The sequence below is a fragment of the Edwardsiella sp. A.80236 genome, from assembly GCF_044540725.1.
GTDB classification, from domain to species: Bacteria; Pseudomonadota; Gammaproteobacteria; order Enterobacterales; family Enterobacteriaceae; genus Edwardsiella; species Edwardsiella tarda.
Genome location: NZ_JBIUCY010000010.1, coordinates 1 through 57,671 on the forward strand (window position 1 = coordinate 1; position 57,671 = coordinate 57,671).

Annotated in this window: 46 protein-coding genes (1 of these 46 running past the window's edge); 25 read left to right on the plus strand and 21 right to left on the minus strand. The window is 57.8% G+C overall.

Annotated features, from left to right (window positions below; translation table 11 throughout):
- The coding region (locus ACEQFP_RS09845; protein ID WP_396464284.1) for a hypothetical protein at positions 1-194 on the plus strand (194 nt) is incomplete at its 5' end.
- 52 nt (positions 195-246) lie between these two features.
- Positions 247-3,930, plus strand: a complete 3,684-nt coding sequence (metH, locus tag ACEQFP_RS09850; protein WP_109579259.1) for a methionine synthase — start codon at positions 247-249, stop codon at positions 3,928-3,930.
- A 45-nt stretch (positions 3,931-3,975) separates the two neighbouring features.
- Here metH and lysC read toward each other — a convergent pair whose 3' ends face one another.
- Positions 3,976-5,337: a lysine-sensitive aspartokinase 3 gene (gene lysC, locus ACEQFP_RS09855; protein WP_370558311.1), complete on the minus strand. Its 1,362-nt coding sequence runs from the start codon at positions 5,335-5,337 to the stop codon at positions 3,976-3,978.
- 830 nt (positions 5,338-6,167) lie between these two features.
- Between lysC and pgi the strand changes: the two genes are divergently transcribed.
- Positions 6,168-7,817, plus strand: a complete 1,650-nt coding sequence (gene pgi, locus ACEQFP_RS09860; RefSeq protein WP_047060615.1) for a glucose-6-phosphate isomerase — start codon at positions 6,168-6,170, stop codon at positions 7,815-7,817.
- Positions 7,818-7,887: 70 nt separating this feature from the next.
- Here the strand turns inward: pgi and ACEQFP_RS09865 are convergent, their stop codons facing one another.
- Positions 7,888-9,135: a dicarboxylate/amino acid:cation symporter gene (locus ACEQFP_RS09865; RefSeq protein ID WP_047060613.1), complete on the minus strand. Its 1,248-nt coding sequence runs from the start codon at positions 9,133-9,135 to the stop codon at positions 7,888-7,890.
- A gap of 243 nt (positions 9,136-9,378) precedes the next feature.
- Here ACEQFP_RS09865 and psiE point away from each other — a divergent pair, with 243 nt between their 5' ends.
- Positions 9,379-9,786: a phosphate-starvation-inducible protein PsiE gene (gene psiE / locus ACEQFP_RS09870; protein WP_005280759.1), complete on the plus strand. Its 408-nt coding sequence runs from the start codon at positions 9,379-9,381 to the stop codon at positions 9,784-9,786.
- 71 nt (positions 9,787-9,857) lie between these two features.
- Here the strand turns inward: psiE and malG are convergent, their stop codons facing one another.
- The 3 genes from malG to malE all read right to left on the minus strand — a co-directional run bounded on the left by malG (position 9,858) and on the right by malE (position 13,667).
- A complete protein-coding gene (malG, locus tag ACEQFP_RS09875; protein ID WP_005280762.1) occupies positions 9,858-10,748 on the minus strand; it encodes a maltose ABC transporter permease MalG in 891 nt (296 codons plus the stop codon).
- 14 nt (positions 10,749-10,762) lie between these two features.
- Positions 10,763-12,334: a maltose ABC transporter permease MalF gene (malF, locus tag ACEQFP_RS09880; RefSeq protein WP_005280765.1), complete on the minus strand. Its 1,572-nt coding sequence runs from the start codon at positions 12,332-12,334 to the stop codon at positions 10,763-10,765.
- 139 nt (positions 12,335-12,473) lie between these two features.
- A complete protein-coding gene (gene malE, locus ACEQFP_RS09885) occupies positions 12,474-13,667 on the minus strand; it encodes a maltose/maltodextrin ABC transporter substrate-binding protein MalE (RefSeq protein ID WP_005297273.1) in 1,194 nt (397 codons plus the stop codon).
- Between the two features lie 492 nt (positions 13,668-14,159).
- On the opposite strand from malE, the gene malK reads away from it, so the two are divergent.
- The 6 genes from malK to ACEQFP_RS09915 all read left to right on the plus strand — a co-directional run bounded on the left by malK (position 14,160) and on the right by ACEQFP_RS09915 (position 21,597).
- Positions 14,160-15,269: a maltose/maltodextrin ABC transporter ATP-binding protein MalK gene (gene malK, locus ACEQFP_RS09890; RefSeq protein ID WP_005280771.1), complete on the plus strand. Its 1,110-nt coding sequence runs from the start codon at positions 14,160-14,162 to the stop codon at positions 15,267-15,269.
- Between the two features lie 131 nt (positions 15,270-15,400).
- Positions 15,401-16,675, plus strand: a complete 1,275-nt coding sequence (locus ACEQFP_RS09895) for a maltoporin (RefSeq protein ID WP_005280774.1) — start codon at positions 15,401-15,403, stop codon at positions 16,673-16,675.
- Positions 16,676-16,784: 109 nt separating this feature from the next.
- Complete coding sequence (malM, locus tag ACEQFP_RS09900; protein WP_035597795.1) at positions 16,785-17,711, plus strand: maltose operon protein MalM; 927 nt, start codon at positions 16,785-16,787, stop codon at positions 17,709-17,711.
- Positions 17,712-18,230: 519 nt separating this feature from the next.
- Positions 18,231-18,737: a chorismate lyase gene (ubiC, locus tag ACEQFP_RS09905; RefSeq protein ID WP_035597793.1), complete on the plus strand. Its 507-nt coding sequence runs from the start codon at positions 18,231-18,233 to the stop codon at positions 18,735-18,737.
- Positions 18,738-18,774: 37 nt separating this feature from the next.
- Complete coding sequence (gene ubiA, locus ACEQFP_RS09910; protein WP_005280785.1) at positions 18,775-19,626, plus strand: 4-hydroxybenzoate octaprenyltransferase; 852 nt, start codon at positions 18,775-18,777, stop codon at positions 19,624-19,626.
- A 294-nt stretch (positions 19,627-19,920) separates the two neighbouring features.
- Positions 19,921-21,597, plus strand: a complete 1,677-nt coding sequence (locus ACEQFP_RS09915) for an OFA family MFS transporter (RefSeq protein WP_370558310.1) — start codon at positions 19,921-19,923, stop codon at positions 21,595-21,597.
- Between the two features lie 51 nt (positions 21,598-21,648).
- Here ACEQFP_RS09915 and plsB read toward each other — a convergent pair whose 3' ends face one another.
- Positions 21,649-24,105: a glycerol-3-phosphate 1-O-acyltransferase PlsB gene (gene plsB / locus ACEQFP_RS09920; RefSeq protein WP_005280794.1), complete on the minus strand. Its 2,457-nt coding sequence runs from the start codon at positions 24,103-24,105 to the stop codon at positions 21,649-21,651.
- A 125-nt stretch (positions 24,106-24,230) separates the two neighbouring features.
- On the opposite strand from plsB, the gene ACEQFP_RS09925 reads away from it, so the two are divergent.
- Positions 24,231-24,599 carry a diacylglycerol kinase gene (locus ACEQFP_RS09925; protein WP_005280797.1) on the plus strand — a complete coding sequence of 123 codons (369 nt, stop codon included), beginning with the start codon at positions 24,231-24,233 and terminating at the stop codon, positions 24,597-24,599.
- An 86-nt stretch (positions 24,600-24,685) separates the two neighbouring features.
- On the opposite strand, the gene ACEQFP_RS09930 is transcribed toward ACEQFP_RS09925, so the two are convergent.
- From ACEQFP_RS09930 to citC, 7 genes are read right to left on the minus strand one after another with little or no spacing between them, the layout of a single operon-like run.
- Entirely contained in the window at positions 24,686-26,143 is a 1,458-nt protein-coding gene (locus ACEQFP_RS09930; RefSeq protein WP_068871946.1) for an anion permease, read from the minus strand.
- A 30-nt stretch (positions 26,144-26,173) separates the two neighbouring features.
- Positions 26,174-27,088: a triphosphoribosyl-dephospho-CoA synthase CitG gene (gene citG, locus ACEQFP_RS09935; RefSeq protein WP_068871948.1), complete on the minus strand. Its 915-nt coding sequence runs from the start codon at positions 27,086-27,088 to the stop codon at positions 26,174-26,176.
- Positions 27,063-27,614, minus strand: a complete 552-nt coding sequence (gene citX / locus ACEQFP_RS09940; protein WP_068871950.1) for a citrate lyase holo-[acyl-carrier protein] synthase — start codon at positions 27,612-27,614, stop codon at positions 27,063-27,065. Before citX ends, citG begins: the two co-directional genes overlap by 26 nt.
- A 3-nt stretch (positions 27,615-27,617) precedes the next feature.
- The gene (citF, locus tag ACEQFP_RS09945; RefSeq protein WP_005297258.1) at positions 27,618-29,138 is read right to left on the minus strand and encodes a citrate lyase subunit alpha; all 1,521 of its coding nucleotides are present in this window, start codon (positions 29,136-29,138) and stop codon (positions 27,618-27,620) included.
- 10 nt (positions 29,139-29,148) lie between these two features.
- Entirely contained in the window at positions 29,149-30,045 is an 897-nt protein-coding gene (citE, locus tag ACEQFP_RS09950) for a citrate (pro-3S)-lyase subunit beta (protein WP_005297255.1), read from the minus strand.
- Positions 30,042-30,341, minus strand: a complete 300-nt coding sequence (citD, locus tag ACEQFP_RS09955; RefSeq protein WP_005280818.1) for a citrate lyase acyl carrier protein — start codon at positions 30,339-30,341, stop codon at positions 30,042-30,044. The genes citE and citD overlap by 4 nt, the downstream gene beginning before the upstream one ends.
- On the minus strand, positions 30,338-31,414 hold the full coding sequence (citC, locus tag ACEQFP_RS09960) for a [citrate (pro-3S)-lyase] ligase (RefSeq protein WP_035597781.1): 1,077 nt from the start codon (positions 31,412-31,414) through the stop codon (positions 30,338-30,340). Before citC ends, citD begins: the two co-directional genes overlap by 4 nt.
- Before the next feature lie 386 nt (positions 31,415-31,800).
- Between citC and dpiB the strand changes: the two genes are divergently transcribed.
- The 4 genes from dpiB to dinF all read left to right on the plus strand — a co-directional run bounded on the left by dpiB (position 31,801) and on the right by dinF (position 36,335).
- On the plus strand, positions 31,801-33,444 hold the full coding sequence (gene dpiB, locus ACEQFP_RS09965) for a sensor histidine kinase DpiB (protein ID WP_097364206.1): 1,644 nt from the start codon (positions 31,801-31,803) through the stop codon (positions 33,442-33,444).
- Positions 33,437-34,123: a two-component response regulator DpiA gene (dpiA, locus tag ACEQFP_RS09970; RefSeq protein WP_005280827.1), complete on the plus strand. Its 687-nt coding sequence runs from the start codon at positions 33,437-33,439 to the stop codon at positions 34,121-34,123. The genes dpiB and dpiA overlap by 8 nt, the downstream gene beginning before the upstream one ends.
- A 130-nt stretch (positions 34,124-34,253) precedes the next feature.
- Positions 34,254-34,862: a transcriptional repressor LexA gene (gene lexA / locus ACEQFP_RS09975; protein ID WP_024524673.1), complete on the plus strand. Its 609-nt coding sequence runs from the start codon at positions 34,254-34,256 to the stop codon at positions 34,860-34,862.
- Positions 34,863-35,000: 138 nt separating this feature from the next.
- Positions 35,001-36,335 (plus strand): MATE family efflux transporter DinF, encoded by a 1,335-nt coding sequence (dinF, locus tag ACEQFP_RS09980; RefSeq protein ID WP_005280837.1) that lies wholly within the window; start codon positions 35,001-35,003, stop codon positions 36,333-36,335.
- Between the two features lie 21 nt (positions 36,336-36,356).
- Here the strand turns inward: dinF and zur are convergent, their stop codons facing one another.
- Positions 36,357-36,833 carry a zinc uptake transcriptional repressor Zur gene (gene zur / locus ACEQFP_RS09985; protein ID WP_005280839.1) on the minus strand — a complete coding sequence of 159 codons (477 nt, stop codon included), beginning with the start codon at positions 36,831-36,833 and terminating at the stop codon, positions 36,357-36,359.
- A 448-nt stretch (positions 36,834-37,281) separates the two neighbouring features.
- Between zur and ACEQFP_RS09990 the strand changes: the two genes are divergently transcribed.
- The 6 genes from ACEQFP_RS09990 to alr all read left to right on the plus strand — a co-directional run bounded on the left by ACEQFP_RS09990 (position 37,282) and on the right by alr (position 43,195).
- Positions 37,282-37,992 (plus strand): hypothetical protein, encoded by a 711-nt coding sequence (locus ACEQFP_RS09990; protein WP_370558308.1) that lies wholly within the window; start codon positions 37,282-37,284, stop codon positions 37,990-37,992.
- A gap of 161 nt (positions 37,993-38,153) precedes the next feature.
- The gene (dusA, locus tag ACEQFP_RS09995) at positions 38,154-39,191 is read left to right on the plus strand and encodes a tRNA dihydrouridine(20/20a) synthase DusA (RefSeq protein WP_068871961.1); all 1,038 of its coding nucleotides are present in this window, start codon (positions 38,154-38,156) and stop codon (positions 39,189-39,191) included.
- 219 nt (positions 39,192-39,410) lie between these two features.
- Positions 39,411-39,629, plus strand: a complete 219-nt coding sequence (pspG, locus tag ACEQFP_RS10000; protein WP_005280846.1) for an envelope stress response protein PspG — start codon at positions 39,411-39,413, stop codon at positions 39,627-39,629.
- Positions 39,630-39,985: 356 nt separating this feature from the next.
- Complete coding sequence (locus ACEQFP_RS10005) at positions 39,986-40,372, plus strand: NirD/YgiW/YdeI family stress tolerance protein (RefSeq protein ID WP_005297240.1); 387 nt, start codon at positions 39,986-39,988, stop codon at positions 40,370-40,372.
- Positions 40,373-40,551: 179 nt separating this feature from the next.
- Positions 40,552-41,964, plus strand: coding sequence for a replicative DNA helicase (gene dnaB, locus ACEQFP_RS10010; RefSeq protein WP_005280852.1), 1,413 nt, complete (start codon positions 40,552-40,554; stop codon positions 41,962-41,964).
- 139 nt (positions 41,965-42,103) lie between these two features.
- Positions 42,104-43,195 (plus strand): alanine racemase, encoded by a 1,092-nt coding sequence (gene alr, locus ACEQFP_RS10015; protein WP_005280855.1) that lies wholly within the window; start codon positions 42,104-42,106, stop codon positions 43,193-43,195.
- Between the two features lie 62 nt (positions 43,196-43,257).
- Here alr and yqhD read toward each other — a convergent pair whose 3' ends face one another.
- Positions 43,258-44,415, minus strand: coding sequence for an alcohol dehydrogenase (gene yqhD / locus ACEQFP_RS10020; protein WP_005297235.1), 1,158 nt, complete (start codon positions 44,413-44,415; stop codon positions 43,258-43,260).
- 209 nt (positions 44,416-44,624) lie between these two features.
- On the opposite strand from yqhD, the gene ACEQFP_RS10025 reads away from it, so the two are divergent.
- The gene (locus ACEQFP_RS10025) at positions 44,625-45,536 is read left to right on the plus strand and encodes an AraC family transcriptional regulator N-terminal domain-containing protein (protein ID WP_370558306.1); all 912 of its coding nucleotides are present in this window, start codon (positions 44,625-44,627) and stop codon (positions 45,534-45,536) included.
- A 55-nt stretch (positions 45,537-45,591) separates the two neighbouring features.
- On the plus strand, positions 45,592-46,881 hold the full coding sequence (locus ACEQFP_RS10030; RefSeq protein WP_116605354.1) for an alpha/beta fold hydrolase: 1,290 nt from the start codon (positions 45,592-45,594) through the stop codon (positions 46,879-46,881).
- Positions 46,882-46,956: 75 nt separating this feature from the next.
- On the opposite strand, the gene ACEQFP_RS10035 is transcribed toward ACEQFP_RS10030, so the two are convergent.
- On the minus strand, positions 46,957-47,589 hold the full coding sequence (locus ACEQFP_RS10035; protein WP_005280866.1) for an outer membrane protein: 633 nt from the start codon (positions 47,587-47,589) through the stop codon (positions 46,957-46,959).
- A 903-nt stretch (positions 47,590-48,492) separates the two neighbouring features.
- On the opposite strand from ACEQFP_RS10035, the gene ACEQFP_RS10040 reads away from it, so the two are divergent.
- Both ACEQFP_RS10040 and sodC read left to right on the plus strand, forming a co-directional pair.
- Positions 48,493-49,416 (plus strand): methyl-accepting chemotaxis protein, encoded by a 924-nt coding sequence (locus ACEQFP_RS10040; RefSeq protein ID WP_035599031.1) that lies wholly within the window; start codon positions 48,493-48,495, stop codon positions 49,414-49,416.
- Positions 49,417-49,527: 111 nt separating this feature from the next.
- On the plus strand, positions 49,528-50,055 hold the full coding sequence (gene sodC, locus ACEQFP_RS10045; RefSeq protein ID WP_068872374.1) for a superoxide dismutase family protein: 528 nt from the start codon (positions 49,528-49,530) through the stop codon (positions 50,053-50,055).
- 43 nt (positions 50,056-50,098) lie between these two features.
- Here sodC and narI read toward each other — a convergent pair whose 3' ends face one another.
- The 5 genes in view from narI to ACEQFP_RS10070 are tightly spaced (at most 26 nt apart) and all read right to left on the minus strand, a layout consistent with a single transcriptional unit that may run on beyond the window.
- The gene (gene narI, locus ACEQFP_RS10050; RefSeq protein WP_035599027.1) at positions 50,099-50,779 is read right to left on the minus strand and encodes a respiratory nitrate reductase subunit gamma; all 681 of its coding nucleotides are present in this window, start codon (positions 50,777-50,779) and stop codon (positions 50,099-50,101) included.
- Between the two features lie 10 nt (positions 50,780-50,789).
- A complete protein-coding gene (gene narJ / locus ACEQFP_RS10055) occupies positions 50,790-51,437 on the minus strand; it encodes a nitrate reductase molybdenum cofactor assembly chaperone (RefSeq protein ID WP_047060591.1) in 648 nt (215 codons plus the stop codon).
- Positions 51,438-51,440: 3 nt separating this feature from the next.
- Positions 51,441-52,961, minus strand: a complete 1,521-nt coding sequence (gene narH, locus ACEQFP_RS10060) for a nitrate reductase subunit beta (RefSeq protein ID WP_068872371.1) — start codon at positions 52,959-52,961, stop codon at positions 51,441-51,443.
- Between the two features lie 26 nt (positions 52,962-52,987).
- Positions 52,988-56,659 carry a nitrate reductase subunit alpha gene (locus ACEQFP_RS10065; RefSeq protein ID WP_035599020.1) on the minus strand — a complete coding sequence of 1,224 codons (3,672 nt, stop codon included), beginning with the start codon at positions 56,657-56,659 and terminating at the stop codon, positions 52,988-52,990.
- A gap of 18 nt (positions 56,660-56,677) precedes the next feature.
- Positions 56,678-57,671, minus strand: the 3' portion of a protein-coding gene (locus ACEQFP_RS10070; RefSeq protein WP_035599017.1) for a NarK family nitrate/nitrite MFS transporter. The gene runs 389 nt beyond the window's last position; only the last 994 of its 1,383 coding nucleotides appear in the window; its start codon lies off the right edge, out of view — the gene reads right to left on this strand; the stop codon is at positions 56,678-56,680.

Here is a 57,671-nt window from a genome sequence, read left to right on the forward strand (position 1 = left end):
TCCTGCTCCTGCTCCTGCTCCTGCTCCTGCTCCTGCTCCTGCTCCTGCTCCTGCTCCTGCTCCTGCTCCTGCTCCTGTCGCTGCGTTTTGCGGCCTGCTGTGGTCGCATCGTAGATGAAAAAGCCTCAACTGGCGTGCCGCCACTCTCCCTAACAGCTGTGCTAGGATGGAAAAAACGGGGGATTGCTGCATAAACCACCGGGGAGATGAGGCAGCCTGCTGCCGACACTGGGACAAGGAGTGAGAGTGAATACGACGCTTGAACGGTTGCGCCGCCGCTTAGAAAAACGGATTTTGTTGTTGGATGGCGGCATGGGCACCATGATCCAGCGCTATGGGTTGAGTGAGCAGGACTTCCGGGCCGATCGCTTCGCCGACTGGCCCTGTGATCTGAAGGGGAATAACGACCTGCTGGTATTGACCCGGCCCGATATTATCAGCGCCATCCACTATGCCTACCTCGAGGCTGGGGCGGATATTCTGGAGACCAACACCTTTAACGCGACGCGCATCGCGATGGCGGACTATCGCATGGAGGCGCTGGCACCGGAGATCAACTATCAGGCCGCCTGTCTGGCGCGCGCCTGCGCCGATGAGTGGACGGCGCGAACGCCGCATCAACCGCGTTTCGTCGCCGGTATCCTTGGGCCGACTAACCGGACGGCCTCGATCTCGCCCGAGGTCAACGATCCCGCCTGCCGTAACATTACCTTCGATCAGCTGGTCGACGCCTATCGTGAGTCGGCGCGCGCGTTGATCGAGGGCGGGGTTGATCTGCTGATGATCGAGACGGTCTTCGATACCCTTAACGCCAAGGCGGCGGTGTATGCCTTGGAGTGCGAGTTCGCCGAGCTCGGGGTGACGCTGCCGGTGATGATCTCTGGCACGATTACCGACGCCTCCGGGCGTACCCTCTCCGGCCAAACCACCGAGGCATTCTACAACTCGTTACGTCATGCCCGGCCTCTCTCCTTTGGTCTCAACTGCGCCTTGGGGCCGGAAGACCTACGCCAGTATGTGGCGGAGCTATCACGCATCGCTGAGTGCTACGTCAGCGCTCACCCCAATGCTGGGCTACCTAATGCCTTCGGCGAATATGATCTGTCGCCGCAGGCGATGGCGCAGCAGATCGCCGAATGGGCCCAGGCGGGCTACCTGAATATCGTCGGTGGCTGTTGCGGTACGACGCCCGAGCATATCGCCGCCATCAGCCAGGCGGTGCGTAACATCGCGCCCCGGACGCGCCCACTACCGGCGCGCGCCTGCCGTCTGGCCGGATTGGAGCCATTGACCATCGACGAGCAGACTCTGTTCGTCAACGTTGGTGAGCGCACCAACGTCACCGGTTCGGCGCGCTTCAAACGCCTGATCAAGGAGAACAACTACGATGAGGCGTTAGAGGTCGCACGCCAGCAGGTGGAGAGTGGGGCGCAGATCATCGACATCAACATGGATGAGGGGATGCTGGATGCCGAGGCGGCGATGGTACGTTTCCTCAATCTGATCGCTGGCGAACCGGATATTGCCCGGGTGCCGCTGATGATCGACTCCTCGCGCTGGTCGGTGATCGAGGCGGGGTTGAAGTGTATCCAGGGTAAGGGGATCGTCAACTCGCTCTCTCTCAAGGAGGGAGAGGCGGCATTCCTTGAGCACGCCCGTCAAGTCCGTCGTTACGGCGCCGCGCTGGTGGTGATGGCCTTCGACGAGCAGGGGCAGGCGGATAGCCGGGAGCGTAAGGTGGCGATCTGTCGCCGCGCCTATCAGCTATTGACCGAACGCCTCGACTTCCCACCGGAAGATATCATCTTCGATCCCAACATTTTCGCCGTCGCCACCGGTATCGAGGAGCATAGCAACTACGCGCTCGACTTTATCGATGCCTGCGCCGAGATTAAGGCGCAGTTACCGCACGCGCTGATCTCCGGCGGCGTCTCCAACGTCTCCTTCTCCTTCCGCGGCAACGAAACGGTGCGTGAGGCGATCCATGCGGTCTTTCTCTACCACGCCATCCGTCACGGCATGGACATGGGGATCGTCAACGCCGGCCAACTGGCGATTTACGACAGCCTACCGGACGATCTGCGCGCGGCGGCGGAGGCGGTGATCCTCAATCAGTCGCCCGACGCTACCGAGCACCTGTTGGCGTTGGCCGAGCGCTATCGGGGCGTCCCAGGGGAGGGTAGCGGCGAGGCACAGCGAGCGGAATGGCGTGACTGGCCGGTGGCCCAGCGCCTGGAGTACGCTCTGGTCAAGGGGATCGGTGAGTTTGTCGAGCAGGATACCGAGGAGGCGCGCCAGCAGGTCGATCGCCCGATCGCGGTGATCGAAGGGCCGCTGATGGCAGGCATGAATCGGGTCGGCGACCTGTTCGGTGACGGTAAGATGTTTCTGCCACAGGTGGTTAAGTCGGCACGCGTGATGAAACAGGCGGTAGCCTACCTGTCACCGTTTATCGAGGCCAGTAAGCAGCGTGGTAGCAGCGCCGGTAAGGTACTGTTAGCGACGGTGAAGGGCGACGTGCATGACATCGGCAAGAATATTGTCGGCGTGGTGTTGCAGTGCAACAACTACGAGATCATCGATCTGGGCGTGATGGTGCCTGCGGAACGCATCCTGCGCGTCGCGCGTGAGGAGCAGGTGGATATTATCGGCCTGTCGGGGCTGATCACCCCATCATTGGATGAGATGGTCAACGTGGCCAGTGAGATGGAGCGTCAAGGGTTTACGCTGCCGTTGTTGATCGGCGGAGCGACCACCTCCAAGGCGCATACGGCGGTGAAGATTGCCCCAGCCTATAGCGGGCCGACGGTCTATGTGCAGAATGCGTCGCGTACCGTCGGCGTGGTGGCGGCTTTGCTATCCGAGGTGCAGCGACCGGCGTTTCTTGCGCGGATCAGCGCGGAATATGAGACGGCTCGTGCCCAGCATGGACGCCGTACGCCACGCACGCCGCCGTTACCCTTGGCACAGGCACGCGCCAACGCCTTGGCGACCGATTGGACTCATTACACCCCGCCGCGCCCGCCACAGCTCGGGGTACAGACGGTGCAGCCGGGGATCGCCACGTTGCGTCGCTATATCGACTGGACGCCATTCTTTCTTACCTGGTCGCTGGCGGGGAAATACCCACGCATCCTCGAGGACGAGGTGGTCGGTGAGGAGGCGCGACGCCTGTTGGCGGATGCCAACCACCTGCTGGATGACTTGGTGGCGAATGCTAGCCTAACGCCGCGCGGTGTGTTCGGCCTGTTTGCCGCCAACCGCTGCGGTGATGATGTGCTGATTTACCGTGATGATACCCGGCGTGAGGTGCTGGCGGTTAGCCATCATCTGCGCCAGCAGAGTAGTAAGCCTAGCGGGGCTAACTATTGCCTGGCGGATTTTGTCGCCACCAAGGAGAGCGGTATCGCCGACTATATCGGCGCCTTTGCCGTGACCGGTGGCTTGGAGGAGGAGCGACTGGCGCAGGCCTTCGAGGCCCAACACGACGACTACCATAAGATCATGGTGAAGGCGTTGGCCGATCGGTTGGCGGAGGCCTTCGCCGAATACCTGCATGAGCAAGTACGTAAGGTGCATTGGGGGTATGCGGCCGACGAGGCGTTGGATAACGAGCAGTTGATCCGTGAGAATTACCGAGGCATTCGACCGGCACCGGGTTACCCCGCCTGCCCGGAACACAGCGAGAAGGCGACGCTGTGGCGCCTGTTAGACGTCGAGGCACAGTGTGGCATGCGTCTAACGGAGTCTTATGCCATGTGGCCGGGGGCTTCGGTTTCTGGCTGGTACTTCAGCCATCCCGAGAGTAAGTATTTCGCCGTGGCCCGCATTCAACGGGATCAGGTGGAGGACTACGCGGCGCGTAAGGGGATAAGACTGGCAGAGGCCGAGTATTGGTTGGCGCCGAATCTCGGTTATGATCCGGAGTGAGTCTGTCGCGATAAGAGAGCCGGCCATTAGGCCGGCTCTCTGCGTTTAGGCGCTGGGGGACTCGAAGAGGTTCGCGTGCAGGGTTTGGACCACGGCGTCGGCAGCCTCGCCCGGCACCAGGAAACAGAGGTTGTGGCTGCTGGCGCCGTAGCAGATCATGCGAATATTGAACGGCTCCATGACGCCGAATACCTGGCGGCCGACGCCGCAGGCGCTGCTGAGCTGGTTGCCGATCAACGCGACCAGCGCTAAATCCTGCTCCACCTCGACCCGGCATAGCGAGGAGAGCTCCGTCAACAAGGCGCTGGTCAACAGGCTGGCGCCACCGGTACAGGAGCCTGTGGTGTCTAGGGTGAGGGCGATGCTGACCTCGGAGGTCGTGATCAGATCGACCGATAGCTGGTGGCGTGCCAGAATACCGAACACCTCGGCCAGGAAGCCACGCGCATGCAGCATATTCAGGCTGTGCAGCGTCAGCAGGGTCTGCTGGCGGCGCAGTGCCAGTGCGCGGAATAACGGTGGTTGTGCGCTCTTATTGCACACCAGCGTGCCGCCCGCGCCGGGATCGCGACTGGAACCGACGAAGACCGGAATATCGCTGCGCACCGCTGGCAGCAAGGTCGCCGGATGGAGGACCTTGGCACCGAAGGTCGCCATCTCCGCCGCCTCGGAAAAGGCGATCTCATCGATACGTCGTGCACCCGGCACAATGCGTGGATCGGTGGTGTAGATCCCCGGCACATCGGTCCAGATGTCGACCCGGCTGGCATTCAGCGCCTCCCCCAGTAGGGCGGCGGTATAGTCGCTGCCGCCGCGTCCCAGCGTGGTGGTGCGCCCCTTACTTTCGCTGCCGATGAACCCCTGAGTGATGATTAAGGCGTCGTTTAAACGTGGCGCCAGGTATTGTTGCGCCAGCGCCTGCAGTTGCTCCTGATCGGGTTCGGCCTTCCCGAAGCGATCGTCGGTACGCATGATCTTGCGGATGTCGAACCACTCGGCGGCCACGCCCCGCGTACGCAGCAATTCACTGAACAGCAGCGTCGACATCAGCTCGCCATGGCTGACTAGCTCATCGGTCAACGCCGCAGAGGTCGCCAGAGAGGCCGCCTCGGCCAGCATGGCGATGTTATCCAGCATGCTGGCGATTTCGTTACGTACGACCGTGCTGTCGGGCAGGGCGTGCAGGATCTCCTCATGGATCCGTGCGATCTCGTCGAGTAAGCGCTGCCGCTCGGTGCTATCGCGTCCCTCGGCTAAAGCGATCAGCTGATTGGTGACGCCCGCAGCGGCGGAGAGCACCACGACACGCACCGCCGGGTTGGACAGGATGATATCGGCGCAGCGCAGCATGGCATCGGCGTTCGCCACGCTGGTACCGCCAAATTTCGCGATGATTGTCTGTTGCATGTTGAGCCTCGTGTCAGGGTGGCCGGTGTCCCTGTTGGCCGGCCTCACAATCCATTAGCCCGACGCAGGGCGCGCGCTAACCGGGTGAGCCGTGGCGTCGTGCCACGGCTTCGCCATGATTCCACCTTACCATTGATTCCCGAGGTGACGGGGGCAAGAGGTCGTCGCCCCCCCTCTGGGGCCCAGGCGACTGCAGCGCGATCGATCGTAGCAACGGTGATATGGCATGAGCCGCCACGGCGCAGAGACAACACTTGGGCCTGTACACGGGATATACAGGGCGTTTTTTAGAAATAACGGCTTATGGTGAGTGTGTCAATGGCATGGGGATGAGTGATTTTCAATTTAGCGCCATGGATATTACCGTTACTGATTATTCATTTTAATTAATTGATATTAAAGAAAATAAAATAACCAGTTACTAATTAGCTAGCGCCAGAGCATGTCCGATAGCGATTACTTCGACTAATGATGCCGCTGAAAAAAGCAGCACCCTGACCTTTCCTGCGAGGTACGGTAGATGTGGCGAGAAAATGTCATTATTCGCATCGCTGTGCGTTGTTGATCCGGGGAGGTAAACACAGCTTGCTGAATGGAGTCAGTCTCAGGCAGTATCAGGGGTGAGAGTTTTGGCTGATCGCCATAAAAGGGGTCGCAACATGGCGTGAATTGGATACAATTTAACGCACGTAGGAAAAGATGAACCGGTACCCTATGCCGTCATCCCTGTGTTCCCCCGGGAACGGCGATTATCCGGAATGAGCGAGGGGCTTTCGTGTCTGAACGCGCCTCGGAAACCACCGACCGTTACTCAAGTAAAAGGCGTCGCTATGAAAAATATCAATCCGACCCGTACCGCTGCCTGGCAAGCGCTGCAGCAGCATTTCGAACAGATGAAATCCGTGCACATGCGCGATCTGTTTGCCGCAGATGCTGACCGTTTCTCTAAGTTCTCTGCTACGTTTGACGATCAGATGCTGGTCGATTACTCCAAGAACCGTATCACCGCAGAGACCCTGGAAAAGCTGCAAGCCTTGGCGCGTGAAACCGATCTCTCCTCGGCGATCGCCGCCATGTTCGCCGGTGAGAAGATCAACCGCACCGAGGATCGCGCCGTGCTGCACGTGGCGTTGCGTAACCGTAGCAACACGCCGATCTATGTCGACGGCCACGATGTGATGCCGCAGGTGAATGCCGTATTGGCGAAGATGAAGCAGTTCTGCGCCCGGGTCATCGGTGGCGAGTGGAAAGGGTATAGCGGTAAGGCGATTACCGACGTGGTCAATATCGGTATCGGTGGCTCCGACCTCGGCCCTTACATGGTGACCGAAGCCCTGCGCCCCTATAAAAATCACCTGAATATGCACTTTGTCTCCAACGTGGACGGTACCCATATCGCCGAGACGCTGCAGCGTCTGGATCCGGAGACCACGCTATTCCTGGTGGCCTCTAAGACCTTCACCACCCAGGAGACGATGACCAACGCCCATAGCGCGCGTGATTGGTTCCTCCAGGCGGCTGGCGATGAGTGCCATGTAGCCAAACACTTCGCGGCACTCTCCACCAATGAGCAGGCGGTGTCGGCGTTTGGTATCGATACGGCCAACATGTTTGAGTTTTGGGACTGGGTCGGTGGCCGTTACAGCCTGTGGTCTGCCATCGGCTTGTCCATCGCGTTGAGTATCGGTTATGACAACTTCGAACAGTTGTTGAGCGGCGCGCACGCCATGGATCGCCATTTCGCCACGGCACCGTTGCAAGATAACCTTCCGGTACTGTTGGCGTTGATCGGTATCTGGTACAACAATTTCTTCGGTGCCGAGACCGAGGCCATCCTGCCTTACGATCAGTATATGCACCGCTTCCCGGCCTACTTCCAACAGGGCAACATGGAGTCCAACGGTAAGTATGTCGACCGTGAGGGTCAAGTGGTGGATTATCAAACCGGTCCAATCATCTGGGGTGAGCCGGGCACCAATGGCCAGCATGCCTTCTACCAGTTGATCCACCAGGGCACGAAGCTCATCCCGTGCGACTTTATCGCGCCGGCCATGAGTCACAATCCATTGGGCGATCACCACAGCAAGTTGCTGTCGAACTTCTTCGCTCAGACTGAGGCGTTGGCCTTCGGTAAGTCGCGTGAGGCGGTCGAGGAGGAGTTCGCTAAGGCCGGTAAGAGTGCGGCGGAAGTGGAGCACATCGTACCGTTCAAGGTGTTCGAGGGTAACCGTCCGACCAACTCCATTCTGCTGCGAGAGATCACCCCGTATAGCCTGGGGATGCTGATCGCCCTGTACGAGCATAAGATCTTTACTCAGGGCGCGATTCTCAACATCTTCTCCTTCGATCAGTGGGGGGTTGAGCTGGGTAAACAGCTAGCGAACCGTATCCTGCCTGAGCTGGGTGACGCGCAGCCGGTACATAGTCACGACAGCTCGACCAACGCGTTGATCAACCGCTTCAAGGCGTGGCGGGCATAACGCGACATTCGCCGCGACGCTCAATGAAAAACCCGGACTGGTCCGGGTTTTTTTACGTCAGAGATTGGCCTTATTCGACCATCGTTAGCCGGCGTTGTAGCCAAGCCTTCCCTTCGACAAAGCGGGTCACCAACATGGCGCATACCGTGTTCCCGGTGGAGTTGAGTAGGGTCGCTGGAATGTCGATGATGGTGCTGATGATCATGATGGTGCCGACCAACTCGGGAGAGAAGCCGAATACGGCGCAGATCATCAGCTCGCCGGTCATACCGCCGCTCGGAATGGCGCCCATTACGGCGCCGACCAGGAAGGCGACACTGATGATCGCCGCAATACTCATCGGGTCGCTCATGTCGCGGCCGAACAGGGTGAACAGGAAGACGATCTTGATGATACCGCCGATCACCGAGCCATCCTTATGGGTATTCGCCCCCAGCGGGATCACCGTTTCGGCGATATCGGCAGGTACGCCCATCTTCTTGCTTGCCACCAGGTTGACGGGAATACAGGCGGCGCTAGAGGCGGTGGCGATGGCGGTGATGGCCGGGGTAAACACGTTACCCCAGAATAGGCGGATCGCGGGGCGGCCGCCGGCGATGAAGGCATACAGGGTATTGGCGCCGAAGAAGTAGATCACCGTCAACACTAAATAGAGCAGGAAGGCGTTCAGATAGCCATGGATGATCTGTGGCCCGAGCGCCCCGACGGTGGCGGCGAAATAGCAGCCTAACCCCAATGGGGCGGCGTACATGATGATCTTCACCATTTTCAAGATAACCGCGGTACCGGCGCTGAGAAACTGGGCTATCGGTTGCCCCTGTTCACCGCTCAGCGCGGTCGCCAGGCCGAACAGGATGGCGAAGACAATCAGGGGTAGCAGGTTCGACTTGGTAAACAATTGCAGGAAGTCGGGAACGGTAAAGGTGGAGACGATCACCTCGCCCAGCCCCCGACTCTGCACCTGGGGAGCCGCCGGTAGATGGGCGATCAACGCCTGGGTATCCACATTGTGGAATGGATTAAACAGATGGGTACCGGTGAAGCCGATCAGGGCGGCGAAGAGGGCGGTGGCGATAAATACCGAGAAGACCGTCCCCATGATCTTGCCCAGGCGTGACATCTGGCGCATCTCGGCGATGGAGGCGGCGATACTGAGAAACACCAATGGCACGATCACCACGAACATGAGGTTAAGAAATAACTCGCCGATGGGTTGTACCAGTGTCGCCCGTTCACCGAACAGGACACCGGCCAGACCGCCGATGAGGATGCCGAGTAGCAGGCAGAGGGTGAACGAGTAGTGTCGGAGTATATGCATTGTATGGGTATCCCTGTCGAACCGTTATTTTCCGCCGCATTGCGTCGGTTTTTTTGTTATGCCATGTGGCCTCTCATCATTATCGACCCTGTTATCTGGAGCGCCAAGTCTCAGCGTGTCGAGCGTCGTCATTTGCACCATGGCTTACTGCCCGCTTTTTTTGTGACTGGGGGATGGACGGCTAAACGGCAATATTGTTAACTAGCTCACGTTATAAGCCTTTTGCAAGCGAGGAGTTAGCTTATGCCAGCAACCGAACACGCCAACCGGGTGGCCAAGGTGTTGCAATGGATCTTGAATATCGGCCTGATAGCGTTGGCGGCAATTTTGGTGATCTTTCTGGGCAAGGAAACCGTCACGTTGGCGGGCGTCTTGTTCGATGCCAATCAGAACGCATCGACCTACATGCTGGTGGAAGGGATCGTTATTTATTTCCTCTACTTCGAGTTTATTGCCCTGATCGTGAAGTATTTTCAGTCGGGCTATCACTTCCCGTTACGCTACTTCATCTATATCGGTATTACGGCCATCATTCGGCTGATCATCGTCGATCATGAGAGCCCGAATGATACGTTGATCTACTCTTTCGCCATCCTGGTGCTGGTGATCGCACTGTATCTGGCGAATACCGATCGCCTGAAGCGCGAATAATAAGGAAAAAAAGGGCGGCCCGTAGGCCGCCAGTTACGCACACAGGTTACTGCTTTTTTTAAGGGTAACGCTTAACCTTTCACTCCCCCGGCGGTTAGCCCACCGACTAGCCAACGCTGCGCCAGCAGGAAGACCGCGGTGATCGGCAGTGCGGAGAGAACCGCTGCCGCGGCGAAATCGCCCCAGAGATAGTTTTGTGGATTGAGGTACTGTTGCATGCCGACCGCCAGCGTGTAGGTGTTGACGTCACGCAGCAGCAGCGAGGCGACCGGCACCTCGGTAATGGCGGCGATGAAGGAGAGAATGAACACGACCGCCAGGATCGGCACAGAGAGCGGCAATAGCACCAGACGGAATGCCTGCCACGGCGTCGCACCATCTAACGCCGCCGCCTCCTCCAACGAACCGTCGATGGTTTCGAAGTAGCCCTTGATGGTCCAGACATGCAGCGCGATCCCCCCCATGTAAGCGAAGATCACCCCGCCCAGCGTATTCAAGCCGAGGAACGGTACATACTGACCGATGCGATCGAAGAGGGCGTACAACGCGACCAACGACAGTACCGCCGGGAACATCTGGAAAATCAACATCCCTTTCAATAGTGAGGACTTACCGCGGAACTTCATACGGGCAAAGGCATAGGCGCAGGTGGTGGAGAGTGCCAGGATGCCGATGGCGGTGGTCACCGCGACCTTGATCGAGTTCCATAGCCACAGCAGCACGGGGAAGGGCGGCGGCGTCACGCTGCCGTCCGGCCCGGTCACGCTGATGCCCAGTGCCAACTTCCAGTGCTCCCAGGAGATGGTATCCGGGATCAGACTGCCGGTGGCGAAGTTGCCCGGGCGCAGTGAAATGGCGATGACCATCAGCAGCGGAAACATGATCAACGCGATGAACAGGATCATCAGCAGATGAGTCAGCCACAGGCGATAGCGCAGGGATTGGGGTTGAACCATGGCCATAATCAGACGCCTCCTTAGTCAAAATTCATTTTGCTGGCTTTCAGGTTGAGGATGGCCAACGCACCGACCAACAGGAAGATCAGGGTGGCGATGGCGGCCGCCAGGCCAAAGTCCTGCCCGCCGCCGCCTTCGAAGGCGATACGGTAGGTGTAGCTGACCAGCAGGTCGGTATAACCGGCCGGCGTCGAGGTGCCGAGCATGTCCGGTCCGCCATTGGTTAACAACTGGATCAGAACGAAGTTGTTAAAGTTAAAGGCGAAGCTGGCGATCATCAGCGGTGTCAGCGGTTTGATGAGCATCGGCAAGGTGATACGGAAGAAGTTTTGCAACGGGCCAGCACCATCCATCGCCGAGGCTTCATACAGATCCTCCGGGATCGCCTTAAGCAGCCCCATGCACAGGATCATCATGTAGGGATAGCCCAACCAGGTATTGACGATCAGGATCATACACTTAGCCGTAAGCGGATCGCTGAACCAGGCCGGGCGAATGCCGAACAGTTGGCTGAGCATCATGTTGATCTCACCGAAGCTCTGGTTGAATAGCCCTTTGAAGATCAGGATCGAGATGAACGCAGGTACCGCATAGGGGAGGATCAACATGACGCGGTAGAGCGCGCGTCCACGCAGTGACTCCCATTGCACCACACAAGCCAGAACCATACCGACGGCGACGGTGAATACGACCGTGAGTACGGAGAAGATGATCGTCCAGATAAAGATGCTGATGAAGGGCTGGCGGATGCCTTCATCGTTAACGACCCGCAGGAAGTTTTTCCAGCCCGTGGAGACGGTGAAGCCTGGACTGAGGCGCTCACTGCGCCAGTCACCCTCGGCATTGACCGCCTGATAGAAGCCGCTCTCTAGGTTGGGGCGATAGGTGATGCCACTCTGGTTATCCGTCAGACTCTGACCGTCCTCACCCAAGGTGTAGAGCGGGCGGCTGGCGGCGAACTGGCGCAGCGAGCTCATGCGCAACTGGGCGCCATCGGGGAGTAGGGCGACCAGGGAGTTAAGCGACTGACGGTGCTGGGTGACGACGCGTAGCGTCGCGGCTTGGTCCTGCGGCGCCTGATCGACCGCCGTCATGGCGATGTGCTGATCATCTTTCGCCAGGTTGAAGGGGGCGGAAAGGTAGTGTTGGCCGCTCTGGGCATCGTTCAGCAGCAGACGCCAATTGTCACCGTCAGGATACAGGTGAAAGCCATAGACCTGTCCGCTGGTGAACATGCGTTGTAATAAGACAGACTGGGCCCGCTCCTGGCTGAGCTGGTTGGTGCTGCTGTAGTTGGTAAACGCGATAGCGATAGTACAGATCAGCGGGAACAGGACGAACAGCCCCATCCCCGCCATGCCTGGATAGACATAACGCCAGGCATAGGTGCGGCGATTGGCGAAGATATACAGCCCGCTTCCCAACAGGATCAGGGTCAGCATGGCGAATAAATATTCCCCTTGGGAATACATAACCACGGTCAGGTAGCCGGTTACTAGCGTGAGTATGCCGACCGCCAGCCATTTTAACCCATTGCGTAGGCAGAGCCGGCGGGGTTCGGCGGCTGGATATTCAGTTTGGGATAGTGACATGGGCACGCCCTCATTCTACTTGCCACACCGGTGACGGCGCGCCGAAAGGGCGCTTTTGGCAGCGGGTTAATGCGATGGGGATGAGCCCGCCGTCGTGACCTGCGGGGGACAGGTACACGCGCGGCGGGTCAACCTCGGTTTACTTCTTAGTGATACGCTCCTTGGCGCTTTCCAGGGCCTGCGCGACACTCTGGCGACCGTTGATGGCGTTGATGATCGCCGCACGCTCGGCGTACCAGAAGGCGCTCATCTGCGGGATGTTCGGCATGATCTCACCCTTCTGGGCGTTCTGCATGGTGGCTGCGATGCGCGGATCCTTCTCCAGCACCTGCTGGTAAGACTTCAGCGCCACGGCACCCAGCGGTTTATCCTGGTTGACCATGGCCAGGCCACTGTCGGTCAACAGATAGTTTTCGATGAACTCCGTCGCCAACTCTTTGTTCGGGCTGGCCGCATTGATCCCGGCACTCAAGACCCCGACGAAGGGTTTAGAGGGGTGACCCTTGAAGGTCGGCAGCAGGGTGACGCCATAGTTGACGCCGCTCTTTTCGATGTTAGACCAGGCCCACGGCCCGTTAATGGTCATCGCAGTCTGCCCTTTGTTAAAGGCGGCTTCGGCGATGGAGTAGTCGGTATCGGCGTTAATGTGCTTATTCTTCACCAGATCGACCAGGAACTGGAGGCCCGCGCGGGAACCGGCGTTATCGACGCCGACATTCTGGATGTCGTAATGGCCATTGGTATATTTAAAGGCATAGCCCCCATCTGCGGCGATCAGCGGCCAGGTGAAGTAGGGCTCTTGCAGGTTCCACATGATGGCGCTCTTACCTTCGGCGCGCAGCTTCTTGTCGAGCGCCGGGATCTCTTCCCAGCTCTTCGGCGGATTCGGTAGGATGTCCTTGTTATAGATCAGCGACAAGGCCTCGACGGCGATCGGGTAGGCGATCAGCTTGCCGTTATAGCGTACCGCATCCCAGGTGAAGGGATAGAGTTTGTCTTGGAACGCCTTGGAAGGGTGGATTTCGGCCAGCAGGCCGGATTGGGCGTAACCGCCGAAACGGTCGTGTGCCCAGAAGATGATGTCTGGGCCGTCACCGGTGGCCGCGACCTGCGGGAACTTCTCTTCTAACTTATCGGGATGCTCGATCGTGACCTTGATGCCGGTATCCTGCTCGAACTTCTTACCCACCTCGGCCAGCCCGTTGTAGCCCTTGTCACCGTTGATCCAAATGACCAGCTTACCCTCTTCGATCTTGGCTAACGCCGGCCCGGACACGAGCAGCGTGGCCAGGGCGCTGAGCGCGATGGTTTTTAGCGTGGATTTCTTTGTCATAGTGCAGTCCTTGTAGTCCTGTCGGGGAAATGACGAGCGCGGGCCGCCAAGCGGCGGAACCACATCGTACGCTGCGTTCATGGGGCTGTAGCCGCGTGTCGGCCTATGACCGGGAGGCACGAGCTCCGATGTGCTGCCATAGTCAGCGAGCGCCCGCTAATTCTCATCCTCCCCCGCTCTACGCCCTGTAGGCCTTTCTTGTGATCTGCTTAACACAAATTGGTGATCTGTGGGGGATAGCGCAAAATCTCTGGATTGATTTTGCAGTCAGGATCACGATTCCGCCCTCAGAACGCCATCTCGCCCCGCGCCACGCCTGTCGCTATCCTCCTACCCCCTCCGCCAGCAAAAAAGCGTGGATGGATGATCCCAGCATGGACGTTTTTCACGCACCATCGACAGCATTCAATCAGGCGCAGTGTGTTTCTCTTTCCGCCTCCCCCCTTGCGAGGCGCGCTGTGGCCACCACTTTGTAACGGACAGGAGCGGCGCATGGCGAACGTATCACTGCGTAATGTGTATAAGGCGTACGGTGAGGCCGTGATCTCCCGGGATATCAACCTGGATATTGACGATGGCGAGTTCGTGGTGTTCGTCGGGCCGTCAGGTTGCGGCAAGTCGACATTACTGCGCATGATTGCCGGGCTGGAGGACATTACCTCCGGCGATCTGCATATCGGCGGCATCCGCATGAACGACGTACCGCCGGCGAAGCGCGGCATCGGCATGGTATTCCAATCTTACGCCCTCTATCCCCATCTGTCGGTGGCGGACAATATGTCTTTCGGCCTTAAGCTGGCTGGTGTGAGTAAGTCAGTGATCCAACAACGCGTGAATCAGGTGGCCGAGATCCTGCAACTGGCCCACCTGTTGGATCGTCGTCCTAAGGCACTCTCCGGTGGTCAGCGTCAGCGTGTGGCGATCGGGCGCACCCTGGTGGCAGAGCCGGATGTGTTTCTGCTCGATGAGCCGCTCTCCAACCTGGATGCCGCATTACGGGTACAGATGCGCATCGAGATCTCCCGCCTGCATAAGCGCCTGAATCGCACCATGATTTATGTCACTCACGATCAGGTTGAGGCGATGACCCTCGCCGACAAGATCGTGGTATTGGACGCCGGCCGTATCGCGCAGATCGGTCGTCCCCTCGAGTTGTATCACTATCCCGCCGACCGCTTTGTCGCCGGTTTTATCGGCTCGCCCAAGATGAACTTCCTGCCCGTCAAGGTTAACGAGGCGCAGATGGAGCGGGTTCGGGTCGAACTCCCCAATGGCCAGCTTATCTGGTTGCCGGTAGAGGGGGAGGGACTGCGCCCCGGTAGCAACCTGTCGTTAGGGATCCGCCCCGAGCACCTGGTGCCCAGCGATCAGGCGGAGGTGTCCCTCTCGGGTGAGGTGCAGGTGGTCGAGCAACTGGGCAACGAAACCCAGATCCATATTCAGATTCCGGCGTTGCGGCAAAACCTGGTGTATCGCCAGAACGACGTGGCTCTGGTCGATGAGGGCGCCACGCTGGCCATCGGATTGCCGGCGGAACGCTGTCATCTATTTCGCGAGGATGGTAGCGCCTGTCGGCGGCTGTATCAGGAGCCGGGCGTTTGATTCTCTTTCCCTCGATGGCAAGGGGCTGAGGTTGGCCGAGAGAGGAGGGAGAGCGCCGTTGAGTGTCAACCCTGCAATAACGCATTGAAAAGTAATAAAACGCCGTAAGGCATCCCTTAAACAGGAGAACAATGATGAATATGCGCAAACTTCCGCTGGCACTGGCCGTGGCTGGCGTCGTCCTGTCGTCGCAAGCGATGGCGGTCGACTTCCACGGTTATGCCCGTTCCGGTATTGGTTGGAGCTCCAAGGGCGGAGATCAGAAGTGTTTTCAAGCAGATGGTGCTGGTTCTAAATACCGTCTGGGTAACGAATGCGACACCTATGCCGAGCTGAAACTGGGCCAGGAACTGTGGAAGAGTGGCGATCAGAGTTTCTACCTGGATACCAACGTTGCCTACGGTATTGAGCAGGCGAATGACTGGGAGAGCACCAATCCGGCATTCCGCGAGATCAACGTGCAGGGTAAGAACGTGATTACCTGGCTACCCGGTTCGACCCTATGGGCCGGTAAGCGTTATTACCAGCGTCACGACGTCCACATGATTGACTTCTACTACTGGGATATCTCCGGTCCGGGCGCCGGTCTGGAAAACATCGATCTCGGCTTCGGTAAACTCTCTCTGGCGGTCACTCGTAATACCGAGTCTGGCGGCTCTTACTCCTACTTCCTCGATCAGAATAATAAGAGAAAGGTTCAGGATACCGCCAACGATGTGTATGACATCCGCTTGGCCGGCCTACAGACCAACCCTGGCGGCTCGCTGGAGTTGGGCTTCGACTATGGCCGTGCCAACGTCGATGACGGTTATTACCTGGCGCCGGGCGCCAGCAAAGACGGCTATATGTTCACCGCCGAACACACCCAATCGCTGTGGGGCGGCTTCAATAAGTTTGTAGTGCAGTACGCGACCGACTCGATGACGGCCAGCAACAGCGGCCATTCCGGCGGCTCTAGCGTGAATGACAACGGCCATATGATCCGCGTGCTCGACCATGGTGCGATGGACTTCAACGACAAATGGGGCCTGATGTATGTCGCCATGTACCAGAACGTCGATCATGATGTGCAGAACGGGTCGACCTGGTACACCGCGGGTGTGCGTCCGATGTACAAGTGGACACCGATCATGAGCACCCTGTTCGAGGCGGGTTACGACAACGTCAAGTCACAGAAGACAGGCGCACGTAACGAGTTGTATAAGCTGACACTGGCTCAGCAGTGGCAGGCGGGCGATAGCGTCTGGTCTCGTCCGGCGATCCGTATCTTCACGACCTATGCCAACGGTAAGAACAACTGGAAAACCGATCAAGACGGTATTCAGGTTAACACCCAGCCGGGTGATAACCGCGGGGTCGGCGTCCCGGGCTGGTCCTTCGGCGCTCAGATGGAAGCTTGGTGGTAATAGGCTGAGGCGGTGCCTTGTGCTCCGCCCAGATTGCTCGGCCGGTATCGCTTGCCTGATACCGGCCGGCGCGTAAGTACGTTCTGCGTATGACAAAGGAATAATAACGATGAAAAATACCGTGAACCGCATTACTCGCGGCGTGTTGTTGGCCTGTGCGCTCTGCGCCAGCCTGCCAGCGCTGGCCGATACGCTGCAACCGACGGATGTCGCCGCCGCGCCTGAATTAAGTCACGCCACATTGCAATCGCTGCACTGGCAACCGCTGACACCGCCGACGGACACGACCATTACCCTGGGGCCACAGAGTCAAACCCTCAACCAGGGGGAAATTCAGGGCGCGGTCGCGGCCCTGGCCTTACCGGCGAATCGTGGCTCACTGGAGATTACCCTCAGTAGCCGCTTACATAATAAGCAGCTCTATGTTCCCAATGTGTTGGTGCTCGACCAGCACCTGCGCCCGGCGGCCTACTATCCGGGCAGCTATTTTACCTACCGTCAGCCCGGCGTGATGAGCGGTGACCGGCTAGAGGGGACGATGAAATTGACGCCGGTGTTGGGGCAACAGCAGATCTATTTGCTGATTTACACCACGCGTCAGGATCTCACGACTAAGACACAGATGGTCAACCCGGCCAAGGCCTATGCGGCCGGTGTCGGCAATGCGGTACCGGATATTCCCGATCCTTATGCCAGCCATGCGGCACAAGGGGTGTTAACCATTCAGGCACGCGTGGAGCGGCAAAGTGGCAACGTGATGATCGGGGCACTGCTGCCGAGTGGCGATACCCCGGCCGATGTGGTGGTCGGCGGCCAGTCGTCGGCGAACGGCGCGCCACAGAGCGCCCCAGCGAGTATGGCGCCACCGAGTGAGCCGATGTTGGCCGAGACCGCAGCTTACTTCGACCAGAGTATTCGTAGCGCAGTGCGTCAGGGCAACATCGACAAGGCGTTACGTTTGATGAATGAAGCGGAGCGTCTCGGGTCGACCACGGCCCGGGAAACCTTTATCCGCAGCGTAAAAGGCAAGGGTTAACCGGTAGGTGGCGAGCCTCCTACCACACTACGTTACGGATGTGGCTTGATGACTGGTGCGCGCTTGCGCACCTTTTTTTACATCACGGCTGAGAGGCCACATCTGCGCGCCCGTCGGCCTGAAGAGGCGACGCCGATCGCCCGCCGGGACGCGGTATACGACGGCTTATCGCCTTGCCCCCAGTTGCTTGCGCAGCGCTTACCCTGTTGTCTTCCCAATATGTTATCCCGCTGCACCACCTCTTATCTCCGTCACGCTATCGCTCGTCCCCTATTTGTGTTGGCGGCAACCTGGCCGCTTGATGCCTCGCAGGGCTGTGGCATGCTGGCGGGGGCGTGCGTGTCCGGCCACACCGTAATTTTTACTCGATTGTTGTCTTTTGCTATGAAGATTGTTAGGTGAATGGTCATGGATTGCTGCAATACTGCCTCAACTGCCTAATCTGGGGTACACTGAGGCGAAATTTGGCTGACTGGATGCCGTCTCTAAGTGGTATGGCGTGAGGATGAGGTTTACGGCATGGCGGAACAATCGGAGCCATTGCAGGTGCGGTGCTGGCTGCCGTTGGAGCAGGTCACGCTGCCTGCCGAGTACCGTAGCTGGTTGGCGGAGTCGGGGTCGATGACCCATCGTTTGGAGCAGCATTGTACTCATCTCGAGGTGAGGGTACTGCGCGAAGCGTGGGTCGCCGCCACACAACTGAGCGATCACGAGTGTGCACAACTGCCGCAGGGCGAGGCCTACTGGTTGCGAGAGGTCTGTTTGTGTGGCGATGGGGAGCCGTGGCTATTTGGCCGGACCTTGACGCCCGCACAGACGCTAGCGGGCGAGGGGCAGGCATTGCGTCGCTTGGGGAATACGCCCTTGGGGCGCTACCTATTCAGTGGCATTCCCTTACAACGTGAGGCGATCCTGGTCGGGAGTCAGGGTCGGTTGTGGGCACGCAGTAGTCGTCTGCGTGTCTCCGGCCAGTTGTTATTGCTGACAGAGCTTTTTTTAGCGGATGCACCGATGTATGACCGATAATATCCATGAGCGGAGGGAGTAAGACGTGGAGGGAGTCATGACCCAAGGCAAGTGGTTGGCCTATTGCCGCCTGATGCGTATCGATAAGCCGATAGGATCGTTGCTGCTGTTGTGGCCGACCTACTGGGCGCTATGGCTCGCGGGGGGCGGGATCCCTGACGTGAAGTTGCTATTGGTCTTCACCGGTGGCGTCTTCTTTATGCGTGCTGCCGGCTGCGTCATCAATGACTTCGCCGATCGCAACTTTGATGGCCATGTGAAACGGACCTGCCAGCGGCCACTGCCCAGCGGGGCGCTCTCCGTGCGGGAGGCTAAGGCGCTATTTGTCTTACTGGTGGCGCTGTCGTTTGCGCTGGTGCTGACGTTGAACGCCTTGACGATTTGGCTGTCAGTGGCGGCATTGACGCTAGCCTGGATTTACCCCTTCATGAAGCGTTTTACCCACCTGCCGCAAGTCATCCTGGGGATGGCCTTCGGCTGGTCGATACCGATGGCCTATGCGGCGGTGAGTGAGAGCCTGCCGTTGAGCTGTTGGCTACTCTTCGCGGCTAATATTTGCTGGACGGTGGCTTACGATACCCAATATGCGATGGTGGATCGCGACGATGATCTGCGCATTGGCATCAAGTCGACGGCGATTCTATTTGGTCGTTACGATCGCCTGATCGTCGCTCTGCTACAGTTGGCGACGTTGCTGCTGCTATTGTGGGTGGGCCGATTGAACCCGCTTGGCGCCGTCTATTATTGGGGACTACTGCTCGTGGGCGGGGGCTTCGTCTACCAGCAGCGGCTGATCGTGAAACGTGCTCGCCCCGCCTGTTTCCAGGCCTTTATGAGTAATAACTATGTCGGGTTGATCCTCTTTGTGGCGATCTGGCTGGCGTTGTAGTCCTGGTGTTGCGGCGAGGTTTATCCCGCCGCGATTCTCATAATCACGTCATGATTATCATTATTTCACGTTATTCGACCCACATTGATAGCCGTTTCTTGCTATTTCTCCGTGAAAGCATGGGGTAATGATGAAACTGTAATTTAACATTTCATCTTTCTTCGTTACTTGTCACAAAGCGATATGCCAATTCATCGTTGATCGATTTTTAAACAGCAATGGTACGCCTCCTGCTAACTCTGTTGACTCCATCCCGCATCGCGGTGGAGAACGATTGAGAACAGGAGACGCATCATGAGTGTCGAGAATGTCTTAGCGACGACGTTGGTGGAGGGGGATGCGCCAGCGCCGCGCCCCAGCTTCCTCAGCAAGGCGCGTATCATCGCCCGACCAGGGTTTAACCGCTGGCTGGTTCCCCCAGCGGCGCTGGCCATTCACCTATGTATCGGTATGGCCTATGGTTTTTCTGTCTTTTGGCTACCGCTATCGCGGGTATTGGGTGGGAGTCAGCAGTTGGCTTGCCCGGCACAGATGCCCGCCTGGCAGGAGCTGTTTACGACCCAGTGCGACTGGCGCATCTCCATGTTGGGATGGACCTATACCCTCTTTTTTATTTTTCTTGGTTGTTCGGCGGCGCTGTGGGGCAGCTGGTTGGAAAAAGCGGGCCCCCGTAAGGTGGGGCTGGTGGCGACGGCGTGTTGGTGTGGCGGCCTGTTGCTCTCCGCCCTCGGGGTCTATCTGCATCAGCTATGGTTGATCTGGCTGGGGTCCGGGGTCATCGGTGGCATCGGCCTGGGGCTGGGCTACATTTCGCCGGTATCGACCTTGATCCGCTGGTTCCCCGATCGGCGTGGCATGGCGACGGGACTGGCGATCATGGGCTTTGGGGGCGGCGCGATGGTCGGTGCCCCCTTGGCTAACAGCCTCATGAGCTTTTATGCCGCCTCGGGTGGCCAAGGCGTATGGCAGACCTTCCTGACCTTGGCGTTGATCTATCTGGTTTTCATGTTGTGCGGGGCATTGGCATACCGTATTCCGCCGATCGGTTGGCATCCGGTTGGGCAGGCTCCCGCCGTGACGAGCGGCAAGGGGCGCATGGCGTCGCTCTCCTGTGAGGTCCATGTCAGCGTGGCCTGGCGGACGCCACAATTTTGGCTGGTGTGGGCAGTATTGTGCCTCAACGTCTCCGCCGGGATCGGTATCATCGGTATGGCTTCGCCGTTATTGCAGGAGGTCTTCGGGGGGCGCCTGTTGGGTACGGAGCAGAGTTTCGCCGAGTTATCGGTTGGCCAGTTGGCCCAGGTGGCCGCCATCGCCGCCGGTTTCACCGGCCTGTTGAGCCTGTTTAATATCGGTGGGCGTTTCTTCTGGGCGGCGCTCTCCGATCGCATCGGACGTAAGTCCACCTTTCTACTCTTTTTCGCCCTCGGTGCGCTGTTATATAGCGCCTTGCCCTCGCTGGGGGCCCTCGGGAGTGTCGCCCTGTTTGTGCTGGCCTTCTGCCTGATCATCTCGATGTACGGCGGCGGATTCGCCACGGTACCCGCCTATCTGGCCGATCTGTTTGGTACCCAGATGGTAGGGGCGATCCATGGCCGGTTGTTAACCGCCTGGTCGGCAGCGGGCATTATCGGCCCGGTGTTGGTCAATTACCTGCGTGAATATCAGCTGGCGCACGGCGTCGCGCGCGCCCAGGCCTATTCGGTGACGCTGTATATTCTGGCGGGGCTGTTACTGGCCGGTCTGATCTGTAACCTGCTGATCCGCCCGGTAGATAGGCGTCATGCCATGAGTGAGGCTCAGCTGGCGCAGGCGCGCTCGTTGTATAAGATCGATCCGCATGCCCAATTGTGCTGGGCGGCGGATACGCGTAGCCGTCCCTGGGTCGTGTTGGCCTGGTTAGCGGTAGGACTGCCGTTACTCTGGGGATGTTGGATCACCGTGTTACAGGCCAGTCAGCTATTCGGTTAAGGCGTGGGGCGGAAAAGCACACGCCCGGCGAGGCCGGGCGTGTCGAGGGGATTAGGCGTCGGCGTCGCGAGTGCCGTCAGCCTCCTCCAGCGCCGCGAGGCTGACGCTTTCGATGGTCAGCCGGATCTCGGGGGTTAACAGGGCCGCGAGCAGGTTATAGATCTCCAGCGTCTGTTCACGCACCGCGTCGCCGACATCGTTGATGTAACCTTCGGCGCGTAACGTTGCCACCAAGGTGGCGAACACCGCCTTATCGAAGAACTCCGGCGCATTGATGCCGTGTAACACCGAGAGGCGTTGTGCCAGGATGCGACTCTCCTTCTCCAGGGCACCACGGCTGATGCTCGGATTGGCGCTCAGCAGTGAGAAGGTGATGGCATAGCGCTGTAACGTCTCGCGTACCCCGGCCGAAAGCAGCTGGAGGGCACGGATACGCGCCGGGTTGATACTCAATGTGTCATCTTGCAGGCAGATTAACTGCTGGCGGCAGAGCTCATCGATGATCGGGCGCAGCACCTGCGGCAGCTCCTGCGGCGCATAATGCATGAACAGCTCTTGCTTCAACATCGGGTAGATCACCGCCACCTGGCGCAGTAGCTCGGCATGTGAGATCTGGCGGTGGTGGATCACCATGCTGGCGACCAGCGACGGCAGCACCAGCATATGTTGGATGTTGTTGCGGTAATAGGTCATTAATACCGCCTGTTCACGCGGCAGGATGATCAGATCGCCAATATTATCCTGCTCGACTTCGAACTTATTCATCTGCAAGGCATGATCCAACAGCGCCTGGGCGTCGTGCGACGGTAGCGTCGCATCGCTGGCGTAGGGGGCATTCTGCAACAGCTGCAGGTAGCACTCCAACTGCTCCAGCAGTTGCTCGCGGGTCAGCGCACGCTGGCGAGAGGCGAGCAGCGCCGTGGCACACAGGTTCATGGCGTTAGCCGCCGCCGCCTTATTGATGTTGACCATCACTTCTGTGGCGATACTGTTGACGCTAGGGGTCAGCCAATGTGGGCGTTGCGCCTCGATCGGGTCGATCGCCTCACGCCATTCCGGTACGTGGTGATTCAGCCAGACGTTGAGGGAGATCGGCTCGCCGAAGTTGACATACCCCTGGCCCAGGTTGCGTAGCTTACGCAGCCCCCGCACCATCTGCGGCAGGCTCTCCTTCTCTTTGGTCGCGCCGCGCAACTCTTTGGCGTAAGTGGCGACCTCCATCACGTGCTCGTAGCCGATGTAGACCGGTACCAGGGTGATCGGGCGTTTACCGCCGCGCAGCATGGCTTGCAGGGTCATAGCCAAGGTACCCGTTTTGGGTTCCAGTAGACGACCGGTACGTGAGCGCCCACCCTCCATGAAGTATTCGACGGAGTAGCCACGGCTGAACAGTTCGCCGAGGTATTCGCGGAATACCGTCGAGTAGAGCTTATTACCCTTGAAGGTCCGGCGGATGAAGAAGGCGCCGAGGCGACGGAAGATCGGCCCCGCCGGCCAAAAGTTAAGGTTAATGCCAGCGGCGATATGCGGCGGCACCAGCCCTTGGTGGTAGAGCACGTAAGAGAGCAACAGGTAGTCCATATGGCTACGATGGCAGGGCACATAGACGATCTCATGACCGTCCTGCGCTAACTGGCGCACGCGCTCGGCGTTATGGACGTTGATCCCCTGATACAGACGGTTCCAGGTCCAGCTCAGTACCCGATCGGAGAGGCGAACCGCCTCATAGGTAAAGTTGGCGGCGATCTCTTCCATCAACGCGACGGCGTTTTGCTGGGCCTTTTCCCGAGAGATCTTCTTGCTGCGCGCCTCGTCCTCGACAGCCTTCTCGATCGCTTTAGAGGCGAGTAGCTTGTTAAACAGTGCCTGACGATCCGGCAGGCGTGGACCGACGGCGGCCAGACGCAGACGGGAGAAGTGCATACGCGCCACGCGCGCCAGCTTCTGGGCGATGGTCTTGTCGGTACCGTGCTCGTCGGCCATATAGCGCAGGGAGACGGTATTGGAGAAGCGCACGAAGCTGTCGCGTCCTAGCCACAGTACGGCGAAGAATTTCTGAATGCCGTTGAGCAGACGCAGCTGCGGCGCGCCCTTGTGATCTTCGCGGCCTGGCGCTCGACCAAACATCACCGAGACCGGCACCATCTGGATATCCAGCGCGGGGTTATTGCGGTGCAGATCCAGATAATCGAGGAAGAGTTTGACTGAGGCCTGTTTCGGGGCGTAGTAGCGGAAAACACGCGGGCCGTCATCGACGAAGACATAGCGTGGCAGGATGGTGCCATCGATCTCATTGTCATCCAGCGGATCAGGAAGGTCGAGAGCCAGACAACGATCACGCAAGGTCAGTAGGTCGGCCTTGGAATTATAGGGCAAGACATAGAACACCGGCCGAGTGGTATCCAGACGCAACTCGGCGATCGGATCGGTGGGAATGACCTTGCTCTTAACCAGTAATTTAAGCGGTAAATTCAACAGCTTATAATATATTTTACGCCATCCGGACATAAAAGTATCAGCCTCTTGTTAGCAATGCGTGGCAAGGATACCAGAAAGCGGCCTTGAGATCTGTGGTGCCGGGATCACGGGAAGCGGCTAAAATGCCCGACAACGCTTACTGTTATGGATCCTTTATGAATAGTACTACAGGTTTTACTCGTATCATCAAGGCGGCCGGTTACTCGCTGAAAGGACTGCAGGCGGCCTGGCGCCATGAGGCGGCCTTCCGCCAGGAGAGCATACTGCTATTCGTGGCGGTGTTGCTGGCGGCTTGGCTCGACGTATCGGTGGTAGAACGTTTCCTGCTGATCGGCAGCGTCACCTTGGTGCTGATTCTGGAGATTATCAATAGCGCCATTGAGGCGGTTGTTGATCGCATTGGTAGCGAGCATCACGAATTGTCTGGACGCGCCAAGGACATGGGGTCGGCGGCGGTATTTATCGCCTTGTGGTTGGCGCTGTTCGCCTGGGTCAGCATCCTGTGGAGCCATTACTGGCCTTGAACGCAGGGTGCAGCATAAAAAATGACCCCCTGCGGTGAGCAGGGGGTCAGCGTATTAATCAGCGTATGTGCGTGTCGGCTTGCGCCTTAGTACCACAGCGCCATGATCGGCCAACCGATGGCCAGCAGCGCGGTAATGTAAATCACCCCGAAGATGGCCCCTAGACGCCAGTAGTCTTTAGACTTCACATAGCCACAGCCGTAGATGATGATCCCCGGGCCAGTAGCGTATGGGGTCAGACAACCCATCAGGCCGATGGAGAGCACCAGCAGCAGGCACAGTTGATCCATCGGTACACCCGGGATGCTCTGGCCGACGGCCAGGATCACCGGCAGCATGGTCGCGGTGTGTGCGGTCAAGCTGGCGAACAGGTAGTGAGCGAAGTAGAACACCAGCACCAGGGCGATCACCGTTGCGGTCGGTGAGAAGTTGGCCAGATGGGCACCCATGGTTTTGGCAAACCATTCGATGAAGCCTGAGCGGGTCAGGCCGTTGGCCATGACCACCAAAGTAGACAGGTTGACCAGGGTGTTCCAGGCGCCGCTGTACTTGGTGACATCTTTCCACGGCACCACATGCAATGCCAGCATCAGGGCGACGGCGAGCAACGCAACCGCAGTAGCGTTGATGAATTTACCGCCGAAGACCCACAAGGCCAGGCTCAACAGGACCAGGCAGATCAGCGTGATTTCGCGACGGGTCAAGGCACCCATCTCTTTCAGCGCACCACCGGCCCAGGTGGCGACCTGCTCACTGTGGGTGACGGTCGGCTTGTACAGTACGTAAGAGAGCCATGGCGCGACCACCAGCAGTAGCAGGCCGACGGGCAAGAAGCCGAGGAACCACTGTGTCCATGAGATCTGGATACCGGCGATCTTGTTCACGAATTCGATACCCAGTACGTTCGGCGCCGCCCCGGTAACGAACATGGAGGAGCTGATGCTGGTACTGATTACCATCATCCACATCAGGTAGCTACCGATGCGGCGTGAGGAGGGATCGTTGGGGTGAGAGTCGAACAGCGGCGGTAGGTTTTTGATCACCGGGAAGACGGTGCCACCGGTACGCGCGGTGTTGGACGGTGTAAAGGGTGCCAGAAGGATATCAATGATAACAATGGCATAACCAAGAGTAAGCGTTCGCTTACCCATGAATTTAACCAGCAAAAGGGCGATGCGCCGCCCCAGGCCGCTGACCTCATACCCGAGGGCAAAAATGAAGGCCCCGAACACCAACCACACGGTGGTGCTGGAGAAGCCTGCCAGCCCCCATTTCAGCGCCTGCTTACTGGCGTTGAAGGCGGGATCGGCCAATTCTGCAGGGTTGAACAGCAGGAACTGATTACCGATGACGACGATGGTTACGGCGATGAAACTGATAGCGGTCGCCGGGATGGGTTCGAGGATCATCCCGACGATCATGGCGACAAACACGGCAAAGTAATGCCAGGCCTGCGGCGGCATGCCATCGGGGACTGGGATCATAAACATAATCCCCATCACCACGAGGGGCGCGAGTAGTTTCCCTATTTTCTCTTTGGACATAACTGATGACTCCGGTAAGGATGATATTTTTTAATGTTCAGCTTGCAAAATCGGGTAACAGAGATGAGCCAGAAACCAGGTCAGGATCAGGAGATCCGCACTGCCGCCCGGGCTCAAATGGCGGTCGATACACTCTTTATCAAAACGGTGCAGCGCCAGTAGATCGTCTGGCGTGCAGATACCCCCGCTCGCGAGCAGGGTGGTGGCGTATTGCCGTATCCAACGCAGTCCGTCGATCCCCCCCCGTGCGGCAACATTGGTGTCCTGGTTATGCGCCATCAGCAGCAGCAGGGTATCGAGCAAGGCTAATTCCGGATCACGCCCGCAGGTCAGTAGCTGCCGATAATGGGGAAGCGCCAATTGCCGAACCAGGGGATAGCCCGCCTCGGCCTCACCACGGGCACCAGTGATCCCCAAGGTGACGAAGAGACGCTGACCTGCCGTGCTGGCCTGATCGACAGACAATGCCGCCAATTCGCGCGTTACCAGACCACGACAGAATTGCGCCGCATAGTCGCATAGGCGTTCGGGTGTAAGGTCGTGGCCGCGTTGGTGGCTACGCCCGATGGCGGCGCACAACAAGCCGAGCGAAAAGATGCTGCCCTTATGGGTGTTGACCCCGGCGGTGGCGCGGAACATGTCTGCTTCACAGGCTTGGCCAAGCGCCCGTAATCCCGCGAGTGCATCGCTGGCCTCCAGGGCGGCGCTGGCGGCGCCATATTCGACGAAGCGAGATAGCCAGGGGGCGATGGCATCGGCACTGCGTAAGAAGTCGCTGTGCGCCATGTCGTAGTGGGCGCCGTTATTGTGGCGATCGACCAGGCCCGGCTTCGGCGTCAGGTTGACTTCGGCCAGCATGGCGCGCCATCCCAGCTCACTGGCGTGGGCACGGAGGCGTTCGAGCGTATCCGATGAGGTATTAGCGTGCGTCAGCTGCGGCATCATGAACCAATGCCTCCATGTGAGCGATAAGTTGAGCCACGCTGTGGCGGCGCTCGCGGGCGCACAACACGGCGGGGCGCTGGCAAATCAGGCAGCGGCGTGCGGGCAACTGATAATCGCCACGCGACAGAATTTGTCCGGTGGGGGCCAGGACATCGATATCCCATAGCCGACCCAAGGTATGGGTCTGCTCTAAGTCGATGGTGGCCCGCTTGACCACGTCGGCCGGCGCCGCGATGGCCATCAGCCCTTCCGGGCCGGTGGCTAAGTCCAGCGAGAGCTGCTCCCTGATGGTCCAGGCCTGACGCTGTGCCAGTTGATTCAGCGCCCCGATACCGGCGTTAAAGAGATTGCGGGTCAGGGGGCTGTCCTTGACCGGGCCGGGGGCGACCACGGTGAAGGAGATCAGCGTACAGGTATGGCGTGCCAGCCATGCCGTCTGCCGAGACTGCCTGCATTCACGGCTGAGGAGCAGTTCCGGTAGTGTGACGGTATGGCTGGTCGCCAAATCGGGGAGCAGGGTCATCATCGCTTATTCCTTGACCTGGCGAACCACGTCGATGACGGAGCCGTCGCGATAACGCACCACGGCGACCGCCTTATCGGTAAAGGCGATCGGCTTCGGTTCACCGGTCAGAGAGAGGGCACGATCACGCAGCCACTCGATGCTGACCAGTGGCATGCCGGCATCGCTGAGGCGCTGTGCCAGCTCCGGACGTGCCGGGTTGACGGCGATACCGTGGTCGGTGACCAGGATGTCGATGCTGGAGCCCGGCGTGACGCAAGTCAGCACGTTATCGACGATAGTCGGGATACGCCCGCGTACCAGCGGCGCCACGATGATGGAGAGCGCAGAGCCGATGGCGGTATCGCAGTGGCCACCGGAGGCACCACGTAGTACCCCGTCGGATCCGGTCAGTACGTTGACGTTGAAGTGAGTGTCCACTTCCAGCGCACTCAGCACCACTACGTCCAAACGATCGACGGCGGCGCCTTTGGAGCTCCAGTTTGCGTACTGGTTAGCGCTGATTTCGATGTGGTTCGGGTTACGCGCCAGAGAGCCAGCGGCGGCACGGTCAAAGCTCTGTACGTCGAGCAGCTTACGGATATACCCCTTCTCGTGCAGATCGACGATGGTGGAGGTGATGCCACCCAAGGCGAAGTCGGCACGGATGTCGGCGCGGCGCATCTTGTCTTCGAGGAAGCGCGTGACCGCCAGTGAGGCACCGCCGGTGCCAGTTTGCAACGAGAAGCCTTCGTTAAAGTAACCGGAGTGAGCAATCACTTCCGCTGCGCTGCGGGCGATTAGCAGCTCACGCGGATTGGAGGTCATGCGGGTGGCGTCGGCTCCGATCTTACTGGCATCGCCGACATGCTCGACCTGGACGATCAGATCGACCTGATCCTGGGTCAGGCTGGCCGGGTTGTGCGGATAAGCGAGGATTTCTTCGGTCAACAGGACGACTTTATTGGCGGCCTCAGCGTCGGCGCGCGCATAGCCCAGCGAGCCGCAGCAGGCATTGCCGGTGTAGCCATTGGCGTTACCGAAGGCGTCACAGGCGGGTACTCCGAGGAAGGCGACGTCGATGTTCAATTCACCGCTATTGATCAGGTGAACGCGACCACCATGGGAGTGGATCTGAACCGGCTCGTCGAGCAGACCATGGGAGATGGCATCGGCCAGCGGGCCACGCAGCCCGGAGGTATAGATCTTGCGTACCACGCCGTTACGAATGTGGCCTACCAACGGCGCATGGCAATCGCTCAGGGAGCTGGAGGCCAGCGTCAGATCTTTGAATCCCATGGCAGCGATGGCGTCCATCACCTGGTTCAGGGTCAGATCGCCGCCACGGAAGGCGTGGTGGAAGGAGATAGTCATACCGTCGCGCAGGCCGCTACGGCGGATGGCTTCTTGCAGATCGCCGCACAGTTTGCGATCGCGCGGACGCTGTTGTTGATAGTCTGCCTTGCTGACGTCGTTGAATGCCGGCAGCGCGCTATCCTGCTGGCTAAAGGCGGTTACGCGGGCGTTTCGTTGGGTATCTTGTGTCATCTTTATCGCCTTATTCTTCACGGATGCCGGAAAGGGCCGCGCGGGAAAGCACCAGACGCGCGCGTTCGATAACCGGGCTATCGACCATCTTGCCGTTCAGGGAAACCACGCCGCGTCCTTCGCGAGCGGAGGCTTCGGCGGCTTCAACCACCAGACGCGCGTGATCGACCTCTTTCTGGGTCGGGGCGTACAGGTTGTGCAGCAACTCGATCTGACGCGGGTTGATCAGTGACTTGCCGTCAAAGCCCAACTGTTTGATGTGAGAGGCTTCACGCAGGAAACCCTCATCGTTATTGGCGTCGGAGTAGACGGTGTCGAAGGCCTGGATGCCAGCCGAACGAGCCGCTTGCAGGATGCTGCAACGGGCGAACAGCAGCTCGATCCCTTCCGGGGAACGCTCGGTACGCAGGTTGCGTACATAGTCTTCGGCGCCGAGCGCGATACCGATCAGGCGTGGTGAGGCGTGGGCGATGGCCACCGCCTGGGTGATGCCTTGGGCGGATTCGATAGCGGCCAGCAGGCCAGTGCTGCCCACTTCACGTCCACAGGCGCGTTCGATGCGTGCGATCTCATTTTCGATAGCGATGACATCTTCGGCGCTGTCGGTTTTCGGCAGACGCACCACATCGACTCCGGCGCGTACCACGGCTTCCAGATCGGCGACGCCAAACTCGGAGTCCAACGCGTTGACGCGCACGATGGTCTCGATGTCGTTGTACAGTGGGTGTTGCAGCGCATGGTAGACCAGGCGGCGTGCGGCATCTTTCTCGCGCAGTACCACGGAGTCTTCCAGGTCGAACATCAAGGCATCGGCCTTATAGATGAAGGCGTTGCTCAGCATGGCGGCGTTGGAGCCGGGTACAAACAGCATGCTGCGGCGGGTACGAGTTTTCTGTTGCGGTGTCATGCGCGATCCTCCCAAGGCAGGCTGACCAGGTCGGCGGCACGCGCCAACAGGGTTTCCAGACGGGCGCGTAGGACACAGTCGAGGGCGCCTTTGTCGTCGACGATCAGCTGTACGCCGCGGATCTGATGCTGGTTGAGCACCTCCAGTACGGTGGCGCGGATGGCGTCGCCAAACTGTTTTTCGACACTGCTACTGATTTGCAGATCGAGGGCCTGGTCGTCTTCAATGGGCGCGATGCGCACCATCACGTCGCTCGACTCAAGGGTGCCTGCGACGGCTGCGTGGTTTATTTTCATTTGTCACCTGTAACTAAGACGGATTCCTGGGGTCGGCGCTCGACACCCGCCGGCATCGAGGCGATCAGGCGTGCCAGATAGGCTCGGGTCGCTTCGGGTACCAGTGGGGTGATTGCCGGAAGATCTTTGCGTACCAGCAGCTTGCGTACCCAGGAGGCAGAAATGGGGGTGTTGTGATAGGTCAGCCTAGCCACTTCAACCAGATGGATCGGCGGGTAGGGCAACGCCGGTGTCTCTAGCCAGTAACGCATATCCTGATTGTATTTGGCGGTAACCGGACAGAAGGGTTCCGTCCCGACAAAACGGTGGGTGATGCCCAACGCCGGCGCCAGATACTGCCGGAATATCTTGATATCGATTTCGGTGTAACAGTTGTCGGCCACGCCCTGCTCTTTGATGAAATAGCAGGGAAAGGTGGCGCGAGAGATGATGTATTCGGAGCCGGGGTGCAGTGTGAGATTGGTGATATCTCCCACGCCTTCACGCACCAACGCCAAACGATCTTCATAAGAAAAACGCGAGGTATCTTCGCGTACTAAAAAGAGGTGCAGCCAGTCACACTGACTGGCTGCCTGTCGGACAAGATAACGGTGTCCGTTGGTGAACGGATTGGCGTTCATCACGATGGCACCGATTTTTTTCCCTGGGTGGCGTAGCGTTGCTAAATTTTCGGCATAACGTTGTAAGCGGACTTTACTGTTCTCCATCAATACCATAATCCCGGGAACGCGGGTAATGGTGGCAAATCCGCACTGGCGAAACATCTCTTCATTTTCTTCTTTGGTATAGATAAAAAGATTGTTTCGACCTAAATCATAAGCCAAGTTGACCAACTCGGTGGCCAGCGTGAGGGCTAATCCCTCGCCGCGAGCCGATGCGCTGATGGCGACGCATTTTATGATATCGCCAGCGATACCACCGCAGGCGATAATTTTGTTATCACGCATAGCGCAAATAAATATTTCTACAGAAGTATCTATATTAAGTCCATTTTCACGCAGAAACTGAGTGATATCGGCAATCCTTTTTTGCTCAGAGCGCTTAACCTGGGTGAAAACAGTATTGCTGAACATAGGGATTCCTGCGCTGCGTTAGCATGGCTAAGTTAAATAAATGTATCTTTTATCAACTTAATAACTTTTGATTTTCAATCAATGGTAATAAAACTTTTCCACCTATTTTTATTACCGTTGGCTGTGGTTAAATTAATCCTAGTTAGGAATTGACCGAGAATTTTTGACCTAATTCACAAACGGAAAGCAGTTTTAAATTACCTTAATAGTTTTTATTTTCGTAATTTTAAATAAAGAATTTTATTTGCTGGTTTTTATTTGCGTAATTAGTTTAATAGCGATAATCTGCAAAGTAGAAAAACATTATGGACAGTTTGTCTGGAAACAAATCGGTTACATTTGAGGGTGTTAAAGGTAATCGAAATGTCTTAAAAGGTGAGATGACGATGGTAAGAATGCCAAAGAGTAATGCGGTAAATTTTTTCCGCCGTATGGCGTTCCCATTGCGTATTTTCCTCCTGTTACTATTGGTTTCTTGCTGTCTGTTCGCTGCCTTGGGTAAATACCTCTCCGCGAGTTTTGAAGACTACATGACGAGGCAAGTGCGTGACATGGCGATGAACCAGGCCAAGATCATCGCCTCGATGGATAGCATTATCGATGGGGTGAAGGATCGTGATGTTCACCGATTAGCGCAGATTGCCGATCGCCTGGGGACCGGTACCGACTTCGATTATGTGGTCATCGGCGATCGTAACGCGATTCGTTTGTACCACCCGAATCCGGCCAAGATCGGCCATAAGATGCAGTTTAATAAGCCGGGCGCCCTCGAACGGGGAGAGAGTTACTTTATCTCAGGCAAAGGGTCGCTGGGGATGGCGATGCGCGCCAAGACGCCGATCTTCGACCATCAGGGGAAGGTGATTGGCGTCATTTCCCTGGGTTATCTGGTGAGTAAGATCGACAGCTGGCGGCTCGACTTCTTGCTGCCGATGGCGGGCGTCTTTGTCGGGGTACTGGTGTTGATGATGCTACTATCTTGGCTGTTCGCCGCCCATATTCGCCGGCAGATGATGGGCATGGAGCCACGTCAGATAGCGCAGGTGGTGCGTCAGATGGAGGCGCTATTTGGTGCGGTATTCGAGGGGCTGATCGCCGTCGATCCTGAGGGGCAGATCACGGCAATAAACCGCAATGCCCGCAAAATGTTGGGGCTGAGTGCCCCGGGACGCCAGTGGCTGGGGCAGCCGATTAGTCAGGTCGTTTCACCGGCAGATTTCTTTACCGATCGTATCGATGAAGATCGGCGCGATGCCATTCTGACCTTTAATGGTTTGAACGTGATCGCCAATCGGGCCACTATCCGTTCTGGCGATGGTGATACCCTGCTTGGGGCGATCATCAGTTTCCGTAGTAAAGATGATATCAATACGCTGAATGCGCAATTGACGCAGATCCGGCAGTATGTCGATAGCCTGCGCACCGTGCGTCATGAGCATCTTAACTGGATGTCGACCCTCAGCGGGTTGCTACAGATGAAGGAGTACGATCGTGCGTTAGAGATGGTGCGCGGAGCCTCGCAGGAGCAGCAGCAGTTGATCGATCATCTGCGCGATGCCTTTAGCGATAAGGTGGTTGCCGGTCTGTTGTTTGGTAAAGTGCATCGGGCGCGCGAGTTGGGGCTGACCTTGACGATTGTCGAAGGCAGCCAGTTGCATGCCCTGCCCAGCGGTTTAGATAGTACAGAATTCGCGGCGGTGCTTGGCAACCTGCTCGATAACGCCTTCGATGCGAGTCTGAAGAACCCGGCGGGCAATGGGAGCGTCGAGGTGTACTTGTCGGATGAGGGGGCGGAGGTCATTATCGAGGTCGCCGATCAAGGATGCGGCGTGCCGGATGTGTTGAAAGATAAAATTTTTGAGCAGGGCGTCAGTAGCAAGGTGGAGGAACCGGGGGAACATGGTATCGGCCTTTACCTGATTGCCCGCTATGTGGGACGTTGCGGGGGCACCATTACGCTGGAGGATAACCAGCCCTATGGCACCCTATTTTCTGTATTTATCCCGAAGGTGAAGAGTGAGCATGAATAAAATCAATATATTAATCGTCGAGGATGAGACTCCACTGGCTGAGATGCACGCGGAGTTTATTCGTAATCACCCCGGCTGTGGTCAACTGTGGCTGGCCGGTAATCTGGCGCAAGCTCGGGCGATGATTAAAAGCTTTCACCCGGATTTAATCTTATTGGATAACTATTTGCCCGATGGGGTAGGGGTACAACTCCTGCATGAGTTGGCTCAACAACGTTACCCTGGTGGTGTGGTGTTGACAACCGCTGCCAGCGACATGAATACCGTTTCCGAGGCGGTGCGTAGCGGCGCCTTCGACTATCTGATTAAGCCTATCGCCTACGAACGTTTGGGACAAACGTTGGAGCGTTATCAGCAGCGTCACTCCATGCTCAGTGGGCGCCAGAATGCCAGCCAACGTCAGATCGATAGTATGTATAACGCCTATGCGCGCGGCGACAGCAAAGAGGATCTGCCGGTGGGCATCGATGCCTTGACGCTGGAGAAGGTGCAGGCGTTATTCGTCGATGAGCAGGCACGCCATACCGCAGAGAGCGTGGCGCAGAGCTTGATGCTGAGCCGTACCACGGCGCGCCGTTACCTAGAGTTTTGCGCCGCACGCCAACAGATCGTGGCAGAGATCGTCTACGGCAAGGTGGGGCGCCCACAGCGCATCTACCGCGCACAGAGTAAAAATTGACGTTGATAGCGCGCTGGGGGCTTATCGGGGATCGCACCCAGGGCCCGCGGTTTTGTGTATTTCACGGTTTTAAATTATCCGCTACCTGTATATACTCACAGCAAAACTGTATAAACGAACAGGGGGCGGAATGAAAGCATTAACGGCCAGGCAGCAGCAGGTCTATGATCTGATTCGCGATCATATCGAGCAAACCGGCATGCCGCCGACGCGTGCCGAGATCGCTCAGCGCCTCGGCTTCCGCTCGCCCAATGCTGCCGAGGAGCACCTGAAAGCGTTACAGCGCAAGGGGGTGATCGAGATTGTCTCCGGCGCCTCACGCGGTATCCGTCTGCTGATGGAGGACGAGTCTGGCTTGCCCTTGATCGGTCAGGTCGCCGCGGGTGAACCCTTGCTCGCGCAGCAACATATCGAAGGGTATTACCAGGTCGACCCCTCGCTGTTTAAACCCAGTGCCGATTTTCTGTTGCGGGTGAATGGCATGTCGATGCGCGATATCGGCATCCTGGATGGCGATCTGTTGGCGGTGCACAAGACTCAGGATGTACGCAACGGCCAGGTTGTTGTGGCACGCATTGAAGATGAAGTCACAGTAAAACGATTGAAAAAGCAGGGGAATGTGGTGCAATTGTTGCCGGAAAATAGCGATTTTCAGCCCATCGTCGTCGATCTGCGCGAGCAGAACTTCACCATCGAGGGGCTGGCAGTGGGTGTGATCCGTAACGGCGACTGGATCTAAATCGCCCAGGCTTGGGCCGTTTGGGCTCCACTCGGCCGATTCACACCGTCATTTCTCTACCCCGCGGACATCGAGTGCGCGGGGTTTTTTTATGGCGCTTGCCGCGGTCAACGCGGCCTAGCTTGATAAGGGGAAGGGATGCGAGGTTTCCCGCAGGCGGACAAGGCGTTATGGCGCCTGGCGTTGCCGATGATCCTATCCAATGTCTCTGTACCCCTGCTGGGGGTGGTGGATACGGCGGTGATCGGCCATTTAGATTCACCCGTTTATCTGGGCGGGGTAGCAGTGGGCAGCATGGCGACGACCTTTCTGTTCATGTTATTGCTGTTTTTGCGTATGAGTACTACCGGGCTATGTGCTCAAGCCTACGGCGCAGATGATCGTCCGGCCCTGGCTCGAGCCTTGGTTCAGCCCCTGCTCATGGCGTTGCTGGCCGGTGGCGCGATTGTGGTATTGCGTGGCCCATTGATCGAATGGGTTCTGCATATCGTCGGTGCCGAGTCGGCAATTCAGGCTCAGGCGCAGCTCTTCATGAGCATTCGTTGGCTGAGCGCCCCGGCGACCTTGGCCAATCTGGTGATCCTCGGTTGGCTGTTAGGGGTGCAGTATGCCCGGGCGCCGGTCCTTCTGCTGGTCACGGGCAACCTGGTCAACATCGTTTTGGATCTCTGGTTCGTGGTCGGTCTGGGCTGGAAGGTAGCCGGTGCGGCGTGGGCCACCCTGATCGCCGACTACGTCACCCTGTTATTGGGAGTGGGGTTGCTGCTGCATGTCATGCGGCGGCGTGGATTACGGCGGGAACATTTCCATCACGCCTGGCGCGGCGATCTGCGCCGTTTGCTGGCGTTGAACCGCGATATCATGCTGCGCTCGCTACTATTGCAGATCTGCTTTGCCTCACTGACGGTGATCGGTGCGCGTCTCGGGGCCAGCGTGGTCGCGGTCAATGCGGTGCTGATGAATCTGCTGACCTTCACCGCCTACGCGCTCGACGGTTTCGCCTATGCGGTTGAGGCACACTCTGGTCGAGCTTATGGCGCGCGCGATGCCGCCGGATTGCAGCGGGTATGGCGCGCCGCCTGCCGTCAGGCCGGCATGGTCGCCCTGCTATTTGCCGCCGCCTATGGCCTGTTTGGCCGTGACATCATTGAGCTATTAACGACGTTGCCCCAAGTGCGCGCATTGGCGATCGCTTATCTTCCTTGGCAGATGGTGTTGCCGTTACTCGGGGTGTGGTGTTACCTATTGGATGGGGTATTCATCGGTGCGACGCGTGGGGCGGATATGCGTAACAGCATGGCATTGGCCGCGTTGGGTTATGGCCTGACATTGTTGAGCGTGCCCTGGCTGGGTAATCAGGGTTTATGGTTGGCGCTGGCGGTCTTTTTGACGCTGCGTGGCCTGTCTCTGTGGCTGATCTGGCGACGCTGTTGGCGCGAGGATCGTTGGTTTCCCTCCCCCTCGGCAACGTAGGAGGAGGCGGGAGACGCGGGATTAGTGTGACGCGGGCTCTGTCTCTGCCGGCTGTTGCGCACAGGCCTGACAGAGGCCATGTGCCTCGATCACACTGTGCTGCACGCTAAATCCCGCCTGTTGTGCCAGTAGTGCCAGTTGCTGTTGCAGGGCATCGGCTGGACGCTCATGCACTTGACCGCAGCGGTGGCAGATGAGTAACGCCGAGATGTGGCTCGGTTCGTCGAGGTGGTGGCACATCACGTAGCTATTGGTGGATTCGATCTTGTGGATGAAGCCTTGTTCCAGCAGGAAGTCGAGCGCCCGATAAATAGTCGGCGGCTTGGCTTGAGGTTCGGAGACACGCAGCAGATCGAGCAGATCATAGGCGCTGATGGCGCCTTGCTGGGCGGCCATGAGGCGTAGTACCTCCATCCGCTGTGGCGTGAGGCGGACATTCCTCTGCCGACAGAGCTGCTCGGCTTGGGTTAACAGTCGCTGCAAATTTGGGGTGGTCATGAGTGCGGTTTCCTGCCAGTAGCGTACCGTGATTTTACCACAATTAGGACCTGTCTCGTAATGGGCGCCTTTGTCGAGGTGACATCTGCTACGCCACGGCCGCGTGATGAGGTTGGAATATCACCGCTAGTATTTAAGTCCACCCCTCGCATAAAGAACCTCAATAAACTTACACCCCGGGGTTGTAGGGGTTGCCGGTTGAGGGTCAGCCTTGTTGTTTTCTTGTCCTAAATATCGTTGCTATTTCGCCGGATGGGCAGACGCGTACTGGATGACAGGGTAATTTTTCCTGTTCTAAATGAATGTCGGTTTTTGACTGGGCCCGCTGAGTGTTGGCTGGGGTGGACTGACATTATTGATCGGAGCGATAAATAGATAGAGAGGTCTAGCGGTGGACCTCTAGCGCCGCACGATCGCCCGCGATGCGCAGACGACGGAAAGGATAATAATGGATATGGATATTATCGTGACGATCGAGAGTTGGCCTTTACGCCAGGCAATCTGCGCAATTTACCAGCCACACTCTACGATTATTCAACTAACGGATCTTTCCCTGTTGCCTGAATTCGTGGATCGCGCCGAATCATCCGGCATGCTGTTGATGACGGACTGGCGCCGTGAACGCTTATTGCACGGCATGGATGATATCCGTCGGCACAGCATGCTACCGGTGATTATCATTAATCGACGGGAAAGCTATTTAACCCATCTGGTCAGTCAGTTTTTCCCCGGGACCTACGCCTTTAGCTACGATGCCTTTCATCGTCATACCCAGCGTCGTAGTTTTCACCCGTTGGATCTGTGTTTTTTGCCGTATTCGCGTGGCGTGTCCGCCTCTCGTGGAGGGCGTGGCTCGCTACGGGAACGTCTGAATGCTTTCGGTTTTATGACGTTGTATCAGCGGGGCGTGACGCTACGTGAAGCCTCGGTACTCATCAGTCTCTATTACCGTAATAACATCACCACTACCGCTCGTCTGTTAGGGATGCATGAACAGGCGGTGGTCTACTGCAAGCGAGCCCTGAGTAAAAAGTTGGGGCTCGATCCTAATCGCACCGATCTGATCCGGGAGATTTTTCTATTACCGAGCGAGGCGTATGGCGAAGCGTGCGTGGATGCGTGGAGCGAGCCACCGCTTGCTGGCAGCGCGGGGGGCTGAGGTGTTGGCGGCAAGGCGTTAGCGTGTCGGGTATGTGCAGGCTGCGGTTTTTCTGTGCGGATATGCTAGAATCGCCGCCCGCGCGATCCCCGGGCGGAATCCGGCACCGTCAGGCGGCGGTAGGCAATTAGGCTTTGCATGATAGTGGAAGACAGCGAGTAATGACTCAGGCACAACAGATTGAACCAGCAACCGTATCCCGTGAGCGTCAGGGCTCGGGTGAATTTCCTTCTCAGCGTTTCTCCATCGCGCCGATGCTCGATTGGACCGATCGTCATTGCCGCTACTTTCATCGTTTACTGAGTCGTCAGACATTGCTGTATACCGAGATGGTGACCACCGGCGCGATTATCCACGGTAAGGGTGACTATCTGGCCTATAGCGAGCAGGAGCATCCGCTGGCGCTGCAATTGGGCGGTAGCAATCCGGCGGATCTGGCCCGTTGCGCGGCGTTGGCCGAGGCGCGTGGTTATGATGAGATCAACCTTAACGTCGGCTGCCCATCGGATCGGGTACAGAATGGTCGTTTCGGCGCCTGCCTGATGGGCGAGGCGCAGCTGGTGGCGGATTGCGTCAAGGCGATGCGCGACGTGGTATCGATCCCGGTGACGGTCAAGACCCGTATCGGCATCGACGAGCAGGACAGTTATGCGTTTCTGTGCGACTTTATCGGCACCATTGCCGGGCAGGGGGAGTGTGACACCTTTATCGTCCATGCGCGCAAGGCATGGCTGTCGGGGCTGAGTCCCAAGGAGAATCGTGAGGTGCCGCCGCTGGATTATCCGCGGGTGTATCGTCTCAAACAGGACTTTCCCCAGTTGACCATCGCCATCAACGGCGGCGTGAAGAGTCTGGCGGAGGCGCAGGCGCATCTGTGCCATGTCGACGGCGTGATGGTGGGACGTGAGGCCTATCATAACCCCGGGATGTTGGCGCAGGTCGATCGCCAGTTATTCGATGCGACAGCGGCGGTGCCCGACAGCATCGCGGTGGTACGCGCGCTCTACCCCTACATCGAGCGTGAACTCGCCCAGGGAACGTATCTGGGGCACATTACCCGCCATATTCTCGGGTTGTTCCAGGGGATCCCGGGGGCACGCCAGTGGCGCCGTCACCTGAGTGAGAACGCTCATCGTCCGGGGGCGGATATCGCGGTGGTCGAACAGGCGCTGCGTTTCGTCGAGCGGCGGGGGGAGTAACCCGCCCCATCCCATGTGCGCCCCAGACTGAACGGGGCGTATGAGGGCGAGTCAAATTGCCTAATCATTGGTGAGTCTGACCATGATCGGCGGCACGCTGCCGCGCGCATGTCGAGTAGATACTTGTTAACTCAATGAGTTAATGAATATATCCAGCTTGGCACGATTCTTGAATTTATCCAGTCATGATATCTGAGGACGCCAACTGGAGAGCGTGCGATGTTTGAAGTGATGATGTTTCTGGGATTCTTTGTGTTGATGCTGCTGGCCGGCATCTCGTTGCTGGGCGTGATCGTCGTGTTGGCGGTGTTCTCCATTCTGTTTTGGTTGTTCGGAGGCCTATTCGTGCTGGCGATCAAGGTGTTGCCCTGGTTGGCCTTGATCCTGGTGGCGGTATGGCTGTATCGCGCCTGGCAGAAACCGCAACAATCTCGTTAATGACGGGCGCCTGGGCGTTGGCCGGGGCGCACCGATTTTCGTTATGACACGGATATTCAGTCTTCACCCTCGCCTTTATTAATTAATTTATAAAATAGGTTTATTCAATAGTATTTTCTCTGGGTACTAATAAGTACCATTGGCCGTAGATCATTTTATAGATGATTGGCTCGTGTCATTCTCCCCATTATTTTACTCTTCTAACTGTCATGGTTGGCTGTAGTACTTATTTTCATGACACTAAAATCGGATTATTTCCGCCACTTTCAGCTTACGACTTAATAATTTTTTAAGAAGGAGCAGAGATAATCGCATTGTCTTGTTATTAATCTAAAAATAGGATTTCAATGATAGCTATGTATAGGTTTAGCCTCTGCGCATTCGTCTTGCTGGTTAGCATGAATGCTAGCGCCGCATTTACCAACAATATGACGCAAAATTATAGTCTAGGCGGATTTAGTGGTCCGGTTATGGGGGCGGTGAGTAGCGCCGAGATTAATGGTTATAGTTGGATGCAGGATGATAAACCGGTCGTTTTAGAGGGGCATATTGTCAGCCGCCTCGGTGGGCAGCATTATCTGTTGCAGGACGCTAAGGGCGATGTGATGGTCGAGATCGATCAGGAGGTATGGTGGGGCGTGAATGCCACGCCACAGACACGTCTACGCCTGTATGGCTCGGTGGATAAGGATATCGCCGAGCGCGTCAGCATCGATGTCGATCGTGTGGAGGTGTTGCGCTGATCTCGGCGCGACACCGAGTATGCTTCGTCATGCTAACCTGTCCGCGCCATTCGGTGCGGACTCTTCCTCCGCGGTATCCGTTCTCTCGTCCTTGCTTACGACTTACTCCATGCGTCCGGCGCTGGCATTGGTTATACTGTCGCGCGTCTACGGCTCACAACAGGTAAAGCATTCCCACTATGGCAGGTAACAATCCCGGCAATAAATCCCGCGAGACCCCCCGCGATCGCCAGATGGAGGGCCTCAAGCTACCTCCGCACTCTCTGGAGGCTGAACAGTCCGTTCTGGGCGGTCTAATGCTGGATAACGAACGCTGGGATCATGTGGCCGAGCGCGTGGTGAGCAATGACTTTTATAGCCGTCCACATCGTCTGATCTTCGGTGAGATGCAGCGCTTGTTGGAGCTGGGGCGGCCGATCGATTTGATCACCCTCTCCGAATCGCTGGAGCAGCAGGGCCACCTGGAGAGTGTCGGTGGTTTCGCCTATCTGGCCGAGCTGGCGAAGAACACCCCCAGCGCTGCCAACATTAACGCCTATGCTGACATCGTGCGTGAACGGGCGGTGGTGCGCGAGATGATCGCCGTTGCCAACGAGATCGCCGATGCGGGTTACGATCCACAGGGGCGCAGCAGCGAGGATCTGCTGGATCTGGCGGAGTCGCGCGTGTTTCAGATCGCCGAGAACCGCGCCAGCAAGGATGAGGGGCCGAAGAGCATCGACCGCATCCTGGAAGACACCGTCTCGCGCATCGAGCAACTGTATCAGCGTCCGCATGATGGGGTGACCGGGGTCTCCACCGGTTACCAAGATCTGGATAAGAAGACCGCTGGGTTGCAAAAGTCGGATCTGATCATCGTGGCGGCACGTCCGTCGATGGGGAAAACCACCTTCGCGATGAACCTGTGCGAAAACGCGGCGATGACCCAAGAGAAACCGGTGCTGATCTTCAGCCTGGAGATGCCCGGCGAGCAGATCATGATGCGTATGTTGGCCTCGTTGTCGCGAGTCGATCAGACACGCATCCGTACCGGTCAGTTGGACGACGAAGATTGGGCTCGCATCTCCAGTACCATGGGGCTGCTGTTGGAGAAGCGCAATATGTATATTGACGACTCTTCCGGCCTGACACCGACGGAGGTGCGTTCGCGTGCGCGTCGTATTTTCCGTGAGCATGATGGTCTTAGCCTGATCATGATCGACTACCTGCAACTGATGCGCGTGCCGTCGCTGTCGGATAACCGCACCCTGGAGATCGCCGAGATTTCTCGCTCCCTCAAGGCATTGGCCAAAGAGTTGCAGGTCCCGGTGGTGGCGCTATCGCAGCTTAACCGTTCGTTGGAGCAACGTGCCGATAAGCGCCCGGTTAACTCTGACCTGCGTGAATCGGGCTCTATCGAGCAGGATGCCGACTTGATTATGTTTATCTACCGTGATGAGGTCTATCACGAGAACAGCGATCTCAAAGGGATCGCCGAGATCATCCTCGGAAAGCAGCGTAACGGCCCGATCGGCACGGTACGTCTGACCTTTAATGGCCAATGGTCGCGCTTCGATAACTACGCCGGCCCGGCCTACAACGATGAAGATTAATCGCCTGATCGCCTAGGCGGCCAGATGCATCCACCCCAGGTAGGCGCGCGTGCCGCCCGGGGGAATAATTTCATGAGCCGGGCGCCGAATGCCCGACCCGATAGTCAACTCAGCTCATTAATGGAATCAAGGAAGCAACATGAAAGCGGCAACCGCCCTCATTGATCGCCGCGCTCTGCGACATAACTTTCAGCAGATCCGCTCGTTTGCGCCGCACAGCCGTCTTATCGCCGTGGTGAAGGCCAATGCCTATGGACACGGTCTGTTGGAGACCGCCAATACCCTGCATCAGGCCGACTGCTATGGCGTGGCGCGTATCGGTGAAGCCCTGATGCTGCGCTCCGGTGGGATCGTCAAACCGATCCTGCTGTTGGAGGGCTTTTTCTCCGCCAGTGATCTACCGGTCCTGGTGGCTAATAACATTGAAACCGCGGTGCACAGCGAAGAGCAGTTGCAGGCCTTGGAACAAGCCCAGTTGGAGCGCCCGGTTAAGGTATGGATGAAGCTGGATACGGGTATGCATCGCCTTGGGGTACGCCCGGAACAGGCGGAGGCCTTCTACCAGCGGTTGTGTGCCTGTCCCAACGTGGCACAGCCAGTGAACTTTATGAGTCACTTCAGTCGTGCCGATGAGCCACAGTGTGGACGAACCGAGGCCCAGATGGCCTGCTTTGATGCCTTTGTCCAAGGTAAGCCGGGCGACCAGTCTATTGCCGCCTCCGGTGGCATTCTGCTGTGGCCACAGTCGCATCGCGACATGGTACGTCCAGGGATCATCCTGTACGGCGTCTCACCGCAGGCGGATCTGGCCTTAGCCGCCGACCATTATGGTCTCCAGCCGGCGATGACCCTGCAGTCTAGCCTGATCGCGGTGCGCGAGCATAAGGCTGGCGAGCCGGTTGGTTATGGTGGTACCTGGGTGGCCGAGTGTGATACGCGTCTCGGCGTGGTCGCGATCGGTTATGGTGACGGTTACCCGCGTAGCGCGCCGTCGGGAACGCCTGTGCTGATCAATGGACGCGAGGTGCCGATCGTCGGGCGAGTATCGATGGACATGATCTCCGTCGATCTGGGGCCGCAGGCCCAGGATCGCGTGGGTGATAAGGTGATCATGTGGGGGCCGGGATTGCCGGTTGAGAAGGTCGCGGCTTGTACCGGTATCAGCGCCTATGAGCTGATCACTAAGCTAACCTCACGCGTCGCGATGGAGTATATCGGCGACGAGGCGTGAGAGGTCGAGAGAAAAAAAGAACGGGCCGGCAATTGCCGGCCCGTTGCGTTTGGCGTACTCGCTTAGCGCGCCGCCAGGTAGATCTGACGGCTCTGCTCCAGCGTGATGTCGCCATGTTCCCCCAGGGCAGTCATCTGGTGCGCCTGTAGCTTATCGAGCAGGGCAGGGATGCTGCTGCCATCCAGGCCATAGTCGCTCAGGCGGGTCTTAACTCCCATCTGTTCGAAGAACGCGCGGGTGGCGGCGATGGCGGCATCGATGCGTTCTTCGTCGCTGCCGCTGCGGATGTTCCAGACACGCTCGGCGTACTGCAACAACTTGGCATGTTTCTTCTCACGCTGCAGTTGTAATACGTTCGGCAATACGATGGCCAGGGTCTGGGCGTGATCTAGCCCGTGCATCGCGGTCAGTTCGTGGCCGAGCATGTGTGTCGACCAGTCTTGCGGCACCCCAGCGCCGATCAGGCCGTTGAGCGCCATGGTGGCACACCACATGATGTTGGCACGTACCGCATAATTCTCGGGATCTTGCAGCGCGCGCGGCCCCTCTTCGATCAACGTCAACAGCAGCCCCTCGGCGAAGCGATCCTGCACGCGTGCATCCACCGGATAGGTCAGGTACTGCTCGACGATGTGGACAAAGGCATCGACCACCCCGTTGGCGATCTGGCGCGGTGGTAGCGTATAAGTCACCTGCGGATCGAGGATGGCGAAGCGTGGCATGACATGTGGCGACATGAAGTGCAGTTTGTCGCCGGTCTCGCTACGGGTGATCACCGCCCCCATATTCATCTCGGATCCGGTCGCCGGCAGGGTGAGCACCACGCCTAGCGGAATAGCGCGACTGACATCGCTACCGACGGTTTCCATGATATGCCACGGATCACCGACGTAATCGGCGGCAGCGGCGATGAACTTGGTACCGTCGATGACAGAACCGCCGCCCACAGCCAGCAGATAGTCGATCTTCTCGTTATGCACCATCTCGACCGCCTGCATCAGGGTCTCGTAGTGTGGGTTTGGTTCGATACCACCGAACTCAAAGACCTGGCGACCATGTAATGCGGCGTGAACCTGATCCAACACGCCGTTACGCTTGATACTCCCCCCACCGTAGGTAATCAGGACGCGTGCCTGTTCCGGGATTTCGTCGCGCAGCTTGGCAATCTGATCCTGACCAAACAGGATCTTCGTCGGGGTGTGAAGAACAAAGTTTTCCATGATGCAACCCTCACTCGTATTGCTAAAAAGCATGAATATGTCCGGCATCAGCACCGGGATGTGATTTGAGTGTTATTGTGAGCGCCTCGGGCAGTCGGCTCAATGCCCAATTCTGTTGGTTGTTTGCCTATTCCTGCAAAGCACTGTAGAAAAACGTATCAAAATGGCAAAATCATTGCCAAATTAAGTAGAACGGATGGGAGCGTTACATGGTTATCGACGATAGATGGAAACAGTTGGCCGCGCAGGTACAACACCTGCATCAGCAACCGGGGGTCAAGTCTTCACCGGTCGAGCATGTTAACCTCATCTATGTCAATGAACATCAACCGCGTACGCCGGTCATGTATCAGCCGAGCCTGATCATTATATTGCAGGGGCGTAAAGTCGGCTATTTAGGGGAGCGAGTATTTCACTACGATCCCAGTAACTATCTGCTGATGACGCTACCGTTACCGTGCGAATGCGAGACGTTCGCCACGCCGCAGGAGCCGTTGATCGGTCTGGCGCTGCGGGTTGACATGCAAATGTTGCAGGATTTGCTGATGGACATCGGCGACGGGTTGCACACGAGCGGGCGCCCACATGCCGATGGCGTACGTTCGGTGGCGTTGGATGAGGCGATGCTGTGCGCCTGCGAGCGCTTAGTCGAGGTGATGGAAACACCGTTACAGGCGCGCGTGCTCGGCCCCCAGATCGTGCGTGAAATGTTGTTTCACGCCCTATGCGGCGCGGGCGGCGATGCCTTATTCGCCTTGGCGAGTCGCCACAGCCACTTTAGCCAGATCGCCAAGGCGTTGCGGATGATCGAACAAAACTATGCCCGCAGCCTGAACATCGATAGTTTGGCTCAGTCGGTCAATATGAGTATTTCGTCATTTCACCATAATTTTAAGGCGGTGACGGCGACCTCACCGTTGCAGTACATTAAATCTTATCGTCTACATAAGGCGCGCATGATGATCCTGCATGATGGCTTGAAGGCCAGCACGGCGGCGAATCGTGTCGGTTATGAGAGTCCGTCGCAGTTCAGCCGTGAATACAAACGATTTTTCGGCAATACCCCTAGCGATCAGGCGAGCCGTTATCGCAACGGCGGTTTACCCATCGCAGAACTGTAAGCTAAGGCGCGGGCCGGCACTGTGCGGCGTCCCGCCAGCCAAGGAGTGTCTTAAGATGATTGAACGAGCATTTACGCTACCGGGTATGGCGGTACGTGAATACCGTGTCGAGGTGCCGCTGAATTGGCGTAACCCCGATGATGGGCGGCGTATCACCCTCTTCGCCCGTGAGTTGTGCGGCTTGGAGCACGCAACGGAGGCGTTACCTTGCCTGTTATTTTTACAAGGTGGGCCGGGCGGCAAGTGCCCGCGTCCGACCAGCCGTAGCGGCTGGTTGGCTGAGGCGTTGCGTGATTACCGGGTGATCCTAATGGATCAGCGTGGCACGGGTAACAGCAGTCGAGTCGAAGCCAGCACATTACGCGATATGACCCCATCACAGGCGGCGGAATATCTAAGCCATTTCCGGGCAGACGCCATTGTGCATGATGCGGAATACCTGCGTTTACACTGTTTTGGTGGCCGCCCTTGGACGACGCTAGGTCAGAGCTATGGTGGCTTCATTACGCTGAGTTATCTCTCTCTCGCGCCACAGGGGCTACACGCCTGTTACATCACCGGCGGTCTGCCGGCGATGGTTCCCAACGCCGAGCGTCTCTATGCGGCGACCTATCGTCAGCTGGCACGGCGTAACCAACACTTCTTTAGCCGTTATCCCCAGGCGCGCGCGCAACTCGACCGTATCGTTGCGTTGCTGCGTGAGCAGGCCGTCTACCTACCCGATGGTGATCTGCTCAGCGTAGAGCGCCTGTTGACCTTGGGATTGGATCTGGGGATGAGCGAAGGCGAGGAGCGTCTGTTGTGGTTGTTCGACGAGGCCTTCAATGCTGAAGGGGAGCTGAGTGATACGTTCCTTAACCAGGTGATGCAGCGTAGCGGCTTCGCCGATAATCCGTTGTATGCCGTGTTGCATGAGAGCATCTACGCCGATGCAACCAGCGGCGCGACCCGCTGGGCCGCGCAACGGGTACGCGATACCTTGCCAGCCTTCTCGCCACAGCTTAGCGCTCCCCTGCTGAGTGGTGAGATGATCTATCCCTGGATGTTCGAACAGATGCAGTCCCTGCGTCCCTTCCGGGCGGCGGCGACATTACTGGCCGAGCGTGAGTCCTGGCCCGCGTTGTATGATGTCGAGCGGCTGCGTGATAACACGGTGCCGGTGATGGCGGCGGTGTATTACCATGATATGTATGTCGATGTGACATTGTCGCTGGAGAGTGCGGCGCAAATCGGTAATCTGCAGACGTGGATCACCAGCGAGTATGAGCATAATGGTCTACGTGTCGGGCCGGTATTTGCTCGGCTGCGGACGATGATGGCTGAACGCGGCGTCTTCGCGGCATAAAAAACGGCTCCCTCAGGGAGCCGTTTTTCGTTACCGGGCACCGTTCGCCGCATGAGGCGGCTGTGGGTCGGTCGATTAGAAGTAGTAGTTCACACCCAGGGTGAAGTCGTGGGTGGCCACTTTAGCTTGGGAGTTACCCGCGGTGGCTTTGCCTGCGTCCAGGTATTTGTAGCCCAGGTCTAGATCCAGACGCGGATTCACGTTGTAGATCACCCCAGTGCCGACGCTCCAGGCGAAGTTGTTGCTGTTGCTCTGTACGTTGTCGCCGTCCAGATCATTTTTCAGGCTGACGTTCGCATAACCGATGCCGGCGCCGATATACGGCGTGAAGTCGGTTCCGGTCTTGATGTCGTAGTAACCGTTCACCATCAGGGTCTGCAGGCCCAGACGGCTGTCGTTGGTCATACCCTGATCGTTGGTGTGGCTAGAGGTCGCATGAGCACGGAAGGTGTAATCCAACTCGGCGCGTACCGGCAGGTTAAACTGGTTGGCGAAGTTATAACCGAAAACGAGGCCGGCGTTACCGACGCCCTTGTTATCGTTGCTCATGCCATGACCGTCGACGTCGTCCTGATTGAACAGATGCTCGGCACTGATACCCATTTTGGCACCGGCATAGTAGCCCGTGTTATCGAGACCAGCGGCGTTAGCCAGGGTGGCGCCGGAAACCAGACCGACGAACAGAGCCAGTTTAGTAAATGCTTTCATGATGGATTCCTGAATTATTAGTCTTTGCGTGACAGAGGCGCTAGCAAGTGACCTATGTCACAAAAAAAGAACACGCCTGATAATGATAGCCAGCAAAATCTAAAAATTGAAATTATTTTTATTCAATAAAATCAATGATAAAAAATAAAGTGTATCGAGCGTTTAGCTTTAGTTAAAAATAATATGCCTCATTCCTAGGATTATTCTAACTAACGAGTTGACGGGTGGTGATAATTTATCCACATGAGACCTATCATAGTCTGAGGATTAAGGGCGCGGAGTTAGTCTATTAGGCTATGAAAATAACTTTCATATAATTTTAAGAAATTAGATTGTACGAATTTGCATCAGTGCAATTATGTGGATGTCCGCCGTTTATGTAGAAAGAATCGTCGTGATGCGAGGTCAGCGAATGGCTCGGGTGATGAGGAGTATGTCGTATGGTGCCACAGCTTAAGGCCGTGTGGAGAAGCGCGTACACAATTTGTGCGCCACTCCGGAGTAAGTGAAAAATAAAACGATAAATAGTGCGATTGATTACGAGGAAATTGCTGATAGGAGAGGCCTGATTTTTGTTAATACAGGAGATTCCAAGTGATGTACTCAATATGCGATTAACAGCACTTCATTTCACACCTGGATTGATTGACAGTGGCGCTGGCTGATGATTATTTATACAGCATAATCAAAGGATAATCATTTTATTAACCATCGCTGATAAATATCCAGTTAGGGAATGATATGTATAAGAAAATAATAAATTTATTTGCGACCTCAGATATAATAACGGCGCCGCCAGCTTCTACCGATCACGGCGACAGCGCTGCCGAATGCGCGCTGTCTACCCTCCCTCCGTCATTACCCGATTCACCTGCCGACTACGAACATACCTTATGCCATTGTATGCTCTCCGGGCTCGACAGTATTACTACGATCCGTAATACCTTATTAAGTTCCAGCGAGCGCTTGCAACAGGAGCAGCAGGTTATTGACGCGCTGAATGCCAAGAACCATCAAGCCTACGACAGTATGCATGCGTTGGAGAAGTTGGTGGCGGAAATTGGCACCCGCGCGCAGCAAGAAATCCAGATTAGTGCGGCGTTACAAGAGACGGTGGCGGAGATTAATTACAGTGTGGAGGATATTCATCGCCTCTCTAATCAAACTAATTTATTAGCGATTAACTCGGCGATTGAGGCGGCGCATGTTGGTGAATTGGGGCGTGGTTTTACGGTGATCGTCAAAGAGATTAAGCATCTGGCGAGCGAGGTGAAACAGCATGCCAGCCAGATCGCTGGGTTGAGTCGCGCCATTGCCGAACGCGCTGGCCAAGTCTGTGATAGCGTGGCGAGCATTCAAGCGTTGATCAATCACATCCAGCGGGAGGTGATGCAATCGCGTCAGTCACTAGAGCAGGTGATCGAGCGTGCCGGTTATATGCAGCAGATCATTCGCGCTATCGCCATTCAGCAGTTCCTCAATACGGTCAAACTGGATCACATTATCTGGAAGTATCAGGTCTACCATTATCTTTTTAACCGAGATCGCCAAGCGACGATGAATGATCATCAGTCGTGCCGTTTGGGAAAATGGTACTACGGCGGAGAGGGGCAACAGCTATTCGGTGAACATCCCGCCTTCCGAGCATTAGAACGTCCCCATGCCGCGGTACATCGCTCGGGTCAGCGAGCGCTCTCCGCCTTCGCGGCGGGAGATTTTGAGGCGATGAGGTCGGCGTTGGCGCAGATGGAGGCGGCCAGCGCGGCGGTGATCGAAGGGATTGATGTGTTGATCGGTGACACCGATCCGCGTGGAGAAGTCCGTTAGCGGGCTTCCGATTATTATGTAAATAGATTGATTGTTTTGTTATTAAATGATTTATTCATTGTTATCGCGCTAGGGAGTATAGGGAAAACACGAGAAGCAGGAGAGGATATAATGAATAAAATCATTGGATTGGCAATAGTAGGTGCATTATTGAGCGGAACGGCCTATGCCGCCTCACTCACCGTGCCCGTGAAGGAAGCGACGACCATGGGGGACGGCGCGGCGCTCGGCGAGGTGGTCATCAGTGAAACCCCTTATGGCCTGTTGTTGACGCCCAAGCTCCACGGTTTAGCACCGGGGGTGCATGGTTTTCATGTGCATGAGAACGCCAGCTGCCTGCCGGGGGCCAAAGAGGGCAAACCGGTTGCTGCGCTGATGGCGGGCGGGCATTGGGACCCCGAGAAACGTGGCAAGCATTTGGGACCGTATAGTGATGCCGGACACCTGGGTGATCTACCTGGGCTGGTCGTCAACGCGGATGGCACGGCAGACTACGCGGTGCTGGCCCCACGCTTGAAGTCGCTGGCGCAACTGAAAGGGCATGCATTGATGGTGCATGCAGGGGGCGATAATTATGACGACCACCCACATGCGTTAGGGGGTGGCGGTGCCCGCATGGCCTGTGGCGTGATCGAGTAGCGCGCAGGGTAGACGGCGCCTGAGGGCGCCGTCGTCGCGAGGATTAACGCAGTGTCTTCACCACCTGGCGGCGGCGCAGTACGTAGCCGATCGGCAGGCTGCAAATATGCACCAGACGGGTGAAGGGGAAGATGAGGAAGATGGTCAGCCCTAGGACCATATGTACCTTGAACAGCCAGTCGACCCCTTGTAGATAACGCGCCGGATCGGGACGGAAGGTGACGATCCCCTGACTCCAACTGATCAGACTCTGTAGGGTGGTGCCAGAGGGATGCAGCAGATCGATCGGGATCGTCAGCATGCCCAGGCAGATCTGGATCACCAGCAGCGTCAGGATCAGCTTGTCAGAGAAGGAGGAGGTGGCGGCCACGCGGGGATTGAACAGGCGGCGGGCCAGTAGCATGAACGCCCCGATCAACAACAGCGTGCCGAAGAAGCTGCCGGCGATCAGCTCCAGTATCTGGTGGGTCTGGTCGGAGATATAGGCCTGATACCAGGAGCGTGGCGTCAGTAGGCCGACGACGTGGCCGAAGAAGACGCCTAACATGCCGACGTGGAACAGGTTGAGGGCATAGCGGCTATAGCGGCCGTTGGCCATCAGCAACGAGGATCCACTCTTCCAGGTGTACTGACCATAGTCGAAGCGGTAGAGGCAACCCAGCACTAACACCGTGATGGCGATATAGGGGTAGATGTTAAATAAAAAATAGGATAGCGCAGACATACAATCCTCCTTATCGCCCCAGGTTGAGATAATGCACCGTCGCCGCGTGCTCGGGCGGCAGGGCGGGCAATTCGACGCGGGCTGGCGCGTGTGCCCGCTCCCATTCGGCATCGATATCCGGCGCCGTCACCGTCTCATCTTGTGCATCCGCCTGCTGTCCGGCGAGATGCAACAGCAGCAGAAACAGCACACCGTAGCGTCCCGCCTTCGTGCGCCGGTAGAGGATTTGCGCCACCTCCACGATCTGCGTCAGGATACGCAGTCCCTCTCCGGGGGTGGTTTGATCCTGTAGATAGGCAAACTCCAGCACCATTGGCAGATAGTCGGGGAGCTCACGTACCGCGGGAGTGAGCGCCGCCTGCTGATAATGTTGGAGGATGTTGACCATCGCCTGGCCACGGGTCTTGGATTCGGCCAACTGATGTTCACATAGGTACAGGGCGCAGCGTCGAGTATGGTCGAACTGCGCGACGTACTCACTCTGGCGGGTCGCCAGCGGTGCGTGATAGTAATGGCGGATAAAGTCGGCCAGCCGCGTACGATCCGCCTCGGCCAACTCGGGACACTGGGTGAGTGCACTCTCCAGCTCGTCACGTGCCTGCCACAGCGCCTCATCGGGGTACTCCAGCAGGCGCGCCACAATTAACAGGCTTAGCATGGCTTACTCCTTACTCCGCAGGTTGATGACCAGACGATCGTCGGGGCGGTACCCGGTCAAATTGGTTCCCGCGACATCGTGCGGCGTGTTGAAGCTGAAGCCACAACTGCCGTGCTCGATGTATTCATGGCCACTCGCCGGTTGATGCATGCCGGTCGGGATGACGAAGCGCTCATGGTAGGGCGCCAGGGCCAGCAGGCGGTACATCGCCTCGGCCTGCTCACTACTCAGATCTGCCTGTTGTAGCCATTGCGGCGCTTGGGGGCTGAGTAGACTACGGCGGTAGTGGCGGAGGGCGATCAACCGCGTCAAGGCGCGCTCAACCGGTTGGCGATCGCCGGCACACAACAGCTTAGCGAGATAGTGAATGGGAATACGCATCTGTTCCAACTCCGCCAGACGGATGTCGTGCGGTGTCGCCAAGGTTTGATCGTCGAAACGGATCGGCGATAAGGGCGGCACATACCAGACCATCGGCAGGGTGCGGAACTCGGGATGCAGAGGCAGCGCCAGTTGCCACTCCTTGATCAGGCGGTAGACCGGTGAGCGCTGGGCGTGTTCTAGGATATCGTCGCTGATACCGTCGCGGCGTGCCTGTTCGATCACTTGCGCGTCGTGTGGATCGAGGAATAGTCGCATCTGCGCTTGGTACAACTCGTGTGGATCCTCTACCGCGGCGGCCTCGGGGATGGCCTCGGCATCGTACAGCATCACGCCGATGTAACGGATGCGCCCGACGCAACTCTCCGAGCACAGGGTCGGTAACCCCGCCTCGATACGTGGATAGCAGAAGATGCACTTCTCCGATTTACCACTCTTCCAGTTGTAGTAGATCTTCTTGTAGGGGCAGGCGCTGACACACATACGCCAGCCACGGCACTGATCTTGGTTGATCAGTACCACTCCATCCTCGGCACGTTTGTAGATGGCGCCGCTGGGGCAGGAGGCGACGCAGGCGGGATTGAGGCAGTGCTCGCACAAACGCGGCAGGTACATCATGAAGGTCTGCTCGAACTGAGCGTACAGCTGCTTGTCCAACCCCTCTAGGTTCGGATCGCCCTGGCGGACATGAGCCTCCCCGCCCAGATCGTCCTCCCAGTTGGCACTCCCCTCGATCTTCTCTAGGGTCTTGCCGGTGAGCAGTGAGTAGGGCCGTGCCGTCGGCTGGTGGCGCGCCCCGGCCGGGGCCGTATGCAGATGGGCATAGTCGAACGAGTAAGGCTCGTAATAGTCTTCGATCGACGGCATATGGGGGTTAGCGAAGATCTTGGCCAGCAGACTCAGCTTGCCGCCCATACGGGGTGTCAGCCCGCTGGCGGTTCGTTGCCAGCCGCCATGCCACTTCTCCTGATCCTCCCAATCACGGGGGAAACCGCGTCCGGGTTTGGTTTCGACGTTGTTGAACCAGCCGTATTCGATACCTTCACGGCTGGTCCAGACGTTCTTGCACACCACCGAACAGGTGTGACAACCGATGCACTTGTCGAGGTTTAGCACCATGGAAATCTGTGCACGAATTTTCATTTTTTTCTCCCTCTTCCCGATCGGTATCAGTCCCACTCGACCTGGCTGAGCTTGCGAATAATCACCGTCTCGTCCCGGTTGGAGCCGATGGTGCCGTAATAGTTGTAGCCCCAGGACAGGTGGGCATAGCCGCCGATCATATGGATCGGGTTGGGGCAAATCCGGGTGATGGAGTTGTGGATCCCCCCGCGTTCGCCGGTGACCTCGGAGAGCGGCATGTTCAGCGTGCGCTCCTGCGCGTGATACATCAGCGCCAACCCGGCGGGAATGCGCTGGCTGACGACCGCCCGCGCCACCATGGCACCGTTGGCATTAAACAGCTCGACCCAGTCGTTGTCGGCGATGTTGGCGCGTTGTGCGTCGTGCTCGCTGATCCAGATCAGCGGTCCCCCACGCGAGAGGGTCTGCATGATTTGGTTATCGGTATAGGTGGAGTGGATCCCCCACTTCTGGTGGGCCGTGCCAAAGTTCAACACCAGCTCCGGCTGGCCGTTGTCATTGTGCTGCCGCACGCTACGGCAGCTCTGGGTATCCAACGGTGGCTTATAGCAAGGGAAGTTTTCACCGAACGCCTGCATCCAGGCATGATCTTGATAGGCCTGCTGACGACCGGTTAGGGTGCGCCATGGCACCGCGTGGGTGATGTTCAGGCTACCGGCGGTGTAGGCATGTTGATCGCTGTCGATGCCGGACCACAGCGGACTGGCGATCACACGCCCCGGTTGGCGCTGGATATCGGCGAAGCGGTAGTGCACCCCTTTCTTATCCGCCGCCAACTCGGCGATGGCGGGCTGGCCGGTCTTCGCCGCCAGATCACGCCAGGCGCGATCGGCCACCTGGCCGTTGGTCTCTGGAGCCAGGGTGAGGATGGCCTCTAATGCCTGGGTGGCATCTTGCATGTTGGCACAGGGGCCGACCCCCTCCAGGCTCTCGCTACCGTGGCGGGCGCATAATTCCGCGATCTCTGGCTGAGTATCCCAATGGACCCCCTTGCCACCATTGCCATGCGCCGCCAGCGCCGGGCCGAGATGGGTATATTTGAAGTAGGTCTGCGGATAGTCGCGCTCGACGACGTTGATGGCGGGCGCGGTCTTCCCGGCGATGAAGGCCTGCGGATCTCGTTTCCAGTCGCGAACACCACAAGCCTGGCCCAGTTCGGCCGGAGAGTCGTGCAGCAGCGGGGTCAGCATCACATCGCGTTCCTTGCCCAGATGACCGGAGCAGAGGACGGAGAACTGTTGGGCGATCCCCTTGAAGATATCCCAGTCGGCGCGAGCCTCCCACATCGGGTCGATGGCGCGAGTAAAGGGGTGTACATAGGGATGCATGTCGGTACTGCTCAGATCTTCCTTCTCATACCAGGTCGCCGACGGCAGGATCACATCCGAATAGAGGCAGGTGGTCGACATGCGGAAGTCGAGGGTAACCAACAGATCGAGCTTGCCTTCGACGCTGTCGCGCCAGGTGAGTTGTTGCGGTAAGGGGAGTCCCTTCTCCTGCAGATCTTGCTCCATCACCCCGTGATGGGTGCCCAGCAAATGTTTGAGAAAGTACTCATGTCCCTTGCTGGAGGAGCCGAGCAGGTTGGCACGCCAGACGAATAGTACGCGAGGATAGTTACCCGGCGCATCGGGATCTTCGCTGGCGATATGTAATGTCCCCGCCTTCAGCGCCTGTTCGACCGAGGCCTTAACGTCGCCGTCCGCCGCCTCGGCGGCCAGGGTGAGCGGGTTACGATCCAACTGGGGTGAAGAGGGTAGCCAGCCGAGACGCTCGGCGATGACGTTGAAGTCGATCAGGCTATGGGGGAACTGATCACGCTCGGCCAGGGGGGAGAGTAGCGAGTGGGCGTCGACGTTTTCGTAGCGCCACTGACTGCTGTGATTATAGAAGAAGGAGGTGCCGTTCATCAGTCGAGCGGGGCTTTGCCAGTCCCCTCCGAGGGCGATCGGCGCCCAACCGGCCAGCGGTCGTAGCTTCTCCTGGCCGACATAGTGTGCCCAGCCGCCACCATTGACGCCGATGGTGCCGCACATCATCAGCACGTTGATGATGCTGCGGTAGGTCATGTCGCTATGGAACCAGTGGTTGATCCCCGCGCCGACGATGATCAGCGAGCGGCCATGGGTCAGTCTGGCGTTGTTGGCAAACTCTTGCGCTAGACGGGTGATCTGCTGGCGTGGTACGCCGGTAATGGCTTCAGCCCAGGCTGGGGAGCAGGGGGCATCCTCGGATGGCGCGCTGCCGTCGGCGGGCCGAAGGCCATAGTGCGCCAACATCAGGTCGAAGACCGTGGCGACGGGGATACGTTCCCCCTCGGCATTGGTGATCCAGTGTACCGGGACGCGTCCCAAGGTATAGGCGTCCCGATCGGCCGGGGCGCTGAAATCGGGCTGCACAATACAGACTTCGCCCTCGCCCAATTCGGCGAGGCTAAGCAGGGGATCGATCGTCGCCCCGCTGAGCGCATCCTGCTGAGCCGTGTTCCATTGGCCGCTGCGATCCCAGCGGAAGCCCGCCGAGCCACGTGGCAACACGATCTGGTGCGATCCTTGGTCTAACGCCAGCGTCTTCCATTGGGCCAACGGTTGTGCGGCCCATTGCGCCAGATCTGCGGCGCGCAGGTAGCGTCCCGAGCGGTAGCTATTCTCCCGCTGAGTACAAGGGGTGAGCATCACCAGTGTCGGGAAGTCGGTGAAGCGTTTGGCGTAGTTGATGAAGTAGTCGCAGGGTTGCTGCAGATAGAACTGCTGTAGGATCACCTGTCCTAGGGCGAGGGCCAAGGCGGCATCGCTCCCGGCGCGTGGCGCCACCCATTCATCGGCAAACTTGCAGTTTTCTGCGTAGTCGGCGCTGACGGCGACGACCTTGGTACCGTTGTAACGCGCCTCGGTCATAAAGTGAGCGTCTGGCGTACGGGTTTGCGGGACGTTGGAACCCCACATCACCAGATATTGGGCGTTATACCAGTCGGCGGATTCTGGGACGTCGGTCTGCTCCCCCCAGGTTTGTGGTGAGGAGGGGGGCAGATCGCAGTACCAGTCGTAGAAGCTTAGGCAGGTACCGCCGATCAGCGACAGGTAACGAGAGCCTGAGGCAAATGACAACATGGCATGAGCGGGGATCGGCGAAAAGCCAGCGACGCGGTCAGGGCCGAAGCGCTTGATGGTGGCGATGTTGGCCGCTGCGATCAGCTCGTTGGCCTCTTGCCAAGAGACACGCACCAGTCCCCCCATACCCCGCTCGCGCTTGTAACGTTGCCCCAGTTCAGGATCGTCCAAAATGGCTTGCCAGGCATCGACCGCATCTGGGTGTTGCGCCCGTTGCTCACGCCACAAATCACGCAGCGCCTGACGCATCAGCGGGTATTTAATCCGGTTGGCGCTGTAGATATACCAGGAGTAACTGGCCCCGCGCGGGCAGCCACGCGGTTCATGGTTAGGCAGATCGATGGGCGTTTCCGGGTAGTCGGTGTACTGCGTCTCCCAGGTGATTAGCCCGCTTTTGACATAGATTTTCCAGCTACAGGAGCCCGTGCAGTTGACGCCATGTGTGGAGCGCACCACCTTGTCGTATTGCCAGCGGCTACGGTAACTCTGCTCCCAGGCGGAGTCATCCCGCATGTACAGCTCATGGGCGTTAGCCGCGATGGGTTTCCCGGCGGTGAAATAGCGGATCTTTTTTAGAAAGGTGCTCATGTCAGTTTCCCCAGGCGATTAATGGTGCCGTCCATAGGCGAGCCAGGTGACGATCATGCATAGCAGGTAAAACACAGCGAAGCAGATCAGCGGCAATAGGACGGAGTGTGTCAGGCTGATGGCACTACCGAACGCCTTAGGAATGATAAAGCCGCCGAAGGCACCGATCGCGGAGGTGAAGCCCAGCGCCGCCGAACTCATCACGTCTGCATATTGGTCGATGCGTTTTCCCTGCATGCCTTGCTGCTGGGCCTCTTGCGCCGATTTCTGATGGAAGATCTGTGAGATCAGTTGGAAGCTGGAGCCACTGCCGAGGTTGGTGAAGATGAACAACCCCATAAACACGATGTAGAACAGGATGAAGGAGCCGTTACCGTTTTCACCCGGTAAGGTTGGCACGATCAGCAGGCTGAACACGATCATAAACAGGAAGGCGACTTGGGTGATGCGGTAGCCGCTGAACTTATCGGAGAGCTTGCCGCCGATCGGGCGAGCGATTGCCCCCAGCAATGGCCCGACGAAGGCGTAGTCGATGATGTTGATTTCCGGGAATTGGGTCTTGGTCAACAGGGCGAAACCGGCGGAGAAGCCGACAAACGAGCCGAAGGTCGCCAGGTAAATCAGGCTGGTGATCCAGGTATCTTTTTTCCCCAGGATGACGAACTGTGAAGAGAGTGAAGACTGCATCCCGTCGATATCATTCATCATAAACCAGGAGGCTAGGCAACCAACGAGGATAAAGGGGATCCAGAGGAAAGCGGCGTTTTGCAGCCAGATGACCGTACTGTGGTCGACCTGCTGTGGGGCGCCGCCTAGGCTACCGAACAAGCTGAAACCGATGACCAACGGGACGCACAGTTGGACCACCCCGATCCCACCATCACCTAACCCGCCGTTGATCCCCAGCCCGTAACCTTGTAGCCGTTTGGGAAAGAAGAAGCTGATATTCGCCATGCTGGAGGCGAAGTTACCACCGCCGATACCGCATAGGATGGCGATACAGGCGAAGGAG

Bases quoted from the DNA above. Each gene is read 5' to 3' on its own strand.
- lysC (WP_370558311.1), bottom strand. From the start codon at position 5,337: ATGCAACAGACAATCATCGCGAAATTTGGCGGTACCAGCGTGGCGAAC.
- pgi (WP_047060615.1), top strand. From the start codon at position 6,168: ATGAAAAATATCAATCCGACCCGTACCGCTGCCTGGCAAGCGCTGCAG.
- ACEQFP_RS09865 (WP_047060613.1), bottom strand. From the start codon at position 9,135: ATGCATATACTCCGACACTACTCGTTCACCCTCTGCCTGCTACTCGGC.
- psiE (WP_005280759.1), top strand. From the start codon at position 9,379: ATGCCAGCAACCGAACACGCCAACCGGGTGGCCAAGGTGTTGCAATGG.
- malG (WP_005280762.1), bottom strand. From the start codon at position 10,748: ATGGCCATGGTTCAACCCCAATCCCTGCGCTATCGCCTGTGGCTGACT.
- malF (WP_005280765.1), bottom strand. From the start codon at position 12,334: ATGTCACTATCCCAAACTGAATATCCAGCCGCCGAACCCCGCCGGCTC.
- malE (WP_005297273.1), bottom strand. From the start codon at position 13,667: ATGACAAAGAAATCCACGCTAAAAACCATCGCGCTCAGCGCCCTGGCC.
- malK (WP_005280771.1), top strand. From the start codon at position 14,160: ATGGCGAACGTATCACTGCGTAATGTGTATAAGGCGTACGGTGAGGCC.
- ACEQFP_RS09895 (WP_005280774.1), top strand. From the start codon at position 15,401: ATGATGAATATGCGCAAACTTCCGCTGGCACTGGCCGTGGCTGGCGTC.
- malM (WP_035597795.1), top strand. From the start codon at position 16,785: ATGAAAAATACCGTGAACCGCATTACTCGCGGCGTGTTGTTGGCCTGT.
- ubiC (WP_035597793.1), top strand. From the start codon at position 18,231: ATGGCGGAACAATCGGAGCCATTGCAGGTGCGGTGCTGGCTGCCGTTG.
- ubiA (WP_005280785.1), top strand. From the start codon at position 18,775: ATGACCCAAGGCAAGTGGTTGGCCTATTGCCGCCTGATGCGTATCGAT.
- ACEQFP_RS09915 (WP_370558310.1), top strand. From the start codon at position 19,921: ATGAGTGTCGAGAATGTCTTAGCGACGACGTTGGTGGAGGGGGATGCG.
- plsB (WP_005280794.1), bottom strand. From the start codon at position 24,105: ATGTCCGGATGGCGTAAAATATATTATAAGCTGTTGAATTTACCGCTT.
- ACEQFP_RS09925 (WP_005280797.1), top strand. From the start codon at position 24,231: ATGAATAGTACTACAGGTTTTACTCGTATCATCAAGGCGGCCGGTTAC.
- ACEQFP_RS09930 (WP_068871946.1), bottom strand. From the start codon at position 26,143: ATGTCCAAAGAGAAAATAGGGAAACTACTCGCGCCCCTCGTGGTGATG.
- citG (WP_068871948.1), bottom strand. From the start codon at position 27,088: ATGATGCCGCAGCTGACGCACGCTAATACCTCATCGGATACGCTCGAA.
- citX (WP_068871950.1), bottom strand. From the start codon at position 27,614: ATGATGACCCTGCTCCCCGATTTGGCGACCAGCCATACCGTCACACTA.
- citF (WP_005297258.1), bottom strand. From the start codon at position 29,138: ATGACACAAGATACCCAACGAAACGCCCGCGTAACCGCCTTTAGCCAG.
- citE (WP_005297255.1), bottom strand. From the start codon at position 30,045: ATGACACCGCAACAGAAAACTCGTACCCGCCGCAGCATGCTGTTTGTA.
- citD (WP_005280818.1), bottom strand. From the start codon at position 30,341: ATGAAAATAAACCACGCAGCCGTCGCAGGCACCCTTGAGTCGAGCGAC.
- citC (WP_035597781.1), bottom strand. From the start codon at position 31,414: ATGTTCAGCAATACTGTTTTCACCCAGGTTAAGCGCTCTGAGCAAAAA.
- dpiB (WP_097364206.1), top strand. From the start codon at position 31,801: ATGGTAAGAATGCCAAAGAGTAATGCGGTAAATTTTTTCCGCCGTATG.
- dpiA (WP_005280827.1), top strand. From the start codon at position 33,437: ATGAATAAAATCAATATATTAATCGTCGAGGATGAGACTCCACTGGCT.
- lexA (WP_024524673.1), top strand. From the start codon at position 34,254: ATGAAAGCATTAACGGCCAGGCAGCAGCAGGTCTATGATCTGATTCGC.
- dinF (WP_005280837.1), top strand. From the start codon at position 35,001: ATGCGAGGTTTCCCGCAGGCGGACAAGGCGTTATGGCGCCTGGCGTTG.
- zur (WP_005280839.1), bottom strand. From the start codon at position 36,833: ATGACCACCCCAAATTTGCAGCGACTGTTAACCCAAGCCGAGCAGCTC.
- ACEQFP_RS09990 (WP_370558308.1), top strand. From the start codon at position 37,282: ATGGATATGGATATTATCGTGACGATCGAGAGTTGGCCTTTACGCCAG.
- dusA (WP_068871961.1), top strand. From the start codon at position 38,154: ATGACTCAGGCACAACAGATTGAACCAGCAACCGTATCCCGTGAGCGT.
- pspG (WP_005280846.1), top strand. From the start codon at position 39,411: ATGTTTGAAGTGATGATGTTTCTGGGATTCTTTGTGTTGATGCTGCTG.
- ACEQFP_RS10005 (WP_005297240.1), top strand. From the start codon at position 39,986: ATGTATAGGTTTAGCCTCTGCGCATTCGTCTTGCTGGTTAGCATGAAT.
- dnaB (WP_005280852.1), top strand. From the start codon at position 40,552: ATGGCAGGTAACAATCCCGGCAATAAATCCCGCGAGACCCCCCGCGAT.
- alr (WP_005280855.1), top strand. From the start codon at position 42,104: ATGAAAGCGGCAACCGCCCTCATTGATCGCCGCGCTCTGCGACATAAC.
- yqhD (WP_005297235.1), bottom strand. From the start codon at position 44,415: ATGGAAAACTTTGTTCTTCACACCCCGACGAAGATCCTGTTTGGTCAG.
- ACEQFP_RS10025 (WP_370558306.1), top strand. From the start codon at position 44,625: ATGGTTATCGACGATAGATGGAAACAGTTGGCCGCGCAGGTACAACAC.
- ACEQFP_RS10030 (WP_116605354.1), top strand. From the start codon at position 45,592: ATGATTGAACGAGCATTTACGCTACCGGGTATGGCGGTACGTGAATAC.
- ACEQFP_RS10035 (WP_005280866.1), bottom strand. From the start codon at position 47,589: ATGAAAGCATTTACTAAACTGGCTCTGTTCGTCGGTCTGGTTTCCGGC.
- ACEQFP_RS10040 (WP_035599031.1), top strand. From the start codon at position 48,493: ATGCTCTCCGGGCTCGACAGTATTACTACGATCCGTAATACCTTATTA.
- sodC (WP_068872374.1), top strand. From the start codon at position 49,528: ATGAATAAAATCATTGGATTGGCAATAGTAGGTGCATTATTGAGCGGA.
- narI (WP_035599027.1), bottom strand. From the start codon at position 50,779: ATGTCTGCGCTATCCTATTTTTTATTTAACATCTACCCCTATATCGCC.
- narJ (WP_047060591.1), bottom strand. From the start codon at position 51,437: ATGCTAAGCCTGTTAATTGTGGCGCGCCTGCTGGAGTACCCCGATGAG.
- narH (WP_068872371.1), bottom strand. From the start codon at position 52,961: ATGAAAATTCGTGCACAGATTTCCATGGTGCTAAACCTCGACAAGTGC.
- ACEQFP_RS10065 (WP_035599020.1), bottom strand. From the start codon at position 56,659: ATGAGCACCTTTCTAAAAAAGATCCGCTATTTCACCGCCGGGAAACCC.